Origin of the sequence: Streptomyces sp. NPDC002742, from assembly GCF_042888885.1 — a bacterium.
GTDB lineage: Bacteria > Actinomycetota > Actinomycetes > Streptomycetales > Streptomycetaceae > Streptomyces.
Window position 1 is genome coordinate 146,678 of record NZ_JBIAQF010000008.1, and the last position, 56,882, is coordinate 203,559.

47 protein-coding genes and 1 tRNA gene (2 of these 48 running past the window's edge) are annotated in these 56,882 nt (G+C 70.9%); 25 read left to right on the forward strand and 23 right to left on the reverse strand.

All coding sequences use genetic code 11. The features are described 5' to 3' along the window. Positions 1 to 91, reverse strand: the beginning of a protein-coding gene (gene rpsA / locus ACFYW8_RS16420) for a 30S ribosomal protein S1 (RefSeq protein ID WP_389074458.1). Its footprint begins 1,412 nt before the window's first position; only the first 91 of its 1,503 coding nucleotides appear in the window; its start codon is at positions 89 to 91; its stop codon lies beyond the left edge, outside the window. A gap of 317 nt (positions 92 to 408) precedes the next feature. Between rpsA and ACFYW8_RS16425 the strand changes: the two genes are divergently transcribed. Together ACFYW8_RS16425 and ACFYW8_RS16430 are read left to right on the forward strand one after the other, a co-directional pair. Then, positions 409 to 1,269: a class I SAM-dependent methyltransferase gene (locus ACFYW8_RS16425; protein ID WP_365874290.1), complete on the forward strand. Its 861-nt coding sequence runs from the start codon at positions 409 to 411 to the stop codon at positions 1,267 to 1,269. A gap of 213 nt (positions 1,270 to 1,482) precedes the next feature. Continuing rightward, entirely contained in the window at positions 1,483 to 4,095 is a 2,613-nt protein-coding gene (locus ACFYW8_RS16430) for an ATP-dependent RNA helicase (protein WP_389074465.1), read from the forward strand. Here the strand turns inward: ACFYW8_RS16430 and ACFYW8_RS16435 are convergent. From ACFYW8_RS16435 to ACFYW8_RS16445, 3 genes are all read right to left on the reverse strand, one after another. Beyond that, positions 4,085 to 5,077, reverse strand: a complete 993-nt coding sequence (locus ACFYW8_RS16435) for a DUF3068 domain-containing protein (protein ID WP_389074469.1) — start codon at positions 5,075 to 5,077, stop codon at positions 4,085 to 4,087. The genes ACFYW8_RS16430 and ACFYW8_RS16435 overlap by 11 nt on opposite strands. Before the next feature lie 25 nt (positions 5,078 to 5,102). Continuing rightward, complete coding sequence (locus ACFYW8_RS16440) at positions 5,103 to 5,237, reverse strand: SPW_0924 family protein (protein ID WP_365874284.1); 135 nt, start codon at positions 5,235 to 5,237, stop codon at positions 5,103 to 5,105. A 177-nt stretch (positions 5,238 to 5,414) separates the two neighbouring features. Beyond that, on the reverse strand, positions 5,415 to 7,130 hold the full coding sequence (locus tag ACFYW8_RS16445) for a lytic transglycosylase domain-containing protein (RefSeq protein ID WP_389074475.1): 1,716 nt from the start codon (positions 7,128 to 7,130) through the stop codon (positions 5,415 to 5,417). A 254-nt stretch (positions 7,131 to 7,384) separates the two neighbouring features. On the opposite strand from ACFYW8_RS16445, the gene ACFYW8_RS16450 reads away from it, so the two are divergent. Beyond that, entirely contained in the window at positions 7,385 to 8,239 is an 855-nt protein-coding gene (locus tag ACFYW8_RS16450; protein ID WP_365874280.1) for a DUF4184 family protein, read from the forward strand. Here ACFYW8_RS16450 and ACFYW8_RS16455 read toward each other — a convergent pair. Both ACFYW8_RS16455 and polA read right to left on the reverse strand, forming a co-directional pair. Beyond that, on the reverse strand, positions 8,160 to 8,891 hold the full coding sequence (locus ACFYW8_RS16455; protein WP_389074478.1) for a hypothetical protein: 732 nt from the start codon (positions 8,889 to 8,891) through the stop codon (positions 8,160 to 8,162). The genes ACFYW8_RS16450 and ACFYW8_RS16455 overlap by 80 nt on opposite strands. Positions 8,892 to 9,122: 231 nt before the next feature. Further along, positions 9,123 to 11,849 carry a DNA polymerase I gene (gene polA / locus ACFYW8_RS16460; protein ID WP_389074481.1) on the reverse strand — a complete coding sequence of 909 codons (2,727 nt, stop codon included), beginning with the start codon at positions 11,847 to 11,849 and terminating at the stop codon, positions 9,123 to 9,125. 169 nt (positions 11,850 to 12,018) lie between these two features. Here polA and ACFYW8_RS16465 point away from each other — a divergent pair, with 169 nt between their 5' ends. From ACFYW8_RS16465 to ACFYW8_RS16500, 8 genes are all read left to right on the forward strand, one after another. Then, the gene (locus tag ACFYW8_RS16465; protein WP_389074486.1) at positions 12,019 to 14,298 is read left to right on the forward strand and encodes an FdhF/YdeP family oxidoreductase; all 2,280 of its coding nucleotides are present in this window, start codon (positions 12,019 to 12,021) and stop codon (positions 14,296 to 14,298) included. Between the two features lie 62 nt (positions 14,299 to 14,360). After that, complete coding sequence (locus ACFYW8_RS16470) at positions 14,361 to 14,822, forward strand: hotdog fold thioesterase (protein ID WP_365874272.1); 462 nt, start codon at positions 14,361 to 14,363, stop codon at positions 14,820 to 14,822. Positions 14,823 to 15,614: 792 nt separating this feature from the next. Next, a complete protein-coding gene (locus ACFYW8_RS16475) occupies positions 15,615 to 15,932 on the forward strand; it encodes a hypothetical protein (RefSeq protein WP_389074494.1) in 318 nt (105 codons plus the stop codon). Between the two features lie 412 nt (positions 15,933 to 16,344). Continuing rightward, entirely contained in the window at positions 16,345 to 17,550 is a 1,206-nt protein-coding gene (locus ACFYW8_RS16480) for a branched-chain amino acid ABC transporter substrate-binding protein (protein ID WP_365874463.1), read from the forward strand. Positions 17,551 to 17,746: 196 nt separating this feature from the next. Beyond that, the gene (locus tag ACFYW8_RS16485) at positions 17,747 to 18,679 is read left to right on the forward strand and encodes a branched-chain amino acid ABC transporter permease (protein ID WP_389074498.1); all 933 of its coding nucleotides are present in this window, start codon (positions 17,747 to 17,749) and stop codon (positions 18,677 to 18,679) included. 5 nt (positions 18,680 to 18,684) lie between these two features. Next, a complete protein-coding gene (locus ACFYW8_RS16490; RefSeq protein ID WP_389075122.1) occupies positions 18,685 to 20,460 on the forward strand; it encodes a branched-chain amino acid ABC transporter permease in 1,776 nt (591 codons plus the stop codon). Positions 20,461 to 20,465: 5 nt separating this feature from the next. After that, complete coding sequence (locus ACFYW8_RS16495) at positions 20,466 to 21,617, forward strand: ABC transporter ATP-binding protein (protein WP_389074503.1); 1,152 nt, start codon at positions 20,466 to 20,468, stop codon at positions 21,615 to 21,617. Continuing rightward, entirely contained in the window at positions 21,614 to 22,330 is a 717-nt protein-coding gene (locus ACFYW8_RS16500) for an ABC transporter ATP-binding protein (RefSeq protein ID WP_365874264.1), read from the forward strand. The genes ACFYW8_RS16495 and ACFYW8_RS16500 overlap by 4 nt, the downstream gene beginning before the upstream one ends. Positions 22,331 to 22,479: 149 nt before the next feature. Here the strand turns inward: ACFYW8_RS16500 and ACFYW8_RS16505 are convergent, their stop codons facing one another. Beyond that, on the reverse strand, positions 22,480 to 23,136 hold the full coding sequence (locus ACFYW8_RS16505) for an ANTAR domain-containing response regulator (RefSeq protein ID WP_261708099.1): 657 nt from the start codon (positions 23,134 to 23,136) through the stop codon (positions 22,480 to 22,482). Between the two features lie 96 nt (positions 23,137 to 23,232). On the opposite strand from ACFYW8_RS16505, the gene ACFYW8_RS16510 reads away from it, so the two are divergent. Both ACFYW8_RS16510 and ACFYW8_RS16515 read left to right on the forward strand, forming a co-directional pair. Beyond that, a tRNA-Leu gene (locus tag ACFYW8_RS16510) sits at positions 23,233 to 23,307 on the forward strand. 105 nt (positions 23,308 to 23,412) lie between these two features. After that, entirely contained in the window at positions 23,413 to 24,177 is a 765-nt protein-coding gene (locus ACFYW8_RS16515) for a transcriptional regulator (RefSeq protein ID WP_389074510.1), read from the forward strand. Between the two features lie 28 nt (positions 24,178 to 24,205). Here the strand turns inward: ACFYW8_RS16515 and pyk are convergent, their stop codons facing one another. Beyond that, the gene (pyk, locus tag ACFYW8_RS16520; protein WP_389074515.1) at positions 24,206 to 25,642 is read right to left on the reverse strand and encodes a pyruvate kinase; all 1,437 of its coding nucleotides are present in this window, start codon (positions 25,640 to 25,642) and stop codon (positions 24,206 to 24,208) included. Positions 25,643 to 25,879: 237 nt separating this feature from the next. After that, positions 25,880 to 26,614 (reverse strand): SIMPL domain-containing protein, encoded by a 735-nt coding sequence (locus ACFYW8_RS16525; RefSeq protein WP_389074519.1) that lies wholly within the window; start codon positions 26,612 to 26,614, stop codon positions 25,880 to 25,882. A gap of 138 nt (positions 26,615 to 26,752) precedes the next feature. On the opposite strand from ACFYW8_RS16525, the gene ACFYW8_RS16530 reads away from it, so the two are divergent. Next, positions 26,753 to 28,576, forward strand: a complete 1,824-nt coding sequence (locus ACFYW8_RS16530) for a bifunctional metallophosphatase/5'-nucleotidase (RefSeq protein WP_389074523.1) — start codon at positions 26,753 to 26,755, stop codon at positions 28,574 to 28,576. A gap of 169 nt (positions 28,577 to 28,745) precedes the next feature. On the opposite strand, the gene ACFYW8_RS16535 is transcribed toward ACFYW8_RS16530, so the two are convergent. The 6 genes from ACFYW8_RS16535 to ACFYW8_RS16560 form a co-directional block, all read right to left on the reverse strand. Beyond that, positions 28,746 to 30,191, reverse strand: a complete 1,446-nt coding sequence (locus ACFYW8_RS16535) for a lysine N(6)-hydroxylase/L-ornithine N(5)-oxygenase family protein (protein WP_389074527.1) — start codon at positions 30,189 to 30,191, stop codon at positions 28,746 to 28,748. Continuing rightward, on the reverse strand, positions 30,188 to 31,549 hold the full coding sequence (locus ACFYW8_RS16540) for an aminotransferase class V-fold PLP-dependent enzyme (RefSeq protein WP_365874251.1): 1,362 nt from the start codon (positions 31,547 to 31,549) through the stop codon (positions 30,188 to 30,190). The genes ACFYW8_RS16535 and ACFYW8_RS16540 overlap by 4 nt, the downstream gene beginning before the upstream one ends. Before the next feature lie 302 nt (positions 31,550 to 31,851). Next, positions 31,852 to 34,431, reverse strand: coding sequence for an aminopeptidase N (gene pepN, locus ACFYW8_RS16545; RefSeq protein ID WP_389074531.1), 2,580 nt, complete (start codon positions 34,429 to 34,431; stop codon positions 31,852 to 31,854). A gap of 84 nt (positions 34,432 to 34,515) precedes the next feature. Then, positions 34,516 to 35,067, reverse strand: a complete 552-nt coding sequence (locus tag ACFYW8_RS16550) for a two-component system response regulator (RefSeq protein WP_389074534.1) — start codon at positions 35,065 to 35,067, stop codon at positions 34,516 to 34,518. A 193-nt stretch (positions 35,068 to 35,260) separates the two neighbouring features. Further along, positions 35,261 to 35,605 carry a chorismate mutase gene (locus ACFYW8_RS16555; RefSeq protein ID WP_389074539.1) on the reverse strand — a complete coding sequence of 115 codons (345 nt, stop codon included), beginning with the start codon at positions 35,603 to 35,605 and terminating at the stop codon, positions 35,261 to 35,263. Positions 35,606 to 35,953: 348 nt separating this feature from the next. Next, positions 35,954 to 36,736, reverse strand: a complete 783-nt coding sequence (locus ACFYW8_RS16560; protein WP_389074544.1) for a S1 family peptidase — start codon at positions 36,734 to 36,736, stop codon at positions 35,954 to 35,956. Positions 36,737 to 36,958: 222 nt separating this feature from the next. Between ACFYW8_RS16560 and ACFYW8_RS16565 the strand changes: the two genes are divergently transcribed. Continuing rightward, the gene (locus ACFYW8_RS16565; protein WP_389074547.1) at positions 36,959 to 37,852 is read left to right on the forward strand and encodes a hypothetical protein; all 894 of its coding nucleotides are present in this window, start codon (positions 36,959 to 36,961) and stop codon (positions 37,850 to 37,852) included. Positions 37,853 to 37,964: 112 nt separating this feature from the next. After that, a complete protein-coding gene (locus tag ACFYW8_RS16570; protein WP_389074552.1) occupies positions 37,965 to 38,711 on the forward strand; it encodes an ankyrin repeat domain-containing protein in 747 nt (248 codons plus the stop codon). A 205-nt stretch (positions 38,712 to 38,916) separates the two neighbouring features. Here ACFYW8_RS16570 and ACFYW8_RS16575 read toward each other — a convergent pair whose 3' ends face one another. Further along, entirely contained in the window at positions 38,917 to 39,831 is a 915-nt protein-coding gene (locus ACFYW8_RS16575) for an SDR family oxidoreductase (RefSeq protein ID WP_389074556.1), read from the reverse strand. Further along, complete coding sequence (locus ACFYW8_RS16580) at positions 39,828 to 40,583, reverse strand: SDR family oxidoreductase (RefSeq protein WP_389075126.1); 756 nt, start codon at positions 40,581 to 40,583, stop codon at positions 39,828 to 39,830. The genes ACFYW8_RS16575 and ACFYW8_RS16580 overlap by 4 nt, the downstream gene beginning before the upstream one ends. A gap of 120 nt (positions 40,584 to 40,703) precedes the next feature. Here ACFYW8_RS16580 and ACFYW8_RS16585 point away from each other — a divergent pair, with 120 nt between their 5' ends. From ACFYW8_RS16585 to ACFYW8_RS16605, 5 genes are read left to right on the forward strand one after another with little or no spacing between them, the layout of a single operon-like run. After that, positions 40,704 to 41,456: an enoyl-CoA hydratase family protein gene (locus tag ACFYW8_RS16585; RefSeq protein WP_365874234.1), complete on the forward strand. Its 753-nt coding sequence runs from the start codon at positions 40,704 to 40,706 to the stop codon at positions 41,454 to 41,456. Continuing rightward, positions 41,453 to 42,319 (forward strand): CoA transferase subunit A, encoded by an 867-nt coding sequence (locus tag ACFYW8_RS16590; RefSeq protein WP_389074564.1) that lies wholly within the window; start codon positions 41,453 to 41,455, stop codon positions 42,317 to 42,319. The genes ACFYW8_RS16585 and ACFYW8_RS16590 overlap by 4 nt, the downstream gene beginning before the upstream one ends. After that, complete coding sequence (locus tag ACFYW8_RS16595; RefSeq protein WP_389074568.1) at positions 42,316 to 43,140, forward strand: CoA-transferase subunit beta; 825 nt, start codon at positions 42,316 to 42,318, stop codon at positions 43,138 to 43,140. Before ACFYW8_RS16590 ends, ACFYW8_RS16595 begins: the two co-directional genes overlap by 4 nt. Then, positions 43,140 to 44,192 carry an NAD(P)H-dependent flavin oxidoreductase gene (locus ACFYW8_RS16600; RefSeq protein ID WP_389074573.1) on the forward strand — a complete coding sequence of 351 codons (1,053 nt, stop codon included), beginning with the start codon at positions 43,140 to 43,142 and terminating at the stop codon, positions 44,190 to 44,192. Before ACFYW8_RS16595 ends, ACFYW8_RS16600 begins: the two co-directional genes overlap by 1 nt. Before the next feature lie 8 nt (positions 44,193 to 44,200). Beyond that, entirely contained in the window at positions 44,201 to 44,842 is a 642-nt protein-coding gene (locus ACFYW8_RS16605; RefSeq protein WP_365874226.1) for an SIMPL domain-containing protein, read from the forward strand. 92 nt (positions 44,843 to 44,934) lie between these two features. Here ACFYW8_RS16605 and ACFYW8_RS16610 read toward each other — a convergent pair whose 3' ends face one another. The 3 genes from ACFYW8_RS16610 to ACFYW8_RS16620 are packed head-to-tail and all read right to left on the reverse strand — an operon-like array spanning position 44,935 to position 47,559. Further along, on the reverse strand, positions 44,935 to 46,092 hold the full coding sequence (locus tag ACFYW8_RS16610; protein WP_389074581.1) for an acetyl-CoA C-acetyltransferase: 1,158 nt from the start codon (positions 46,090 to 46,092) through the stop codon (positions 44,935 to 44,937). A 42-nt stretch (positions 46,093 to 46,134) separates the two neighbouring features. After that, positions 46,135 to 46,752, reverse strand: coding sequence for a TetR/AcrR family transcriptional regulator (locus tag ACFYW8_RS16615; protein WP_365874222.1), 618 nt, complete (start codon positions 46,750 to 46,752; stop codon positions 46,135 to 46,137). 15 nt (positions 46,753 to 46,767) lie between these two features. After that, on the reverse strand, positions 46,768 to 47,559 hold the full coding sequence (locus ACFYW8_RS16620) for an SDR family oxidoreductase (RefSeq protein WP_389074587.1): 792 nt from the start codon (positions 47,557 to 47,559) through the stop codon (positions 46,768 to 46,770). A gap of 199 nt (positions 47,560 to 47,758) precedes the next feature. Here ACFYW8_RS16620 and ACFYW8_RS16625 point away from each other — a divergent pair, with 199 nt between their 5' ends. Together ACFYW8_RS16625 and ACFYW8_RS16630 are read left to right on the forward strand one after the other, a co-directional pair. Next, complete coding sequence (locus tag ACFYW8_RS16625; RefSeq protein WP_389074591.1) at positions 47,759 to 48,904, forward strand: acyl-CoA dehydrogenase family protein; 1,146 nt, start codon at positions 47,759 to 47,761, stop codon at positions 48,902 to 48,904. Beyond that, the gene (locus ACFYW8_RS16630) at positions 48,904 to 49,902 is read left to right on the forward strand and encodes an acyl-CoA dehydrogenase family protein (RefSeq protein WP_389074594.1); all 999 of its coding nucleotides are present in this window, start codon (positions 48,904 to 48,906) and stop codon (positions 49,900 to 49,902) included. Before ACFYW8_RS16625 ends, ACFYW8_RS16630 begins: the two co-directional genes overlap by 1 nt. Here the strand turns inward: ACFYW8_RS16630 and ACFYW8_RS16635 are convergent. Further along, entirely contained in the window at positions 49,877 to 51,592 is a 1,716-nt protein-coding gene (locus tag ACFYW8_RS16635) for a cytochrome bc complex cytochrome b subunit (RefSeq protein ID WP_389074598.1), read from the reverse strand. The two genes, ACFYW8_RS16630 and ACFYW8_RS16635, sit on opposite strands and share 26 nt — an antisense overlap. Before the next feature lie 285 nt (positions 51,593 to 51,877). Here ACFYW8_RS16635 and ACFYW8_RS16640 point away from each other — a divergent pair, with 285 nt between their 5' ends. Beyond that, a complete protein-coding gene (locus tag ACFYW8_RS16640) occupies positions 51,878 to 52,798 on the forward strand; it encodes a rhomboid family intramembrane serine protease (RefSeq protein WP_389074603.1) in 921 nt (306 codons plus the stop codon). 286 nt (positions 52,799 to 53,084) lie between these two features. On the opposite strand, the gene ACFYW8_RS16645 is transcribed toward ACFYW8_RS16640, so the two are convergent. After that, a complete protein-coding gene (locus tag ACFYW8_RS16645; protein WP_389074606.1) occupies positions 53,085 to 54,293 on the reverse strand; it encodes an RNA-guided endonuclease InsQ/TnpB family protein in 1,209 nt (402 codons plus the stop codon). 179 nt (positions 54,294 to 54,472) lie between these two features. Here ACFYW8_RS16645 and ACFYW8_RS16650 point away from each other — a divergent pair, with 179 nt between their 5' ends. Next, entirely contained in the window at positions 54,473 to 55,372 is a 900-nt protein-coding gene (locus ACFYW8_RS16650) for a chitosanase (RefSeq protein WP_389074609.1), read from the forward strand. Between the two features lie 216 nt (positions 55,373 to 55,588). Here ACFYW8_RS16650 and ACFYW8_RS16655 read toward each other — a convergent pair whose 3' ends face one another. After that, a protein-coding gene (locus ACFYW8_RS16655; protein ID WP_355855928.1) for a glutamate synthase subunit beta crosses the window boundary here: on the reverse strand, positions 55,589 to 56,882 show its 3' portion. The gene runs 167 nt beyond the window's last position; only the last 1,294 of its 1,461 coding nucleotides appear in the window; its start codon lies beyond the right edge, outside the window; its stop codon occupies positions 55,589 to 55,591.

Below are 56,882 nucleotides of genomic sequence, written 5' to 3' on the forward strand. Positions count from 1 at the left end.
CGTCGATCGCGGCGAGGAATGCTTCCTCGTCACCGATGTCGTTGACCGCAACCTGCGGGGTGGTGGCGGTGGTCTCGGTGCTGCTCGTCATGTGGGTAAGGGCTCCGGTACGGACAGTGAGTCGTAGGTACTGCTTACGCCGGGAGCCCGTTTCGCTCTGTAGAAGGCCGGACAGCCAAGGAAGCGCCCCGACAAACGCCGGAGGCGCCTCGAAAACCGAGGGGACATACATACAGATGCGAGCACAGCCTGCTACGTCTGAGGAGCGCAGGCCCGCAGCGCAACTTGTAGCATACGGGGGCAGCCGGGCAGGGTCAATGCGCGAAGGCGCACACCCGGGGCGGATCGCCGCAATCCCGGCACAAGACCTGTCTCACAAGGCCACGCGGGCAGTAGGACGCCTCTTTCGTGACACGCCCGAGACGGGTTGGACGGAAGAGTACGACGAGGGAGCCGATCATCCAAGAGCCCGAACCCATCGAACCGGAAGCCACCCGACGTGACGCGGACCTCATCGAGAGTTCCCGGGCGAATCGGGGCTGGTGGGACCGGAACGCGGACGACTACCAGATCGAACACGGCACGTTCCTCGGCGACGACCGATTCGTGTGGTGCCCCGAGGGCCTCGACGAGGTGGAGGCCGAACTGCTCGGACCTCCGGAGGACCTCAAGGGCAAGGACGTCCTGGAGATCGGCGCCGGCGCGGCGCAGTGCTCGCGCTGGCTGGCCGGGCAGGGCGCGCGTCCGGTGGCCCTGGACCTCTCCCACCGCCAGCTCCAGCACGCGCTGCGCATCGGGGGCACCGTGCCCCTGGTGGAGGCGGACGCGAGCGCGCTGCCTTTCGCGGACGCCTCCTTCGACCTCGCGTGCTCCGCGTACGGCGCCCTGCCCTTCGTCGCCGACCCGGTCCTCGTGCTGAGGGAGGTCCACCGGGTGCTGCGCCCCGGCGGCCGTTTCGTCTTCTCCGTCACGCACCCGGTCCGCTGGGCGTTCCCGGACGAGCCCGGCCCCGAGGGCCTGACGGTGTCCGCGTCCTACTTCGACCGCACTCCGTACGTGGAACAGGACGACGAGGGCCGCGCGGTCTACGTCGAGCACCACAGGACGGCCGGTGACCGGGTGCGCGACGTGGTGGCCGGCGGCTTCCGCCTGGTCGACCTCGTCGAGCCCGAGTGGCCCGCCTGGAACACCCAGGAGTGGGGCGGCTGGTCCCCGCTGCGCGGGAACCTCATTCCGGGCACGGCGATCTTCGTGTGCGAACGGGACTGACGCACGGGGCAGGCGGGATCGGCAACGGAACGAGAACCACGAGAAGGGGAGCCGGACCGGCTCCCCTTCTCGATGTCTCGTTCCGGCACACGCGTCCTCACGTCTCGGCCCGGCACGCGCGTGTGCCGGGCCTGTCCGGGAACTCCACGCCCGCGGGAAAGCTGTCCCGGACTTCGTGAGCGGCGGGTTCGGCGCTCGTACGAGACTGGGGGCGTGATCCGTTACGAAGCCCTGGACGTCCTGCCCGTGCGCGGTGCCCTGCCCGCTGTGGACGCCGCTCTGGAGGGGCACGGCAGCGTGGTGCTGGTGGCGCCGCCCGGCACCGGCAAGACGACGCTCGTGCCGCTGGCCCTGGCGGGTCTCCTGGACGACGGGCGCCCGGCACGCCGGGTGGTGGTCGCCGAGCCTCGGCGGATCGCGGCCCGGGCCGCCGCCCGGCGGATGGCGTGGCTGCTCGGCGAGCAGCCCGGCCAGAGCGTCGGCTTCACCGTGCGCGGGGAGCGGGTGGTCGGCGCGCGCACGCGCGTGGAGGTCGTCACGACCGGGGTCCTGCTCCAGCGGCTGCAGCGGGACCAGGAGCTGGCGGGTGTCGACGTGGTCGTGCTCGACGAGTGCCACGAGCGGCATCTGGACGCGGACACGGTGGCCGCGTTCCTGCTGGACGTGCGGGCCGCGCTCCGTCCCGAGCTGCGGCTGGTCGCCGCGTCCGCGACGACGGACGCCGGGGGCTGGGCGCGGCTGCTGGGCGACGCGCCGGTCGTCGAGGCGGAGGGTGTCTCGTACCCGGTGGAGACGGTGTGGGCGCCGCCCGCCCGCCCCGTACGGCCGCCGCACGGGATGCGGGTGGACCCGGCACTGCTGACGCATGTGGCGTCCACGGTGCGGCGGGCGCTGGCCGAGCGCTCGGGTGACGTCCTGTGCTTCCTTCCCGGGGTCGGGGAGATCGCGCGGGTCGCCGGACAGCTCGGCGGTCTCGGGGACATCGACGTACTTCAGGTGCACGGGCGGGCCCCCGCGGCCGTGCAGGACGCGGTGCTCTCGGCCGGTGTGCGGCGCCGCGTGGTCCTCGCGACCTCGGTGGCCGAGTCGTCGCTGACGGTTCCGGGGGTGCGGGTGGTCGTGGACTCGGGGCTCGCGCGGGAGCCGCGGGTGGACCACGCGCGCGGGTTGAGCGCGCTGGCGACCGTACGGGCCTCGCAGGCGGCCGGACGGCAGCGGGCGGGGCGGGCCGGGCGTGAGGCGCCGGGCGCGGTGTACCGGTGCTGGGCACAGGCGGAGGACGGCCGTCTGACGCGTTTCCCGGCCCCCGAGATCAAGGTGGCCGACCTGACGGCGTTCGCCCTCCAGGCGGCCTGCTGGGGCGATCCGGAGGCGACGGGGCTGGCCCTGCTCGACCCGCCGCCGGGCGGGGCGATGGCGGCGGCGCGGGCCGTCCTGTCGGCCGTGGGCGCGGTCGACGCCACGGGGCGGGCCACGGAGCGCGGGGTGCGCATGTCCCGGCTGGGCCTGCACCCCCGGCTCGCGCGGGCGCTGCTGGACGCGACCCCGGTGGTGGGCGTGGCGCGGGCCGCCGACGTGGTCGCCCTGCTGAGCGAGGAGCCCCCGCGCGAGTACGGCGACGACCTGGCCGCCGCCTGGCGCACCGCCCGGCGCGGAGGCGACGCCTACGCGGCCCGCTGGCGCGCCGAGGCCCGCCGGCTGCGCTCCGCGGCGGCCGGCGCCGGGACCGGGCCCGGGGCTGGGTCCTCCCCCGGCTCTTCCTCCGCCCCGGGGGCGGACGCCGTCAGGCCGGGGCACGGCGGAGGCGATCGTGACGGCGGCCCGGCGGACGGCGGGGCGCGGGCGGAACCCGGGGACGACCGGGTCGTCGGGCTCGTCGCCGCGCTGGCGTTCCCCGAGCGGGTCGCGCACATGCAGGGCGGCTCCCACCTGATGGTCAACGGGACCCGCGCCGACGCCGGCGAGGGATCCGTCCTGCGCGGTGCTCCCTGGCTCGCGGTCGCCGTCGCCGACCGTCCCGTCGGCAGGGGGCACGCGCGCGTGCGGCTCGCGGCGGTGATCGACGAACGGACGGCACGGCGGGCCGCCGACGGTCTGCGCTCCGAGGGCGACGAGGTCCACTGGGCCGAGGGCGATGTCGTCGCACGGCGGGTGGAGCGGCTGGGGGCGGTGGAGCTGGCCGTGCGGCCGTTGCGGAACGCGGCCCCCGGGCTCGTACGGGAAGCGCTGCTCGAAGGGCTCCGGGAGGAGGGCTTCGGTCTGCTGCGCTGGTCTCCGGACGCCGGGGTGCTGCGGCAGCGGCTCGCGTTCCTGCGCCTTCGGTTCGGTGACCCGTGGCCGGATGTGTCCGGTGACGCGCTGCACGCGCGCGTGGCGGAGTGGCTGGAACCGGAGCTGAGCCGTGCCCGGCGGCGGGCGGACCTGGCGCGGATCGACGCCGGGCAGGCGCTGAACCGGCTGCTGCCCTGGGCGACGGGGGAGGCGGCCCGGCTCGACGAGCTCGCGCCCGAGCGGATCGAGGTGCCGAGCGGGTCGAGGATCCGCGTCGACTACGCCGACCCCGCGCAACCGGTGCTCGCCGTGAAGCTGCAGGAGATGTTCGGGCTGCACGCGTCGCCGGCCGTCGCCGGCGTGCCCGTTCTGGTGCATCTCCTCTCCCCCGCGGGCCGGCCCGCGGCGGTCACCGCCGATCTCGCGTCCTTCTGGAAGGACGGCTACAAGGGCGTACGGGCCGAGCTGCGCGGCCGGTACCCCAAGCATCCGTGGCCCGAGGACCCGGCGACGGCCGAGCCGACGCGGTTCACGAACGCGCGGCTCAGGCGGTGACGGGCTCGGGGTCGGCCGCCGGAGCGGGTGCCGCGTCACCGGGCCTGCGGCTCCGGGCCTCCAGGTACAGCGAGAGGGACAGCAGGGCCGCGCCGAGGAGAAGGAACCCCCAGGGGAGGTAGGAGGTCATCATCAGGACGAGGGTGCGGTTCGACTCGACCAGGTCGACGGTGTGCCTGACGTAGTCCTCGCGCATCTTCACGTCACCGGAGAAGGCGGTCACCTTGTCCCGGCCGCCCAGGAGCGTGCCGCCGCGGAGTTCCTCCTTGTGTATCTCCTCGCCGTAGACGGGCGCACCGGTGACCGGCTCGACCCAGAACCTGCGGACGGTGGTGTACCAGCGGGTGGTGCCGGTCTTGGCCAGGGACTGCGGGGTGACGCCCTGGACGGGCATGACCTTGGGGAACGCCACCTTCGTCCAGGGGATGGTCTGCTCGAAGTAGTAGACCTTGACGCCCCGGAAGCTACGGGTGTCCTTGTAGTGGATGGGCGCCGAGGTGCGGGTCTGAGCGTCGAAGTACTCGTAGTCCCGTTTCTCCGTCCGGAAGGGCCACTTGAACTCGATGCCCTCGCGGGTGACCGGGTCTCCGTCGACGGACTCACCCGTGGCGTGGACGGGTTCCTGGCTGTGCGCGTCGAAGATGTAGCGCTCGGGGAGCTTGGAGACCATCTTCCCGTCGGGACCCTGGACGTAGGAGAGGGAGTCCCATACGACGACGTCACGGCCCGCGGTCCGCTCGATCCTGTCGGAGGCCTCGACGTTGCCCTTGAGGGTCTGGACGACCGTGACCTTGGAGACCTTCTTGGCCTGCATGGTGCCGTAGTCGAGGAGGGTCGCGTCCCTCGCCTCCAGGACCATGTCCTGGTACTGGCCGGCGGGGATCTTGGCAAGGCGCGGGAAGGCGTACCAGCGCAGCAGTGGGGACAGCGCCGCGAAGAACACGGCGAGCGCGAGCAGGATCAGGCTTGCCTTGCGGCGCATCTCGACGGCCCTCCCGGTGCGTGCGTCAGGGGTGCTTGGGGACGGTGGTGAGCATCGGCTTCGGTGAGGTGTGTCCGGCCGGCGAGCCCAAGGCGGTGATGGTCAGGACGAGCGCGAGTGCCGCGGCGAGACCGGTCGCGGCGGCGATGAGGGCACGCATGCGGGCCTCCCGAGGGCCAGGAGCTGATACATCTGATACATCGTCAGGTCCGGCACCGTAGCAACGGCGGGGCGAGATGAGAACACGTCGCGCACACAACGGATCAGGGCGCCCCCGCGGCGTGAGCCGAGGGGGCGCCCTGGAGGCGCGCACGGGCCGCGCGATGGCGGCGCCGTTCTACGTGGCGGGGGCGGCCACCGTCAGTTCGACGGCGAGGGTCGCTCCGCCGGTGGTGGTGACGCGGAGGAGGAAGGTGCCGGTGGTGTCGTCGGCGTACAGCTTCGGCAGCACGAGCCGGCCGTCGGCGTCCGTGGTGAGGGCGGTCAGGGTGCGCACGGTCTTGCCGTCCGCGTCCTTGAAGTAGGGGCCCTTGTCGTTCTCGCCTGTGTCGGCGGCGGATTTGACGAGGGTCGCGGTCGCGGCGACCTTGCCCGCCGCGGCGCCCTGATAGGTGGCCTTGACCTCGACCTGGTCGGCGAACTCGCCGCCCGGGACGCAGGTGAGCGCGGTGTCGGTGGTGCGGGCCAGGGTGTCGGCCTGGCGGGCGGTGACGGTCGCCGTGTAGTCGAGGCCGGCCATGACCCGGCCCACGACGGTGACGCGGACCGTGAAGTCGCCTGTCTTCTCACCCGCCGTGAGCGCGGGGGCGGTGGCCGTGCCGAGCCCGTCGGTGAGCAGCGTGGCGACGCTCTCGCCACCGGTGAAGGTGGCGTCGGTGTCGCCGAGAACGGTGAACCGCACGCGGACCTTCGCCACGGCCTTGCCGGCCTTGTCGTCGGTCCGTACGGCGATCTTCTGCGCGAACGTGCCGCCGGCCGTCGCCGTGAGCTTCCCGTCGCCGGTGTTCGTCAGGTGGTCCACCGTCTGGGTGGGCGTCGGCGTGGTGGTGGGCGGGCTCGTCGGCGGCGGCGTGGCGGGCGGGGTCGGGGTGGCGGGCGGGGTCGGCTCGGGGGCGGGGCTCTTCGGACCGCCCGGCCTGGGGCTGCCCGGCGGGGACGGCTGCGGCGGGGTGGGACCGGGGCTCGCCGTGGCCGGGTCGTCGCTGTGGTGCGAGGGCAGCGTGCCCGTGCCGTTGGGCACCTCGTGCGTGCCCTTGCGGTAGTACTCCAGCCACGACAGGACGGTGTTCAGGTACGCCGTCGAGTTGTTGTAGCTGAGGATCGCCTGGTTCATCTGCGCCTGGACCGACATGTCGTGGTCGAAGCGGCACAGGTAGTGCCCCGCGGCGAGTGCCGCGTCGTAGATGTTGTTGGGGTCCTTCTTGCCGTCGCCGTTGCCGTCGCGGCCCGCCCACGCCCAGGTGGAGGGGATGAACTGCATGGGCCCCACCGCGCGGTCGTACGTGCTGTCGCCGTCGAACGCGCCGTTGTCGGTGTCCGTGATGCTGGCGAAGCCGTTGCCGTTCAGGACCGGCCCGAGGATCGGCGACAGGGTGGTGCCCGTCGCGTCGACGCGGCCGCCGCGGGCCTGGCCCGACTCGACCTTGCCGATGGCGGCGAGGAGCTGCCAGGGCAGGTTGCAGGTGGGCTTGGACTCGTGCAGCGACGCCTCGGCCTGCCTGTAGGCGTCGAGGACGGTCGCCGGGATGCCCGCCTCGGCGGCACCCGTGGCGGCGGCCGTGCCGTCTCCCGCGCTCGCGCTCGGCGCGGGGTTCGGGCTCTGCAGCGGCGGAAGGTCCGTGTAGTAGCGCGAGTTGCCGGTCGCGGTGCCGTCGCCGCCCGAGCCGCCCGCATCGGTCACGTCCTGGCCCACGTCGGCGCCCGCCGACTGTCTGCCGTGGTCGTCGGCGATCACTCCCGGGGCCTGGGATGCGGACAGAGCCGCGACCGCGGCCGCGGCCACAGCGGTGGTTGCCGCGCTCTTGCGCAGCCTCCTGCCGAATTGCGCCGCCATTGAGTGAACCCCTCCCACCGACGGCCGGCCGAGCCTGCCGTCTCTCAGAACCCTGTGCGCTTCCGCTGCTTCCGGTGTTTCCGACCGTGTTCCCCAGCACGGCGACCCAGGTGACCCTACGACAACTTCCGTTGCCCTGGGACCTGTTCGCGCCCGATATTCACCAGTTGGCCATGTCACGTCGTCCCGCATACTGGCCGTCAGTGATCAACAGGCCGGACATAGCCGGTCACCAGTAGCCGCAGGGGGACGTTTTGCCCTTCACTCTCAGTCACGCGGCCGCCGTGCTACCCGCTGTACGCGGGGACGGTAGCGGTCGCGGCCGATTGATTCCCGCCGTTCTCGTCGCGGGTTCCTTCGCTCCCGACATGACCTACTACGCGGCGAGCGTAGTGCCCGGGGCGATGGAGTTCGGCACGTTCACGCACTCGTTCACCGGGGTGTTCAGCGTCGATGTGCTTATCGCATGGGTGCTGGTGGGCGCCTGGCTGGTGCTGCGCGAACCGCTGGTGGCACTGATGCCCGCGGCACGACAGGGGCGCACGGCGCGGCTCTTGCGCTGCGGAGCCGTGCGCGAGCCGGTGCGCGCGCCGATGGTCCTGTGGTGGTACGTCTCCGCGGCGTTCGGCGCGCTGACGCACGTCGTGTGGGACGCGTTCACCCATCACGACCGGTGGGGGGTTCGGCTCTTCCCCGTCCTCGGGCGCGACCTCGCGGGCTCGCCGATCTACTGGTACGTCCAATACGGCAGTTCGGCGGTGGCCGGCGTCGTGATCGTGACCTTCGTGGTGCTCGCGCTGCGCCGTACGCCGTACGGCCCGGCCGCCGGGGTGCCCGTCCTGTCCGCCGCGGACCGGTTGCTGGCCGTGGGAGTGATCGGCGGCCTCGCGCTGGCGGCCGCGGTGCAGCGGGCGGTGCGCTGGTGGGCCTACTGGGGGTCCATCGCGAAGCCGTGGGAACTGATTCCGCCGCTGTGCTTCGGCGGGGGCGCGGGCCTGGCCCTCGGCCTCGCCCTGTACGTCTCGGCGGTCAGGATGTGGCGTCGCGCTCCGGCTCGCCCCGGCCCGGCGGCGGCCCGTACCGAGCCGAGCCGTCCGGCTCCTCGCTGACCGCGGTACCGGCGGCGAGGCTCCGGAGCAGGCCCCGTCCGTGACCGAGACCCCGGTGCACTGCCCGGGCGACACGTTCGACGAGGCGGGCCCCGTACGGCATCGTCGGATGGTCGTACGACAGGACGATCACGCGGTAGGTGCGGGAGGGGCCGGTGAAGGCGCCGATGCCGTGGACGCGTCCGCCGTTCGCGGCCCGCGGCAGCCGGCCGGTCGAGATGTGCGTCTTCAGGCCGCGCGGCCGGGCGGAGGGCACGGCCCGCTGCCCTCCGCCGCGGACCCGGGTGAGCAGCCGGAGGCCGTACGCGCGGGTCCTCAGGAACGCGTGGGCGCCGGTGAGCACCGCCCGCAGCCGCAGCCGGCCGCCGGCCGTGGTGCGGGTCGGGCCGCCTGTCCTGTCGTCCCGCACCGCCACCGGGCCAGTGCCCCGGCGTGCCGACAGTGCCGCCCGGAGGTCGCGGGACAGCCGGGCGGCGAGGTCCGGGGCACGGGGGGAACGGCAGGCCTCGGACAGCTGGGCGGTACCCGCTTCGGCGGCGACCGCGGGTACCGGCGCGAGCAGCGCCGGGACGACGGCGGCGGTCACCGTCACGGTCGCGACCACGGCGGTCGTGGCCATGGCCGTACGGCAGTGGAGCGTGCGTATACGCATGCCCGCATCCTTACGGCACCTTCCGGCCCGGGGCGCTCTGTGAGAGCCACGCGAGTGACGCACCCCCCGGGCACGGCAGGCCCCGCGATCCACCGGGACCGCGAGGCCCGCAGGAAGCACGGGGCGGGATCCGGTGCGCCCGGCCACGTCAGCCACGCGGCCGGAGCCGTCCACCCGCGCGTGCCCCGCGTGGCGCCGGGTCCGCGCCCTTGGCCGAAGGCCGCCCCGACGCTAGTGCGCCGCCGACTCCCAGTCCGGGCCCGAGCCGACGGAGACGTCCAGCGGGACGGTGAGCTCGACGGCGGACGCCATCTCGTGGCGCAGCAGCTCCTCGGTCCTGGCGCGCTCGCCCGGGGCGATCTCCAGCACGATTTCGTCATGGACCTGGAGCAGCATCCGGGAGGTGAGGTTCGCCTCGCGCAGCGCCCGGTCCACGTTCAGCATCGCGATCTTGACGATGTCGGCGGCCGTGCCCTGGATGGGCGCGTTGAGGGCCATGCGCTCGGCCGCCTCACGGCGCTGCCGGTTGTCGCTGTTGAGATCCGGCAGATACCGGCGGCGCCCGAAGAGCGTCGCGGTGTAGCCCGTGGCCCGGGCCTCGTCGACCGCCCGGCGCAGATAGTCCCGCACACCGCCGAAGCGCTCGAAGTACGTGTCCATCAGCGCGCGGGCCTCGCCCGCCTCGATGTTCAGCTGCTGGGAGAGACCGAAAGCCGACAGCCCGTAGGCGAGGCCGTACGACATCGCCTTGATCTTGCGGCGCATCTCGGCGTCGACCGCGGACCGCTCCACGGAGAAAACCTGGGACGCGACGGTGGTGTGCAGGTCCTCACCGGAGGAGAACGCCTCCAGCAGGCCCTCGTCCTCGGACAGATGGGCCATCACCCGCAGCTCGATCTGGCTGTAGTCCGCGGTCATGAGGGACTCGAAGCCCTCACCGACCACGAACCCGCGGCGGATCGCGCGGCCCTCGTCCGTTCGGACCGGGATGTTCTGCAGGTTCGGATCGGTCGACGACAGCCGGCCCGTCGCCGCGACCGTCTGGTTGTACGTGGTGTGGATGCGGCCGTCCGCGGCGATCGACTTGATCAGACCCTCGACGGTGACGCGCAGCTTGGCCTGCTCACGGTGACGGAGCATGATCACGGGCAGTTCGTTCTCGGTCTGCGTCGCCAGCCAGGCCAACGCGTCCGCGTCCGTCGTGTAACCCGTCTTGGTCTTCTTCGTCTTCGGCAGGGCCAGCTCACCGAAGAGGACTTCCTGGAGCTGCTTGGGCGAGCCGAGGTTGAACTCGTGCCCCGCGGCCGCGTGCGCCTCCTTCACGGCCTGCTGCACCGCCCCGGCGAACATCTGCTCCATGGCCTCCAGATGCGCCCGGTCCGCGGCGATGCCGTGCCGCTCCAGGCGGGCCAGCAGGCTGGACGTGGGCAGCTCCATGTCGCGCAGCAGATCCGCCGCGCCGACCTCCTGGAGCTTCTCCCCGAACGTCTCGCCCAGGTCGAGGATCGTGCGGGCCTGCGCCATCAGCGCGTCGGCCTCGGCCTGCTCGTCCGTACCGAAGGCGAGCTGTCCGTCGGCCGCGGCGGCGGGCCCGAGCTCCCGGCCCAGGTACTCCAGCGAGAGCGCGTCCAGCGCGAAGGAACGGCGGCCGGGCTTGACCAGGTAGGCGGCGAGCGCGGTGTCCATGCTCACGCCCTCGATGCTCCAGCCGTGCTCGGCGAAGACCCGCATCGCACCCTTGGCGTTGTGCATGACCTTGTGCTTCCCGGAGTCCGCGAGCCACGCGGCGAACGCGTTCTCGTCGGCCTCGTCCAGCTGCGACGGGTCGAACCAGGCGGCCGCGCCCCCACCGGCCGCGAGCGCCACCTCGGCGACGGACCCCGTGCCCAGCGCCCACGAGTCGACCGTGGACAGGCCCAGAACCGCCGTGCCGTGCTCGGCGAGCCACGGCTTCAGCTCGCCCGCGCCCAGCACCGTGCCGTCGATCTCGACGCCCTCGGCGACCGGCCGCGCCTCCTCGGCCTCCGCGGCCCCCGGGTCCACGGCGAGCAGCCGCTCCCGCAGCGAGGGGTTACGGATCTCCAGGGTGTCCAGGACCATCGCGAGCCCCGTGCGGTCGTACGCGGCCCGCTCCAGGTCCGCCACCGTCCGGGGCAGCTCGACGTCCTTGACCATCTCCGTGAGACGGCGGTTGAGCTTCACCGCCTCCAGGTGGTCGCGCAGGTTCTGCCCGGCCTTGCCCTTGACCTCGTCGACCCGCTCGACCAGCTCCGCGAACGAACCGAACTGATTGATCCACTTCGCGGCCGTCTTCTCGCCGACACCCGGGATGCCCGGCAGGTTGTCCGACGGGTCGCCGCGCAGCGCCGCGAAGTCGGGGTACTGCGCCGGCGTCAGCCCGTACTTCTCGAAGACCTTCTCCGGGGTGAACCGGGTCAGCTCGGACACACCCTTCGTCGGATACAGCACCGTCGTGTGCTCGGACACCAGCTGGAAGGAGTCACGGTCACCCGTGACGATCAGCACATCGAAGCCCTCGGCCTCGGCCTGCGTGGCGAGCGTCGCGATGATGTCGTCGGCCTCGAACCCGTCCACCGCGAACCGCTGCGCGTGCATCGCGTCCAGCACCTCGCCGATCAGCTCGACCTGCCCCTTGAACTCGTCCGGGGTCTTCGACCTGTTCGCCTTGTACTCGGTGAACTCCTCGGAACGCCACGTCTTGCGCGACACGTCGAACGCCACCGCGAAGTGCGTGGGCGACTCGTCGCGCAGCGTGTTCGCCAGCATCGACGCGAAACCATAGATGGCGTTCGTCGGCTGGCCCGTCGCGGTGGTGAAGTTCTCCGCGGGCAGCGCGAAGAACGCGCGGTAGGCCAGCGAGTGCCCGTCCATGAGCATCAGGCGCGGGCGGCCCGTACCTGCGGTGTTCTCGGTCTTCTTCGATGCTGTGTCTGCCACAACCCCGATCCTGCCACGGCCCACTGACATCGAGAGCCGTCCCGGCCCCGCACGCTCCTTCGCCGCCCGGGTTCCCCCGACCCACGACCGTCGCTGTCGGCCACGCGTGCGAGGATCCAAGCGGTACGAAAACACGCACACCGACGTGCGCACGTGAAGGGGTTCAGCGATGGCCAGCAAGCCGCCCAAAAGCGATCCGGTCCAGGACACGCCACAGGTAGCCGAACCCAAGCGCGCGGCGGCCGGGCTCCCCGCCATCGGACACACCCTGCGCATCGCCCAGCGGCAGATGGGCATGCGCCGCACCGCGCTCACCCTCCTGCGCGTCAACCAGAAGGACGGCTTCGACTGCCCGGGCTGCGCCTGGCCCGAACCGGAGCACCGGCACGCCGCGGAGTTCTGCGAGAACGGCGCGAAGGCGGTCGCCGAGGAGGCCACCCTGCGCCGGGTCACCCCGGGCTTCTTCGCCGCGCACGCCGTCTCCGACCTCGCCGGCCGCAGCGGCTACTGGCTCGGCCAGCAGGGCCGCCTCACCCACCCCATGTACCTCCCCGAGGGCGCCGACCACTACGAGCCCGTCTCCTGGGAGCGCGCCTTCGACATCGTGGCCGAGGAGCTCGCCGCGCTCGGCTCCCCCGACGAGGCCCTCTTCTACACCTCGGGCCGCACCAGCAACGAGGCCGCTTTCCTCTACCAGCTGTTCGCCCGCGAGCTCGGCACGAACAACCTGCCGGACTGCTCGAACATGTGCCACGAGTCCTCGGGCTCCGCGCTCAACGAGACCATCGGCATCGGCAAGGGCAGCGTCCTGCTCGACGACCTCTACCAGGCGGACCTGATCATCGTCGCCGGGCAGAACCCCGGCACGAACCACCCCCGCATGCTCTCGGCCCTGGAGAAGGCCAAGGCGAACGGCGCGAAGATCATCACGGTCAACCCGCTGCCCGAAGCGGGCATGGAGCGCTTCAAGAACCCGCAGACCCCCCGGGGCATGGTCCAGGGCGCCGCCCTCACCGACCTCTTCCTGCAGATCCGCCTCGGCGGCGACCAGGCCCTCTTCCGCCTGCTGAACAAGCTGATCCTCGACACCGAGGGCGCCGTCGACGAGGCCTTCATCGCCGAGCACACCCACGGATTCGAGGACTTCGCCCAGACCGCCCGCGCCGCCGACTGGGACGAGACCCTCACCGCGACCGGCCTCACCCGCGACCGGATCGACGAAGCCCTGAGCATGGTCCTCGCCTCCGAGCGCACCATCGTGTGCTGGGCGATGGGCCTCACCCAGCACAAGCACTCCGTCCCGACCATCCGCGAAGTCGTCAACTTCCTGCTGCTGCGCGGCAACATCGGGCGCCCCGGCGCGGGCGTCTGCCCGGTCCGCGGCCACTCCAACGTCCAGGGCGACCGCACCATGGGCATCTTCGAGCGCCCCGCCCCCGCCTTCCTCGACGCCCTGGAGAAGGAGTTCGGCTTCAAGCCGCCCCGCCACCACGGCTACGACGTCGTACGGGCCATCCGCGCACTGCGCGACGGCGACGCCAAGGTCTTCTTCGCCATGGGCGGCAACTTCGTCTCCGCGTCCCCCGACACCGAGGTCACCGAGGCGGCCATGCGGCGCGCCCGGCTGACCGTCCACGTCTCCACCAAGCTGAACCGCTCGCACGCCGTCACCGGCGCGCGAGCCCTCATCCTGCCCACCCTCGGACGCACCGAGCGCGACCTCCAGGGCGGCGGCGAACAGTTCGTGACCGTCGAGGACTCCATGGGCATGGTGCACGCCTCACGCGGCCGCCTGGACCCCGCGAGCACCCACCTGCTGTCCGAGCCCGCCATCGTGGCCCGCCTCGCCCGCAAGGTCCTCGGCGAGACCAGCACCACCCCCTGGGAGGAGTTCGAGAAGGACTACGCGAGCATCCGCGACCGCATCGCCCGCGTGATCCCCGGCTTCCACGACTTCAACGCGCGCGTGGCCGACCCGGCAGGCTTCACCCTCCCGCACGCCCCCCGCGACGAACGCCGCTTCCCCACGGCCACCGGCAAGGCCAACTTCACCGCCGCGCCCGTCGAGTACCCAAGGCTCCCCGCCGGCCGCCTGCTGCTCCAGACGCTGCGCTCCCACGACCAGTACAACACCACCATCTACGGACTCGACGACCGGTACCGGGGCATCAAGAACGGCCGCCGCGTCGTCCTCGTCAACCCCGAGGACGCCCGTGCCCTGAACGTCGCGGACGGCTCGTACGTCGACCTGGTCGGCGAATGGAAGGACGGCGTGGAACGGCGCGCCCCCGGCTTCCGCGTCGTGCACTACCCCACGGCCCGGGGCTGCGCGGCCGCCTACTACCCGGAGACCAACGTCCTGGTCCCCCTCGACGCGACCGCCGACACCAGCAACACCCCTGCCAGCAAGTCCGTGGTCGTCCGTCTGGAACAATCGACAGCCGACTGAGCGTTCGCTCAGCAAGGAGCATCCACGACAAAGTGGTCCAAAGAAGGACGGAGCCGGGCCTGATGGGCGAACAGCACATCCCGAAGTTCCCGCAAGGGGTCATCGACGAGTACGCCGCACTCGGCGTCGACCTGCCCGCGCTCTTCTCCGCGGGCCACCTCGGCAACCGCATGGGCGTCCAGATCATCGAAGCCTCCGCGGACCGCGTCGTCGGCACCATGCCGGTGGAGGGCAACACCCAGCCCTACGGCCTGCTGCACGGAGGAGCCTCCGCCGTCCTCGCCGAGACCATCGGCTCCGTCGGCGCCATGCTCCACGGCGGCATCACCAAGATCGCCGTCGGCGTCGACCTGAACTGCACCCACCACCGCGGCGTCCGCTCGGGCCTCGTCACCGGCGTGGCCACACCCGTCCACCGCGGCCGCACCTCGGCGACGTACGAGATCGCGATCACGGACGAGGACGGCAAGCGCGTCTGCAGCGCCCGGCTCACCTGCATCCTCAAGGACGCGCCCCAGGGCTGACACCCCCGGACCCGGCCCCGCACCACCCCGGGGCACTCAGGGGCCCGCAGGGAGCCCCCTAGGCGCCCCTCCGGGCCCTCCGCGGAGGAACCCGCGCCCGGCCGACAGGAACACGCAGGGCTGCCCGCCCGGGAGCGTCCGCCCACCCGGGCGGGCAGCCCCCGGACGCCCGGCGCCCGGGAACCCGGCCCGGTACGCCCAGCCCCTCCCGCGGCGCTCCGCCTCGGCAGGCCGGGCCCCGGAAAGCCCTGCCTCGCGGCACCACCCCTCGGGACACCCCGCCTCGCACGCGTGCTCCGAGAAACCCGGCCTCGGAACGCCCTCCCGGAACACCCGGCCCGGGGACACCCCGGCCCGGCGTGTCCGGCCCGGGGCGTCCGACTCCCCACCCCGCACAGCCCCTTGGCACAGCCGCCCCCCCCGGAGCGGGATGAGACCCGGCCGACGTCCGGCCCGTAGAACCATGCCACCCGGACGAAACCGGCGGCCTCCACCAGGACGCGACCGCCCCACCGCCCCGCCGAAGCCCAACTCGCCGCACCCCGGCACCCGTTGGGCCGCGCTCCCGCGTTCGGACCGGCCGCTCGTCCAGACCTGGCCGTCATCGCCCAGACCTGGTCGTCATCGCGACCGCAACCGCCACTCCTTCGCCCCGCGCACCACACACCCGGGCCGCCCGAACCCCCACCCGCGGCCCGTCGGCGCCCTCCACCACAAGGCCTCGGAACCACGCCCGCCTCCTTCCGCTTCGAGGTCGAAACCGCCCACGGCGCGCCCGTCACCGGCCACCAAGTGAACGCCGGACCAACCGAGTTGAGAGCCCGCGCCACGCCCCGGCTGCCACTGACAGTGAAGGCCGGAAACCCCCGCCCGATCACCGTGCGCGCCTCCGTATACGACCGCACCGTCCCGCCGGCCGCCATCGTCCCGCCCCACCTCGACCTGCTCATCAGCAACGAGACAGCACAGCAACAGCAAAGCTCTCGTCTCGGCGGCACCCACCCGAACGACCCGCGGACCCGTCCGCACGCCCCCCGCTTCCCCAACCGGCCCTCCCCCACACCCACTTCACCCGGCCAGGACACCGACGACCGCCTCACACGGCAGTAACAGTCGGTTACCTCTGCCGTAACGAAGCAATCCCCGCACCGCGAGGCGCGCCGCGCCACGCCCCCCGCGGCGCCCCGACCCGACACCACACGTAAAGGTTCCGCTCTCCGCCATGAACCCGGAACAGCGCGTTCTCACCATGCGAACACACAACCGCCTCCGACCAGCACACCGAAATGCTCCGATCGTCCGCCCCACGCCCACGGGACACCCCCCCGCATAACAAGAGCGTCACAGCCTTCCCTACGCTCCTCCCCACTCCCCCTACCTGCGCTTATAGTCACGGCCAGTCACCGCGCCGCCGGGCGCGTCACTGCACGGCCCTGCTTCACCAAGTACGGCCCGGCGAGACACACGGCCCCCACCCTGGGGTGCCGCGCCAGGGAGAGGATTCAACGTGCGACAGCGTTCTATGGTCATACTCACCGCCGTGCTCACTACAGGAGCACTCACGCTGACCGCCTGCGGCTCGCGCGACAACAGCGGCGACAGCAAGGGCGACAAGAAGACCGAGATCATCATCGGCGTGGACGCGCCGCTGACCGGTCAGAACTCCGCCACCGGCCTCGGCATCCAGGGCGGCGTCCAGATCGCCGTCAACGACGCCAACAAGAACAACACCGTGCCCGGCGTGACGTTCAAGGTCCAGGCCCTCGACGACAAGGCCATCCCGGCCTCCGGTCAGCAGAACGCCACCCAGCTCGTCCAGAACGACAAGGTTCTCGGCGTGGTCGGCCCGCTGAACTCCGGCGTCGCCACCCAGATGCAGCAGGTCTTCGACACCGCCGGTCTGGTCGAGATCTCCCCGTCCAACACGGCCCCCGAGCTCACCCAGGGCAAGAACTGGCAGACCGCCAAGTCCCGCCCGTTCAAGACGTACTTCCGCACCGCCACCACCGACGCCCTCCAGGGCGGCTTCGCGGCCGAGTACGCCTACACCACCTTGAAGAAGCGCAAGGTGTTCGTGGTCGACGACAAGCAGACCTACGGCGCCGGCCTGGCGAAGCTCTTCAAGGCCGGCTTCACCAAGTCCGGCGGCAAGGTCGCGGGCGAGGACCACGTCAACACCGGCGACACGGACTTCTCGGCCCTCGTCACCAAGATCAAGAACTCCAAGGCCGACCTGGTCTACTACGGTGGCCAGTACGACGAGTCCGAGAAGCTCACCAAGCAGCTCAAGGACGGCGGAGCCAAGATCCCGCTGTTCGGCGGTGACGGCATGTTCACCCCCACCTACATCGAGACCGCCGGCAAGACCTCCGAGGGTGACCTCGTCACCTCGGTCGGCCAGCCCGTCGACTCCCTGCCCTCCGCCGCCGACTTCATCAAGAAGTACAAGGCCTCCGGCCTCAAGGGCGACTACGGCACGTACGGTGGCTACTCCTACGACGCCGCCACGGCCATCATCAAGGCCATCGGCGCTGTCGTGAAGGACGGCAAGATCCCGGACGGCGCCCGCGCCAAGATCGTCGCCGAGGTCCAGAAGACCAAGTTCGACGGCATCGCCGGCCCCGTCGCCTTCGACGAGTTCGGTGACACCACCAACAAGCAGCTCACCGTCTACCAGGTCGTCGACGGCAAGTGGAAGGCCGTCAAGAGCGGCACGTTCAACGGCTGATCCGCACCACCCGGGCCACTCCGGCGGATCGGTCCGACTCCAGGCCACTGAGCCCGAAACGGCACCGTGAGCCCGGTCCGATCCACCGGACAGGCCCTCAGCACAATCCCAGGGCCGCGCGGCCACGACCACACGTCACCGCGCGGCCCGATTCATACGCCCTGCTCAATTCTCCCCACCACATGGAGGCCATGCGGTGAACACCCTGCCGCAGCAGCTGGCCAACGGGCTGTTCCTCGGCTCGATGTACGGGCTGATCGCCATCGGCTACACGATGGTGTACGGCATCGTCCAGCTCATCAACTTCGCCCACGGCGAGATCTTCATGACCGGCGGCTTCGGCGCACTCTCGGTCTATCTCTACGTTCTGCCAAACGGCACATCCATGTGGATAGCCCTCCCAGCGATGCTGATAGGCGGCGGAATCGTCTCCGTCCTCATCGCCGTCGGGGCCGAACGCTTCGCCTACCGACCCCTGCGCGGAGCACCACGCCTCGCCCCCCTCATCACCGCCATCGGTCTGTCCCTGGCCCTGCAGCAGGTCGTCTTCAACACGTACCCGAACGCCAAGACCGACATCAGGTTCCCGCAACTCCCCTTCGGCCCCTGGCACATCGGCTCCGTCAGCATCCAGAGCGGCTCCGTCTTCGTCATCGTCGCCGCCCCGCTGTGCATGGCCGCCCTCGCGCTGTTCGTCAGCCTCTCCCGCACCGGCCGCGCCATGCAGGCCACCGCGCAGGACCCCGACACCGCGCAGCTCATGGGCATCGACACCAACCGCATCATCGTCATCGCCTTCGCCATCGGCGGCTTCTTCGCAGCCGTCGCAGCCGTCGCCTACGGCCTGCGCTACGGCACGGTGAAGTACGACATGGGCTTCCAGATGGGCCTCAAGGCCTTCACCGCCGCCGTCCTCGGCGGCATCGGCAACATCTACGGCGCCATGATCGGCGGCCTCGTCCTCGGCCTCGCCGAGACCATGGCCACCAGCTACATCGACGGCATCCCCGGCATGCAACAGCTCGGCGGCAGCGGCTGGTCCTCCGTCTGGGCCTTCGTACTCCTCATCCTCGTACTGCTGTTCAGGCCACAAGGCCTCGTCGGCGAACGCGTCGCGGACAGGGCGTGAGCACCATGGCAACCACCGAGACCACCACCCCCGAGCGCGGCCTGATCGCACTCCCCGAGAGCGCCGCCCGCGTCCTCATCGCCATCGGCGCCATCGCCACCATCGCCAGCACCTTCATGTCCTGGACCTACACGTCCGACTTCCCCGGGGACCTCACCTACTACGGCTCCCCGGCCGGACTCCAGGTCCTCGACATCGTCGCCGGCGTCCTCACCCTCCTCTTCGCCCTGACCCTCTGGAACGTCCGCGGCCTCGGCTGGCTCAACCCGGCGGGCGCCACCCAGCCCGTCGTCCTCGCCGCCGCCTCCGCGTTCGCCGTCAGCTGGTTCAGCGCCATCGCCATCGCCGTCGACCTCAAGGGCCTCGTCGCGCTCGACCCCGGCGCCTACGTCACCGCCGTCGGCTCCCTGACCGCCCTCCTCGGCACCCTGGCGCTCCCCAAGCCCGGTGACACCTTCAAGGACTACGTCACCAAGCCCGACCTCATCCCGCCGGCCGCAAAACTGACCGGCTGGGCCGAGCGCCTCGTCATCACCGCCGCCACCGCCGTCGCACTGATCGTCTTCAACTACGGCATCGGCGTCGACCCCGACGCGAGCGAAACGTTCCTGGGCTACCTGCTCCTCGTCGTCTTCGGCACCTGGGCCCTGCACAGCGCCGGACTCTTCGACCGCTTCGCCCAGCTGAACGCCCGCCACAAGGGATTCGCCACCACCATGGCGTTCCTCGCCGCGGCGATCTTCCCCTTCGTCGCGAACAACGAACACAACGCCAACCTCGGCGTGAACATCCTCGTCGTCGGAACCGTCGCCCTCGGCCTCAACATCGTCGTCGGCCTCACCGGACTCCTCGACCTCGGATACGTCGCCTTCCTCGGCGTCGGCGCCTACGCCGCAGCCCTCGTCTCCGGCTCCGAGTTCTCCCGCTTCGCCGGCGTCCAGTTCCCCTTCTGGGCCGCCATGCTCACCGGCATGGCCGCGTCGCTCGTCTTCGGCGTCCTCATCGGCGCCCCCACCCTGCGACTGCGCGGCGACTACCTCGCCATCGTGACCCTGGGCTTCGGAGAGATCTTCCGCATCACCGTCAACAACCTCGACGGCGTCTCCGGACCCAACCTCACCAACGGCCCCAACGGCATCTCCATGATCCCGGACCTCGACATCTTCGGGTTCAACCTCGGCGCCTCCCACAACATCCTCGGCCTCGTCACCCTCGGCCGCTTCGCGAACTACTTCCTGCTGATGCTGCTCATCACCGGACTCGTCGTCGTCGTGTTCAACCGCGCCGCCGACTCCCGGATCGGCCGCTCCTGGATCGCCATCCGCGAGGACGAGACCGCCGCCACCGCCATGGGCATCAACGGCTTCCGCGTCAAGCTCATCGCCTTCGCCCTCGGCGCCTCCCTCGCCGGCCTCGCCGGCACGGTCAGCGCCCACGTCGGCTACAGCGTCAACCCGGCCCCGTACCAGTTCGCCGGCTCCGTACCCCCGAACTCCGCCTTCCTCCTCGCGGCGGTCGTCCTCGGCGGCATGGGCACGGTCAACGGACCCATCCTCGGCGCCACCCTGCTCTACCTCCTCCCCGAGAAGCTCGGCTTCCTCAAGGAGTACCAGCTCCTCGCCTTCGGCATCGCGCTCGTCGTCCTCATGCGCTTCCGCCCCGAAGGCATCATCGCCAACCGTCGCCGCCAGCTCGAATTCCACGAGAGCGACGAAACCGTCCACATCCCCGAACAAGGCCTGCCCGACTCCACCGTCGGCGTCACCAAGGCAGGGGCGTAACCAACATGACCACCATCACAGCCCCCAGCCCCGTCCTCGAAGCCACCGGCGTCACCATGCGCTTCGGCGGCCTCACCGCCGTACGCAACGTCGACCTCACCGTCAACAGCGGCGAGATCGTCGGCCTCATCGGCCCCAACGGCGCGGGCAAGACCACCTTCTTCAACTGCCTCACCGGTCTGTACGTCCCCACCGAGGGCAAGGTCGCCTACAAAGGCACGGTCCTGCCCCCGAAGCCGCACCTCGTCACCAGCGCCGGCATCGCCCGCACCTTCCAGAACATCCGGCTCTTCGCCAACATGACCGTCCTGGAGAACGTGCTCGTCGGACGCCACACCCGCACCAAGGAAGGCCTCTGGTCCGCCCTCCTGCGCGGCCCCGGCTTCCGCAAGGCCGAAGCGACCTCACGCGAACGCGCCATGGAACTGCTGGAGTTCATCGGCCTCGACCACAAGGCCGACCACCTCTCCCGCAACCTCCCCTACGGCGAACAGCGCAAGCTCGAGATCGCCCGCGCCATGGCCAGCGAGCCCGGCCTGCTCCTCCTGGACGAGCCCACCGCCGGCATGAACCCCCAGGAGACCCGCGCGACCGAAGACCTCGTCTTCGCCATCCGCGACCGCGGCATCGCCGTCCTCGTCATCGAGCACGACATGCGCTTCATCTTCAACCTGTCCGACCGCGTGGCCTGCCTCGTCCAGGGCGAAAAGCTCGTCGAGGGAACGTCCGAGGTCGTCCAGGGCGACGAGCGCGTCATCGCCGCCTACCTCGGCACCCCCTTCGAGGGCGCCCCCGGCCAGGAGGAACTCGCCGAGGTCGAGGCCGCCGAAGCCGCGGGAGCGGCAGGAGCGGCGGCAACCGCCGAGCCCGAGGACGCCGTCCCGACCCCGGCAGTCACCGACGCCGAGGACACGACGGAAGCCACCACGACCGAGGAAGCCGGAACGACCGCGGAGGCCGAGGAAGCCCCCGAGGCCGCGGCAACCGAGGACGCCGCCGAAGCCGAGGAGACCGAGGAAGCCACCGAGGCCGAAGGAACGTCCGACGCCCCCGAGGCAGCCGACGCCCCCGAAGCCTCCGAGGCTCCCGACGCCCCCGCCGCGTCCGACGACTCCGACGCGTCGAGCAGCACCAGCAAGGAAGGAAACGCCCAGTGACCGCACTGCTCGAGGTCGAAGACCTCAAGGTCGCCTACGGCAAGATCGAAGCCGTCAAGGGCATCTCCTTCACCGTCGAAGCCGGCCAGATCGTCACCCTCATCGGCACCAACGGCGCCGGCAAGACGACGACCCTGCGCACCCTCTCCGGGCTCCTCAAGCCCAGCGGAGGCCGCATCCTCTTCGACGGCCAGCCCCTCGCCAACGTCCCCGCCCACAAGATCGTCGCCCTCGGACTCGCCCACTCCCCCGAGGGACGCCACATCTTCCCCCGCCTCACCATCACGGAGAACCTCCAGCTCGGAGCGTTCCTCCGCAGCGACAAGGCGGGAATCGAGAAGGACATCCAGCGCGCCTACGACCTCTTCCCCATCCTGGGAGAACGCCGTAAGCAGGCCGCAGGCACCCTCTCGGGCGGCGAACAGCAGATGCTCGCCATGGGACGCGCCCTGATGTCCCAGCCCAAGCTGCTCATGCTCGACGAACCCTCCATGGGCCTCTCGCCGATCATGATGCAGAAGATCCTCGCGACCATCGCCGAACTCAAGGCGGCCGGCACGACGATCCTCCTCGTCGAGCAGAACGCCCAGGCGGCGCTCTCCCTCGCCGACCAGGCCCACGTCATGGAGGTCGGCAACATCGTCCTCTCCGGCACCGGCCAGGACCTGCTCCACGACGAGTCCGTCCGCAAGGCCTACCTCGGCGAGGACTGACACGCTCCGCGACCCCTCCGGCCGCACGAAGAGGCCCGCACCTCCGTCAGGGGTGCGGGCCTCTTCCGTACGTTCTCCTCCGCGGCTACGACCCGGAGGAGAACGCTTCAACACACTTCGCCTTCAACACTCTTCACCAGGGCGCGGAACTAGCCCTTCGACGCCTTCTTCTCCTCGGCGTCCTCGATGACCGCCTCGGCGACCTGCTGCATCGACATACGACGGTCCATCGACGTCTTCTGGATCCACCGGAACGCCGCCGGCTCCGTCAGGCCGTACTCCGTCTGCAGAACGGACTTGGCACGGTCCACCAGCTTCCGCGTCTCCAGACGCAGCGTGAGATCCGCGATCTCCTGCTCCAGCGCCTTGAGCTCCGCGAACCGGGACACGGCCATCTCGATCGCCGGCACAACGTCACTCTTGCTGAACGGCTTCACCAGGTACGCCATCGCGCCCGCGTCACGGGCCCGCTCGACCAGGTCGCGCTGCGAGAACGCGGTGAGCATCAGGACGGGGGCGATGGACTCCTCGGCGATCTTCTCCGCCGCGGAGATGCCGTCCAGCTTCGGCATCTTCACGTCGAGGATCACGAGGTCCGGCTTGTGCTCCCGGGCCAGCTCGACGGCCTGCTCACCGTCACCCGCCTCACCTACGACGGTGTAGCCCTCCTCCTCCAGCATCTCTTTGAGGTCGAGACGAATCAGCGCCTCGTCCTCGGCGATGACGACACGGGTCGTCAGCGGAGGCACGTGCGACTTGTCGTCGTCGGGCGCGTCTACGGGCTGGGGCGACTCGGGGGCGGTCACGGGGGCTCCTCGTTCAGGGCGGGACTGCTGACAAGAGACTACCTAGCTGCGGTAAAGTAGTGGCGCGAGGGGGCACCATACCCCTTCCTTTCTAAGGCCCCAGTACTCCAATCGGTTAGAGAGGCCGCTCTCAAACAGCGGACAGTGTGGGTTCGAATCCCACCTGGGGCACTTTTCCTGCGATTCCAAGGTCGCCACTCAAGGCGGATGTTCCCGTTCTAGTGAACATCCGCTTTTTGCTGCGTGTCGCAAGTTCCGCGTGCACACAGTGGCCATATGTACGACATGGGCACACGTAAGCGGACTCTTGCCCTGGTGGGCCAGGGGCGCAGCCTGAACTCGGTGAGCAAGGAAACCGGGATTTCCCGAGCCGCGATCCGCTCATGGCAGATACGCATTGAGCCCCTCGACGGCAACCGCTCACAGCCCTGCCCAAGGTGCCGCGCCATCCCAGGGGAGCCTGACGAGCCCGCTGCGTACGCCTATTTGCTGGGTCTCTATCTCGGCGACGGCTGCGTCAGCCTCCTGAGAAGAGGCGTCCACTTTCTTCGCATCGCGTGCGCCGACGCGTGGCCCGGTCTGATCGACGCCTGCGCGGCAGCGATGCAGCTGGTGCGCCCCGACAACAAGGTGTTCCGCGTCCAAAGCGCGGGCTGCCAGTACGTCACTTGCTGCAGCAAGCACTGGCCCTGCCTGTTCCCCCAGCACGGACCCGGCAAGAAGCACGACCGCAAGATCGCTCTCGAACCCTGGCAACGACGAATCGTCGACGCCCATCCTTGGGAATTCATCCGGGGGCTCATCCACTCGGACGGCTGCCGTATCACCAACTGGACGACGCGCCTCGTCGCCGGGGAAACGAAGCGCTACGAGTACCCCCGGTACTTCTTCACCAACAAGTCGTCCGACATCATGCGTCTCTTCACCGACACCCTCGACGCCGTAGGCGTCGACTGGAAACAGCCGAACTCTCGCAACATCTCCATCGCCCGCAAAGCCTCCGTAGCCCTCCTCGACACCCACGTGGGCCCCAAGTACTGACCGGCGGCGGCGGAGAAGGCCCCGTCGGCTACTTCGGGCTGTCGTCCTCGCCGACGTGGTGGACGCGGACCAGGTTGGTGGAGCCGGTGACTCCGGGCGGGGAGCCCGCGGTGATCACGACGATGTCGCCCTTGGCGCAGCGGCCGTACTTGAGGAGGAGTTCGTCGACCTGGTCGACCATGGCGTCGGTGGAGTCGACGTGGGGGCCGAGGAAGGTCTCGACGCCCCAGGTGAGGTTGAGTTGGGAGCGGGTGGCGGGGGTGGGGGTGAAGGCGAGGAGGGGGATCGGGGAGCGGTAGCGGGAGAGGCGGCGGACGGTGTCGCCGGACTGGGTGAAGGCGACGAGGAACTTGGCGCCGAGGAAGTCGCCCATTTCGGCTGCGGCGCGGGCGACGGCGCCGCCCTGGGTGCGGGGTTTGTTGCGTTCGGTGAGGGGCGGGAGGCCCTTGGCGAGGATGTCCTCTTCGGCCGCTTCGACGATGCGGGACATCGTCCTGACGGTCTCGATGGGGTATTTGCCGACGCTGGTCTCGCCGGAGAGCATGACGGCGTCGGTGCCGTCGATGACGGCGTTGGCGACGTCGGAGGCTTCGGCGCGGGTGGGGCGGGAGTTCTCGATCATCGAGTCGAGCATCTGGGTGGCGACGATGACCGGCTTGGCGTTGCGCTTGGCGAGTTTGATGGCGCGCTTCTGGACGATCGGGACCTGCTCCAGGGGCATTTCGACGCCGAGGTCGCCGCGGGCGACCATGATGCCGTCGAAGGCGGCGACGATGTCGTCGATGTTGTCGACGGCCTGGGGTTTTTCGACCTTGGCGATGACGGGGAGGCGGCGGCCTTCCTCGTCCATGATGCGGTGGACGTCGTCGATGTCCTTGCCGCTTCTGACGAAGGAGAGGGCGATGACGTCGAAGCCGGTGCGCAGGGCCCAGCGGAGGTCGTCCTGGTCCTTGTCGGAGAGGGCGGGGACGGAGACGGCGACGCCGGGGAGGTTGAGGCCTTTGTGGTCGGAGACCATGCCGCCTTCGATGACGGCGGTGTGGACGCGGGGGCCGTCGACGGAGGTGACTTCGAGGCAGACCTTTCCGTCGTCGACGAGGATGCGTTCACCGGGAGTGACGTCGGCTGCCAGTCCGTCGTAGGTGGTTCCGCAGTGTTCGCGGTCTCCTTCGGCGCCTTCTTCGACGGTGATGGTGAAGGTGTCTCCGCGTTCAAGGAGTACGGGGCCTTCGGTGAAGCGGCCGAGGCGGATCTTCGGGCCTTGAAGGTCGCCGAGGATTCCGACGCTGCGGCCGGTCTCGTCGGAGGCTTTCCGCACGTGTCGGTAGCGCTCCTCGTGGTCGGCGTGGGTGCCGTGGCTGAGGTTGAAGCGGGCTACGTCCATTCCGGCTTCGACCAGGGCTTTGATCTGGTCGTACGAGTCGGTGGCGGGGCCCAATGTACAGACGATTTTTGCTCGGCGCATGATTCGAGCCTAGGCCTTACCGGTCGGTAGAGAATTCGTCGCGCATGACTACTCAACAACCTTTGCGTGAAGGGTTATTGACAACTGTTGAATTGTGCGCCGGGGCGCTCCGATGAGCAGAGGGGTTCCCGGTGTGTCCGGTGCTTTCACCTGCTCGCGTCCGTCCAGTATCCGTCCGGCCGTGCGGTGGGTGCGCGGCAGAGTCGTCGGGTGACTTTCCGTGATGTTTCTGGGTGGCTAGAGCCGTGGTGGCGCCATGGTGAAGCGGGCGTTCACCTGGGCGTGGACGTGCTGGCGTTGGGGTTCGAGGTCGAGGGGGGCTGGTTCGTCCTCGAAGGGTCCTGAGCCGGGGGCGGCTGAGCGCAGGGAGCGGGCGGCTTGGGCGGTGTAGGTGTTGCGGTGGGTGTCTTCGGCGCCGATGTCGGCGAGTTCGACGAGGGCGGTGAGGGTGGTGTCGAGGGCTTCGGCGTATTCGCGGGCGCGTTGGACGGCTTCGCGGACGGCTTGTTGGCGTGCGGTGCGGTGGGCGGGTGAGGTGGGGCGCAGGGTCCACCAGGGGCCGTCGACGCGGGTGAGGTCGAGGTCGGCGAGGGCGGTGGTGAGTTCGCCGAGTGCGGTGAAGTCGTTGAGTTCGGCGGTGATGTGGACGTGGCCGTGGTGGGTGCGGACGCGTTCTCCGCGGCCGTGGCGGCCGAGTTCGGGGCTGATGGTGAAGGCGCCGGTTTCGAGGTGTTCGACGGCGTCTCCGTAGGTTTTGACGAGGTCGAGGGCGAGGGTGTTGCGGCGGGTGAGGTCGGCGAGGGCTTCGCGGCGGTCTTTGCCGCGGGCGGTGACGGAGATGCCGATGCGGGCGATCTCGGGGTCGACTTCGAGGTGGGCTTCGCCTCGGACGGCGATGCGGGGTGTTTCGGGGGTGCCGTAGGGGACGGCGGGTGGGTTCTGCTGGGCGCTGGGGTCGGTGTTGGGGGTCATACGTCCCACTCTGTCACCGGGAGGGGGGTGCGTGGTGCCGTCGGGTCACCAGATGGAAACCTCCAGGGCCTGTTGCCGGGGCGGGTGTTGGGCCAGAATCTACGCGCGTCGTTGACCTTTTCCCGAGGAGTTCGAGACATGTCGTTGAACCGCCGGAAGTTCCTGAAGAAGTCCGCTGTTACGGGTGCGGGGGTGGCGCTCGCGGGTGCGGGCGCGGCTCCGGCGGCCCAGGCCGCGGAGGCCGCGGAGGCCGCGGAGGCGAGGAAGGGGGGCAGGCCCGTGAAGCGGTACGAGCTGACGGTGATGGGGACGACCGACCTGCACGGTCACGTGTTCAACTGGGACTACTTCAAGGACGCGGAGTACTCGGACAAGGCGGGTAACGCGCAGGGTCTGGCGCGGATCTCGACGCTGGTGAGCAACATCCGTGCGGAGAAGGGCCGTTGCAACACGCTGCTCATCGACGCCGGTGACACGATCCAGGGCACTCCGCTGACGTACTACTACGCGAAGGTGGATCCGATCACCGCCAAGGGTGGTCCGGTGCATCCGATGGCGCAGGCGATGAACGCGATCGGCTATGACGCGGTGGCGCTGGGGAACCACGAGTTCAACTACGGGATCGAGACGCTGCGGAAGTTCGAGTCGCAGTGTCACTTCCCGCTTCTCGGTGCCAACGCGCTGGACGCGAAGACGCTGAAGCCGGCGTTCCCTCCGTATTTCATGAAGGAGTTCCACGTCCATGGCGCTCCGCCGGTGAAGGTGGCGGTGCTGGGCCTGACGAACCCGGGTATCGCGATCTGGGACAAGGCTTATGTCCAGGGGAAGTTGACGTTCCCGGGTCTTGAGGAGCAGGCGGCGAAGTGGGTGCCGAAGCTGCGTTCGATGGGTGCGGACGTGGTGGTCGTGTCGGCGCATTCGGGTACGTCGGGTACGTCGTCGTACGGTGACCAGTTGCCGTATCTGGAGAACTCGGCGGCGCTGGTGGCTCAGCAGGTGCCGGGGATCGACGCGATCCTGGTGGGTCACGCGCACCTGGAGATCCCGGAGTTGAAGGTGACGAACACGGCGTCGGGGAAGACGGTCGTGCTGTCGGAGCCGCTGGCGTACGCGGAGCGGTTGTCGGTGTTCGACTTCGGGCTCGTCTTCGAGAAGGGCCGGTGGACGGTCGAGTCGGTGGCGGCGTCGGTGCGCAACACGAACTCGGTGGCGGACGACCCGAGGATCACGCGGCTGCTGAAGGACGAGCACGACGTGGTGGTGGCGTACGTGAACCAGGTGGTCGGTACGGCGACGGACACGCTGACGACGGTGGAGGCGCGGTACAAGGACGCGCCGATCATCGATCTGATCACCCGGGTTCAGGAGGATGTGGTGCGGGCGGCGCTGGTGGGGACGCAGTACGCGTCGCTGCCGGTGATCGCGCAGGCGTCGCCGTTCTCGCGGACGTCGGAGATTCCGGCGGGTGATGTGACGATCCGGGATCTGTCGGGCCTGTATGTGTACGACAACACGCTGGTGGCGAAGGTGTTGTCCGGTGCGCAGGTGCGGGCGTACCTGGAGTACTCGGCGAACTATTTCGTGCAGACGGCCGCGGGTGCGGTGGTCGACACGGAGAAGCTGACGAACGCGAACAACCGTCCGGACTACAACTACGACTACGTGTCGGGGCTTCGGTACGACATCGACATCGCGCAGGCGGAGGGTTCGCGGATCAAGAACCTGACGTACAAGGGTGCGGCGCTGGATGACGCGCAGCAGTTCGTGTTCGCGGTGAACAACTACCGTGCGAATGGCGGCGGGGCGTTTCCGCATGTCGCTTCGGCGACCGAGGTGTGGTCGGAGTCGACGGAGATCCGGACGCGGATCGCGGAGTGGGTGACGGCGAAGGGTGTGCTGGACCCGAAGGAGTTCGCTTCGGTGGACTGGAGGTTGACGCGGGACGGTTCGCCTGTGTTCTAGGGCGGGGCGGGTTGGGGTTCACGGCGTCGGCGCGGTTTCTCGCGTCGGCGCCGTTGCTGTTCGGGTCCGTTGCTGTTCGGGTCCGTGGACGGGGTCTTGTTGCGAGTGTTCGGGTCCGCGGTTCCCTACGGGTGTTCAGGGGGTCGGATCCGCTGTGTCCCGGCGTTGTTCATCTGCCCTCGACCAGGGGGATCAGGGGGACGAGGGGGGTGAGTGTCCGGGTTTCGTGGCCTTGGCGGGCGGCGGGGACGCGGGGGGTCTGTTCCAGGCCGAAGGTGGTGAAGGCGGTTCGGCCGGGGAGGGGGTAGGGGTCTTTGCCGGTGAGGGAGTTGAGGATGGTGGCGCTGCGCCAGGCGGCGAGGCCGAGGTCGGGTGCGCCGACGCCGTGGGTGTGGAGTTCGGCGTTCTGGACGTAGACGCGGCCGGTGACGGCGGGGTCGAGGACGAGGCGGAACTGGTTGTCGATGTCGGGGCGTTCGGCGTTGTCGCGGCGCAGGTAGGGGTCGAGTCCGGCGAGGAGTGGGGTGATGGGGCGTTCTCGGTAGCCGGTGGCGAGGACGACGGCGTTGGTGGTGAGGCGGGAGCGGGTGCCTTGCTGGCCGTGTTCGAGGTGGAGTTCGATCTTGGTGGTGGCGACGCGTCCGGCGGTGCGGACGGTGACGGCGGGGGTGAGGACGGCGTCGGGCCAGCCGCCGTGCAGGGTGCGGCGGTAGAGCTCGTCGTGGATGGCCGCGATGGTGTCGGCGTCGATGCCTTTGTGGAGTTGCCATTGGGCGGCGACGAGCCGGTCGCGGACGGGTTCGGTGAGGGCGTGGAAGTAGCGGGTGTAGTCGGGGGTGAAGTGTTCGAGGCCGAGTTTGGAGTACTCCATGGGTGCGAAGGCCTCGGTGCGGGCGAGCCAGTGGATCTTTTCTTTTCCGGTGGGGCGGTTGCGGAGGAGGTCGAGGAAGACTTCGGCTCCTGACTGGCCGGCGCCGATGACGGTGATGTGGTCGGCGGTGAGGAACCGGTCGCGGTGTTTGAGGTAGTCGGCGGCGTGGATGACGGGTGCTTCGGGGGCCTCGACGAGTGGTTTGAGTGCTTCGGGGATGTGGGGGGCGGTGCCGACGCCGAGGACGATGTTGCGGGCGTGGGCGCGGCCGTGCGCCTGGGCTCGGCCGTGGGTGTCGAGCTGGGTGAAGTCGACTTCGAAGAGGTCGTGTTCGGGGTTCCAGCGGACGGCGTCGACCTGGTGGGCGAAGCGGAGTCCGGGGAGGTTGTCGGCGACCCAGCGGCAGTAGGCGTCGTATTCGGCGCGCTGGATCTGGAAGCGCTCGGCGAAGTAGAAGGGGAAGAGGCGGTCGCGGTCCTTGAGGTGGTTGAGGAAGGACCAGGGGCTTGTGGGGTCGGCGAGGGTCACCAGGTCGGCGAGGAAGGGGACTTGGAGGGTGGCGCCGTCGATGAGCAGGCCCGGGTGCCAGTCGAAGCCGGGGCGTTGTTCGTAGAAGACGGTGTCGAGTTCGGTGAGGGGGTGGGCGAGGGCGGCGAGGGAGAGGTTGAAGGGGCCGATGCCGATGCCGACGAGGTCGCGGGGGGTTTCGGCGGCGGGGCGCTGGGGGTGGGGTGTCGGTCTCATCGGGGGGTGTGTCCTTCCACCAGTTTCAGGAGCGTGGCCAGGTCGCCCGGCCGGGTGTGGGGGTTGAGGAGGGTGGCTTTGAGCCAGCGGCGGCCGTCGAGGGTGGCGCGGCCGAGGACGGCGTGGCCTTGGTCGAGGAGGGTGCGGCGTACGGCGGCGACGGTGTCGTCGGTGGCGTCGGTGGGCCGGAACAGGACGGTGCTGATGACGGGGTGGTCGTAGAGCTCGAAGCCGGGGTGCGCGGCGATGAGGTCGGCGAGGTGGTGGGCGTGGGCGCAGACCTGGTCGACGAGTGCGCCGATGCCGTGCCGTCCGAGGGTTTTGAGGGTGACGGCGATTTTGAGGATGTCGGGGCGGCGGGTGGTGCGCAGGGAGCGGCCGAGGAGGTCGGGGAGGCCTGCTTCGGTGTCGTCGTCGGCGTTGAGGTATTCGGCGCGGTGTCCGAGGGGGGTGAGGTCGGCGGGTTCGCGTACGGCGAGGAGTCCGGCGGCGGCGGGTTGCCAGCCGAGTTTGTGCAGGTCGAGGGTGACGGTGTCGGCGCGGGCGAGTCCGTCGAGTTCGGTGCGGTGCCGGTCGCTGAAGAGGAGGCCTCCGCCGTAGGCGGCGTCGATGTGGAGGCGGGCGCCGTGGGTGGCGCAGAGGTCGGCGACGTCGGGGAGTGGGTCGATGAGTCCGGCGTCGGTGGTGCCGGCGGTGGCGGCGACGAGGAGGGGGCCGCGCAGGTCGGTGAGGGCGCTGTCGAGGGCGGCGGGGTCGAGGGTGCCGGCGGGTGCGGGGAGGACGACGGGTTCGGGGAGGCCGAGGAGCCAGGTGGCGCGGTGGAGGGAGTGGTGGGCGTTCGCTCCGCAGACGAGTTGGATGCCGTGGTGTTTCTCGCGGGCGAGGAGGAGGGCGAGTTGGTTGGACTCGGTGCCGCCGGTGGTGATGAGGGCGTCGCCCTGGGTGCCGTAGATCTCGTGGGCGAGGGCCCGGGTGACGAGTGCTTCGAGTTCGGAGGCGGCGGGGGCCTGGTCCCAGGAGTCGAGGGAGGGGTTGAGGGCGGAGGCGGCGAGGTCGGCGGCGGTGGCGACGGCGAGGGGTGGGCAGTGCAGGTGGGCGGCGCACAGGGGGTCGGCGGGGTCGGCGGCGCCTTCGGCGACGGCGCGTACGAGGGTGTGCAGGGCGTCGGTGCTGCCGTGCTGGGGCAGGGGGTCGCCGAGGGCGGCTCGGAGGCGTTGGGCGACCTGTTCCGGTCCTCCGGCCGGGAGGGGTCCTCCGCGGGCGGCGGCGCCTTCGGCGAGTGCGTGCAGGACGGTGTCGAGCAACGGCCGCAGTGCGTCGGGGCCTTCGGGACCTGAGGCGAGGGGCGGCGTGCTCATGGGTGTCCTCCGGTGGACGCGCGGGCGGGGTCCTTCCCGGCGTGTACGCGTTTTGGGCAGGTGCGCCCGCCAAGGACAACGATTCGAGCCGGGCGGGGGTACTGCCGTGCGGAGGAAATGTGCGGTAGGGATCTGGCCATCGGCGCCCCGTCGCACGGTCGTTCGGAGTGGTCGGGCCTGAACGACCGTGTACGCGAACGCCGGTGAGCTGAGGAGTCAGTCTCACCGGCGTTCGCGGATCGGGGTCCGGATCGGGGTCCGGATCGGGCTCCCCCGGGGCGGCAGGGGCGGAGCCCTGGTGTCTAGGCCTGCCTCACCCTCAGCGCCCGTGCGAGGTCGTCGAGTTGGTCGGCGAGTTTGCGGCGCAGTGCCGGGATGGGGTCGGCGTCGCTCAGGCAGGTCTTGCCGAGGGCGACGGTTTCGGGGGCGACGGCACAGGAGGGGAAGGCCCAGCGGCCGGCGGCCTCGGCGATGGCGGGGCCGCGCCGCTCGGCGACGGCCACGGCGTCGGGCCAGTAGCGCTCGACGTACTCGCGGACGAGGTCGGTCTGTTCGGGCTGCCAGAAGCCCTGGGCCGTGGCCGTGAACAGGTAGTTGGAGAGGTCGTCGGTGGCGAACATCGCGTCCCAGGCGGCGCGTTTGGCCTGTGGATCGGGCAGTGCGGCGCGGCAGCGGGCGGCGCCTTCCTGGCCGGTGGCGCTGGGGTCCTGGACGAGTTCGGCGTCGATCACGGCGTCGTCGACGGCGCCGAGGACGGAGAGTCGGCCGAGGATGCGCCAGCGCAGCTCGGGGTCGAGTTCGGGGCCGCCGGGGACGGTGCCCTCGGAGAACCAGGCGCTGATGGTGTCGGGGTGGGCGGCGACGTCGATGAGGTGGCGTACGGCGGTCAGGCGCAGGCCGGGGTGGGAGTCGTCCTCGGTGCGGCGGATGAGGTCGCGGCACAGGTCGGTGAGGGTGGCGAGGGCGGTGGGCCGGTCCTCGGGGCGCAGGTACCGGTCGGCGACGTGGGCGCTCGCGAAGGACAGGACGCCCTGGACCAGGGCGAGGTCGGTCTCGTGCGGCAGGTGGGTGCGGGCGGCCTCGATGTAGGCCATGGCGGGCAGTTCGCCGTCGCGTACGGCGTCGCGCAGGGCGTTCCAGACGACGGCGCGGGTGAGGGGGTCGGGGAGTCCGGAGAGACGGGTGCTGACGGCGTCGAGGGAATCGGCGTCGAAGCGGATCTTGGCGTAGGTGAAGTCGCCGTCGTTGAGGAGGACGAGGGCGGGGCGTGGGCCGGCGGTGCTGATGCCGATGTTGCCGGTGGCGGGGAGGTCCGCCTCCAGGCGCTTGCGCAGGGTCAGCAGGCGCGCGTCGTGGAGGTCGCGGTCGTAGAGGCCGATGGTGACGTGGTGCGGACGTCTGCCGCCGGGCGACTTGAGGGTGGTGAGGTGGGTGAGGCCGGGGCGGTTCTTGGCGGGGTCTGGCTCGGACCAGACTCCGGAGCTGGACTCGTGCTGGATGTCGAGGTGCCAGTTCCCGTCCTCGGTCCGGACTTCGGGGGTGAGGGTGTCGACGCCGGTGGTGCGCAGCCAGGCGTCGGCCCAGGCGTGTACGTCGCGTTCGGTGGCGGAGGCGAGGTTGTCGATGAAGTCGGCGAGGGTGGCGTTGGCGAACTTGTGGCGGGCGAAGTGGGTGTTGATGCCGGCGAGGAAGTCCTTCTCGCCGAGCCAGGCCACGAGTTGGCGCAGTGCGGAGGCGCCCTTGGCGTAGGAGATGCCGTCGAAGTTGAGCATGGCGGACGCGGTGTCGGGGACGGCGTCCGGGTCGGGGGCGACGGGGTGGGTGGAGGGGCGCTGGTCGGCGTCGTAGCCCCAGGACTTGCGGGCGACGCCGAAGTCGACCCAGGTGTCGGTGAAGCGGGTGGCCTCGGTGAGGGTCTGGTAGCCCATGTACTCGGCGAAGGACTCGTTGAGCCAGATGTCGTCCCACCAGCGCAGGGTGACGAGGTCGCCGAACCACATGTGGGCCATTTCGTGGGCGATGACCATGGCTCGGGTCTGCCGCTCGGTGTCGGTGACGGCTGAGCGGTAGATGAACTCGTCGCGGAAGGTGACGAGGCCGGGGTTCTCCATGGCGCCGGCGTTGAATTCGGGGACGAACGCCTGGTCGTAGGAGTCGAAGGGGTAGGGCTCGTCGAACTTCTCGTGGTAGCGGTCGAAGCAGGCGCGGGTGACGTCGAGGATCTCCTCGGCGTCGGCGTCCAGGTACGGGGCGAGGGAGCGGCGGCAGTGGAGGCCGAAGGGGAGGCCTGCGTGCTCGGTGCGTACGGAGTGCCAGGGGCCGGCGGCGACGGCGACGAGGTAGGTGGAGATGAGGGGGGTGGCGGCGGCCTTCCAGTGGCCGTCGCCGAGGTGTTCGGTGATGCCGTTGGCGAGGACGGTCCAGTCCTGGGGTGCGGTGACGGAGAGCTCGAAGACGGACTTGAGGTCGGGCTGGTCGAAGGCGGCGAAGACGCGCTGGACGTCTTCCATGAACAGCTGGGTGTAGAGGTAGGTCTCGCCGTCGGTGGGGTCGGTGAAGCGGTGCATGCCCTCCCCGGTGCGGGAGTAGCGCATGCTCGCGTCGACGCGCAGTTCGTGCTCGCCGGCGGTGAGGCCCTTGAGGGGCAGCCGGTTCTCGTCGAGGGTCTCGGGGTCGAGGGGGCGGCCGTCGAGGGTGACGGAGCGCAGTTCGGCGGGCTTCAGCTCGACGAAGGTGTCCGCGTCGGCGCGGGTGGTGAACCGGATGACGGTCAGGGAGTCGAAGGTCTCGTCCCCTCCGGTCAGGTCGAGCTCGATCCCGTAGTGGTGGACGTCGAGGAGATTGGCACGGGTCTGCGCTTCGTCGCGCGTCAGTACGGACATGGGAACATGCTGCCCGATGCCGCAGGCAGGACACAGGGGTGGTCCGGTATATGCGCATTGCGGCCACCCGGTCACGGGCCCGTGTTACGGCGTGCGGCCCTGTTCCAGCCGGTTTCCTTCCGGCTCGCGCGGGTCCCGTTCGGGGTGGCGGCGGCCGGGGATGCGTCCGTCGGGGTGTGCGAGGGCCGGGGCGGGGGTGTGTTCCTTGACGAGGGCGCGCAGTTCGCGCAGCTCCGCTTCGAGGGCCCGGTGTCGGCGCTGGGCCTCGTACAGGTAGCGGACCTTGGTGCGCAGGGCCCAGGGGTCGACCGGTTTCATGAGGAGGTCGGCGACGCCGAGGGCGAAGGCGTTGGCGGTGAGTGCGGCGTCCGGGCCGAAGCCGGTGAGCAGGATGACGGGGATGTGCTGGGTCTGTTCCAGGCGCCGCATGTAGCGGACGACGTCGAGGCCGCTGACGCCGGGCATGCGTACGTCGAGGAGGAGCAGGGCGATGTGGCCGCGCAGGAGTTCCTTGAGTGCCTCGTCGCCGCCGGTGGCCCGTACGATCTTGTGACCGAGCGGGGCCAGGGTGCTCTCCAGCGCGTACAGGGTGTCCTCGTGGTCGTCGACGATGAGGATCTTGGCATCCGACGGCATGGCCCGACGTCCCCTCGTTTGGGCATACCAGCTTATGCCCGTACGGACGCACGACGCGGGCCCGTGGTGGTGGCGGGGGTGTTCGCCGTCGAGGACGGGCGTGGCGTGCCCGACGGCGCCCACGGGCGTTGTGTGGTGAGCAGGAAGTGTGCGGGAGTGCACAGCGCAGGATGCCCGCTGCGGGCCCCCGGTGTCACTCCCCCGGGTCGGCCGTGCCGGTTCCCGCGTCGTCCGCGATGCGCTCGTGGTGCCGGATGACCTCGGCGATGATGAAATTCAGCAGTTTTTCGGCGAAGGCCGGATCCAGCTTGGCGCTCTCGGCGAGGGTGCGGAGCCGGGCGATCTGGTGGGCCTCGCGGGAGGGGTCGGCCGGCGGCAGCTGGTGGGCGGCTTTGAGGTGGCCGACCTGCTGGGTGCACTTGAAGCGCTCGGCGAGCATGTGGACGACGGCGGCGTCGATGTTGTCGATGCTGTCGCGCAGCCGGGCGAGTTCCTTGCTGACGGCGGGATCGACTTCCTGGGGCGTGCTGGTGCTCATGGCATCCAACCCTACGTGGCCGACGCGGGTCCGATCATGGGCAGCGTCGTCCACGGTGACCGCGGCACGACCGAGACGGTGAACTCGCGGGACCGCGCGCCCGTTTCGGCCACGGTCGACGGCTCCGTACGGGCGGGTCCACGGCCCTGCGCACCTTGGCCGACGGCGGTGATCCAGGCGTACGGACATCACGGTGGGCGCCCGCGACGGAGGTCGCGGGCGCCGCCGGTGCCGGTACTGATGCCGGTACTGATGCCGGTGTTGGTGCCGGTGTTGGTGCCGGTGTTGGTGCTGCTCATGTTGCTGGTGGCGGTGGCGGTGCTATTGCCGGTGCCGGTGCCGGTGAGGTCACAGGCCGGCGGCTGCCCTGGCTATGTCGGCGGCGAAGGTCGAGACCTCGCTGTACACGCCGGGGTATCCGGGCTCCGCGCAGCCCTGGCCCCAGCTGACGATCCCGACCTGGATGAAGGCGCCCGTGTCGTCCTTGCGGAACATGGGGCCGCCGGAGTCGCCCTGGCAGGTGTCGACGCCGCCCTGGGCGACGAATCCGGCGCAGATCTCGTCGCTGGGGACGAGGTCGCTGCCGTACGCCTGCTGGCAGGTGGCGTCGTCGACGAAGGGGACGGTGGCCTTGAGCAGGTAGCGCTGCTGGCCGCCGCCCTCGCGGGTGGCGCCCCAGCCGGCGACGGTGAAGTCGCCGGTGTTGTAGGCGGTGTTGGTGGCGATCTTCAGGGTGGGCTGCTCGATGGGCTTGGCGAGTTTGATGAGGGCCCAGTCCTTGCCCTTGCCGTTGTAGCCGGGCGCCTGGAGCACCTTGGTCGACTTGACCTTGACGGCGCTGCTGCTCTGCAGGTCCACGACGCCGGCGGTGGCGGTGATGGACGTGTTGGTGCCGGAGCCGTTCACGCAGTGCGCGGCTGTCAGGACGATGCTCTTGGTGTAGAGGGCGCCGCCGCATCCCATGGATAGGCGGACCATGAACGGGAACTCTCCCTGGGCGGCGCGTGTTCCGCCGACGACGGGTGCGGGTGCGGCGTGCGCGGACAGCGGCTGGAGGGACACGGCGGCGAGCGTGACCGCGCCGATGGCGAGCAGTCTTCTGATGACGCCGGGCTTCTTGAGAGACTTCAACGCGCTTCCTTTCGTGGGGGGTTGTCCGCAGGGCAGGCGCACAGAAAAGGCCTCATGGCATGCTCCTGCCAAGCTGGTGGGGATTATGGGGACCGTGCGCCGTACCGGGCAAGAAGCGCATTCCGGCCAGCAGCCGCCCCGACCCGCCACCGAGCCCCCCGCCACCGGGAGGAACCCCGCTTACAGTGGAGAGGAGTTCCGACGTCTTCTGGGGGTGCGGGCGTGGCGAACGGCGGACCCGTCGAGCACGGCTTCCCGCATCTGGACACGGTGCGGGCGTCGATCACCGCGCTCTACAAGCGGCTCTCGTACGACACCATCCACACCTTCGCGACCAGCGTCGCCCCCGCCGACGTGGCCTTCGCCGACCTCGACGACCTGCATCTGGGCGCCCAGCGCGTGGCCCGCGAGATGGTGCGGCACTACCGGCTGCCGGACGCCCGGATGATCGTCGGCTTCCGCGAGATGACCCACGCGGCGCACGTCGAACTCGCCGCGGGACCCGAGTACTTCATCGAGCTCAACGACCGCTTCCGCACCCATCGCAGGGACATCGGCGCCGCCCTGGCCCACGAGGTGATGCACGTCTATCTGCACCGCCTCGACCTCTCGTTCCCCGGCACCCGCGACAACGAGATCCTCACCGACACGGCCGCCACCTACCTCGGCGCGGGCTGGCTCCTCCTCGACGCCTACCGCGAGGACGCCGCGTCCTCGCAGAAGCTCGGCTATCTGACCCCCGAGGAGTTCGGTTACGTCCTCGCCAAGCGCGCCCTGGTCTTCGGCGAGGACCCCTCGGTGTGGTTCACCAGTCCCCAGGCGTACACCGCGTACTCGAAGGGCATGGCGCGGGCCCGCCGCGACGAGCAGCAGCCCCCGCTGACCGCGGCGGGCTGGGCGGGCCGCCGCCGCTACGCCAGGGACCGCCGCCAAGCGCAGGACCACCGCACCCCCGACCACTCCGGCGTCCCCTACGCCTTCGCGCCCGACGACCGCGGCCCGCTGCGTGTCTCCTTCCCGTGCCCGACCTGCCACCAGCGCATCAGGGTGCCGGTCCGCGGCCGGGTACGGGCGCGGTGCGCGCTGTGCCGGACGGTGCTGGAGTGCGACACGTGAGGGACGAACGGCGGGCGGACCGGGGGAAGAGCTGACACCTGCGGGGTGCGGGTGAGGCAGAACACCCCAAAAGTCTTTGCCTCGCGGGTCGGTGGCGAGCGAGGGTCGAAGGATGAGCGCGAACGACCCGGCCGCACGACTCTTCCCCGCTCTGTACGAGGGGGACGAGGACGCGGTCGTACGGCTGCTGCGCGCGGAAGTGAGCGCCGAGGCGGTCGACGAGGACGGCCAGAGCGCCCTCTACCTCGCGGCGGTGAGCGACCGGCCCGGCATCGTACGGCTGCTGCTGGCCGCCGGCGCCGACCCCGACCGCCTCAGCCTGGGCACGGACGCTCCCCTGTGCGGCGCGGCCTGCGGTGGTCACACGGAGGTGGTCCGCGCCCTGCTCTCGGCCGGGGCGAACCCGGACACGGTGGAGGCGTTCGGTTTCACCGCCCTGACCTGGGCCCTGCGGCGGGGCCACACGGCCGTGACGGAGGCGCTCCTCATGGCGGGCGCGGCCCCGGACCGGCCCGGCCCGGGGGGCGAGCCCCCGCTGGTGACGGCCGCGCACCGGGGGTCCGTCGGCTGCGTACGGGCCCTGCTCGCGCACGGGGCGGGCGCGCGGGGCGAGGCACTGGCGGAGGCCCGCCGTCTGCTCGGCGTCGGCATCGAGGCCGAACTCCGGGAGAGGCTGGCCCGAACGCACGGCCCCGGCCACCGGTCCGTCACCCACCGTCACCCGTCGCCCGAAGGCGTGACCATCGAGGTCCAGCTCCTGGACGCCCGGGGCCGGCCGTTCGCCGGCGACGACCTCCAGGCCGGCCACACGCGGATCATCACCCTGCTGAAGGCGAGCACGACCCGCCCCGGACGCTGAACCCCCGGGGATCCAGGGGCGGTACGGCCGCACGCGCGCCGGTCCCGGACGGGACGCGCGGTGGCCGACGGCCCTCTTGCAGGACCCGCGGAAAACACGACGCGGGGACTCCGGGGAGCTTCCGCCTCCGTCCGAGCGGGGGACCGTCTCCGTGGGATCCCCGCCGCCGGGCCGGCCGGAAAACCGGCGGGACACGCCGAGCCTCCTACCGCGCCCCGTACACCGCCCCCGGGGCCTCCGCCTCCGTCAGGAGTTTCCGGGCCGTGTCACCGGCCTCCGCCGGGGTCCATCGGGCCCCCTTGTCGGCGCCCGGCCCCGGCCGCCAGCCCTCCATCACGGTGATCCGGCCGCCCTCGGTCTCGAAGACGCGGCCGGTGACCCCGGCGCTCGCGGCCGATCCGAGCCAGACGACCAGTGGCGAGACATTGCCGGGGTCCATGGCGTCGAATCCGCTGACGGGAGCGGACATGGTGTCGGCGAAGGTCCGTTCGGTCATCCGGGTGCGGGCGGCCGGGGCGATGGCGTTGACCTGGACGCCGTAGCGCCTCATCTCGGCCGCCGCGACCAGCGTCAGGGCGACGATGCCGGCTTTGGCGGCGCTGTAGTTGCCCTGTCCGACGGACCCCAGCAGGCCCGCTCCGCTGCTGGTGTTGACGACTCTGGCGTCGGGCGCGCGGCCCGCCCCGGCCTCCGCCCGCCAGTGCTCCGCCGCGTGCTTGAGGGGCAGGAAGTGCCCTTTCAGGTGGACCCGCACGACGGCGTCCCAGTCGTCCTCGTCGAGGTTGACCAGCATCCGGTCGCGCAGGAACCCGGCGTTGTTGACCAGCGTGTCGAGCCGCCCGTACGTTTCCAGGGCGGTGCGGACGAGGGACACGGCGCCCTCGGTCGTGGCGATGTCGCCGCCGTGGGTCACCGCCTCACCGCCCGCCGCGCGGATCTCCTCCGCCACCCGCCGGGCCGGGCTGTCCGGTCCTGGGGCGCCGTCGAGGCCGACGCCGAGGTCGTTCACCACGAGCCTGGCGCCCTCGGCGGCGTACGCCAGCGCGTGTGCCCTGCCGAGCCCGCGGCCCGCGCCCGTGACGATCACGACCCGCCCCTCACACAGCAATCGTGCGCTCATCCCGCTTCTCCCTGCTGGTCCTTGTTGGCGGTGGCGGCGTCGAGGAAGGCGGGCCGCTCGCCGCCTCCGTGGACGAGGATCGAGGCGCCGCTGATGTACGCGGCGGCGTCCGAGGCGAGGAAGACGGCGGCGGCGCCGACATCGGACGGCCGGGCGAGGCGGCCGAGCGGGACGGTGCGGGCGACGGCGGTGACGCCGTCCTCGCCGCCGTAGTGCAGATGGGCCAGTTCGGTGCGGACCATGCCGACGACCAGGGTGTTGACCCGGATCTCCGGCGCCCACTCGACGGCCATCGAACGGGCCAGGTTCTCCAGTCCGGCCTTGGCCGCGCCGTAGGCCGCCGAACCGGGCGAGGGGCGCGACCCGCTCACGCTGCCGATCATCACGATGGAGCCCCGGGCCCGCCTGAGGTGTTCGTACGCGGCGATCGACGCGGTGAGCGGGGCGGTGAGGTTCAGCTCGATCACCCGGGCGTGCCGCTCGGCGTCCGCCTCGGCGAGCGGGCGGTAGGGGGCGCCGCCCGCGTTGTTGACCAGGACGTCGAGCCGGGGCAGGGCGTCGAAGAAGGCCCGCACGGCGGCCGGGTCACGCAGGTCGACGGGGACGAAGCCGGCGCCCTCGACGGGGACTTCGGGTGGTCGGCGGGCGCAGACCACGACATGCGCGCCGGCCCGCGCGAAGGCCCGTGCGATACCCGCCCCGACTCCTCGGGTGCCGCCGGTGACGACGACGGTCCGGCCGCCGAGGTCCACGGCGGCGCCCTCACGGTCCTCGGTGTCCACGTTGTCCACAGGGCCTCCCGCGCGGCCGCGATCGCTGCTAGCTTCCATGACACCTAACAAACGTTTGGTGGAAAGGTAGCTGATGTCCTCATGGGTGTCTCCACCTCGTCCCCGGAAAAGGGGATTTCCGTCGTCACGGTCGACTTCCCGCCGGTGAACGCGCTGCCGGTGCGGGGCTGGTTCGACCTCGCCGACGCCGTGCGCGCGGCGGGCCGCGACCCCGGGATCCGCTGCGTCGTCCTGACCGCCGAGGGGCGCGGGTTCAACGCGGGCGTCGACATCAAGGAGATGCAGCGCGACACCACCGGTCACGGCACGCTGATCGGCGCCAACCGCGGCTGCGCCGAGGCCTTCGCCGCGGTGTACGAGTGCGAGGTGCCGGTCGTCGCGGCGGTGCACGGTTTCTGTCTGGGCGGCGGCATAGGGCTCGTGGGGAACGCGGACGCGATCGTGGCGAGCGAGGACGCCACGTTCGGCCTGCCCGAGCTGGACCGGGGCGCGCTCGGCGCGGCGACGCATCTGTCCCGTCTCGTCCCCCGGCATCTGATGCGCGCCCTGTACTACACCTCGCGCACGGCGACCGCGGCCGAGCTGCACGCGCACGGCTCGGTGTGGCGGGTCGTGGCGCGCGGGGAGCTGCGGGCGGCCGCGCTGGAGCTGGCCCGCGAGATAGCGGCGAAGGACGGTCAGCTCATCCGGCTCGCCAAGGCCGCCATCAACGGCATCGACCCCGTCGACGTGCGCCGCAGCTACCGCTTCGAGCAGGGCTTCACCTTCGAGGCGAATCTCGCCGGAGTGGCCGACCGCGTCCGCGACACCTTCGGCAAGGAGGCACCCCGGTGAGCGACAAGGCCATGTCGGCCGAGGACGTCGTCGGCCGGCTGGAGAGCGGGATGACCCTCGGCATCGGCGGCTGGGGTTCGCGCCGCAAGCCGATGGCCCTGGTCAGAGCACTGCTCCGCACCGAGATCACCGATCTCACCGTCGTCGCGTACGGCGGCCCGGACGTCGGCCTGCTCGCCGCCGCCGGACGGATCCGTGCCCTCGTCACCGCCTTCACGACGCTCGACTCCGTCCCGCTCGAACCGCACTATCGGGCGGCCCGCGAGCGCGGCGCGTTCGAGCTGACGGAGGTGGACGAGGCGATGTTCATGTGGGGGTTGCACGCGGCGGCGAACCGGCTGCCGTTCCTGCCGGTTCGCGCGGGGCTCGGCTCGGACGTGATGCGGGTCAATCCGGGCCTGCGGACGGTCACTTCACCGTATCCCGACCCGGAATCGGGGATACGGGAGGAGCTCGTCGCGATGCCCGCGCTGCGCCTGGACGCGGCGCTGGTCCACATGAACCGGGCGGACCGCCAGGGCAACGGTCAGTACCTGGGCCCGGACCCGTACTTCGACGACCTGTTCTGCGAGGCCGCGGACACGGCGTACGTCTCCTGCGAGCGGATCGTCGACACGGCGGAGCTGACCAAGGAGGCCGCGCCGCAGACCCTGCTGCTCCGGCGGTCGCATGTGACGGGTGTCGTGGAGACACCGAACGGCGCGCACTTCACCTCGTGCGTCCCGGACTACGGGCGGGACGAGGCCTTCCAGAAGATGTACGCGACCACGCCGTACGGGGAGTTCGCCGAGCGCTTCCTCGGGGGCGACGAGCACGCCTATCGCAGCGCTGTCCAGGCCTGGCGGAAGGAGCGGGACCAATGAGCGCCGGTCGAGCCGAGTACTGCGTGATCGCCTGCGCCGAGGCCTGGCGGGACAGCGGGGAGGTGCTCGCCAGCCCCATGGGCCTGATCCCGTCCATCGGCGCCCGGCTGGCCCGGCGCACCTTCTCGCCCGATCTGCTGCTGACCGACGGCGAGGCTCTGCTCGTCGGCCTCGACGGCAGCCCGGAGGGCTGGCTGCCGTACCGCAGACATCTGACGGCGGTGACCGGCGGGCGGCGGCACGTGATGATGGGCGCGAGCCAGATCGACCGCTTCGGCAACCAGAACATCTCGTGCGTCGGTGACTGGTCCCGGCCCCGGCGCCAACTCCTCGGCGTGCGCGGCGCTCCGGTCAACACCCTGAACAATCCGACCAGTTACTGGATCCCGAAGCATTCCCCGCGCGTCTTCGTGGAGCGGGTCGACATGGTGTGCGGGGTGGGGTACGACCGGGCCGCCGCCGCGGGCCCGAGCGCCACCCGCTTCCATCGCCTGCCCCGGGTGGTGACCGACCTCGCCGTCCTCGACTTCGCGACGCCCGACCACTCGATGCGGCTGGTGTCCGTGCACCCGGGCGTCACCGTCGAGCAGGTCAGGGAGGCGACGGGGTTCGAGCTGGCGATCCCGGACGAGGTGCCGTTCACCCGCGAACCGACGCCGGAGGAGCTGGAGTTGATCCGCGCGGTGATCGATCCGAAGGGTCTGCGGGACCGGGAGGTCCCCGACCCGCAGGACGGCGCGCGGGAGGGGCGAGCACCCGACGAACGCGGCGGCGCGCGGGCCCGGGGTGTCCCCGGTCCGTCGCGTGGGGGTGCGCGCTGATGGAGACCGCGTTGACCGCGCTCGTCGGCGTGCGGCATCCCATCGTGCAGACGGGCATGGGCTGGGTTGCGGGGCCCCGTCTGGTCTCGGCGACGGCGAACGCGGGCGCGCTGGGCATCCTGGCCTCGGCGACGATGACACTCGACCAGCTCCGCGACGCGGTGCGGGAGGTCAGGTCCCGTACGGACAGGCCCTTCGGCGTGAATCTGCGCGCCGACGCCGGGGACGCCGGCGACCGGGTGCGGATCATCGTCGACGAGGGCGTGCGCGTCGCGTCGTTCGCGCTCGCCCCCTCCCGCGAGCTGATCGCCGGGCTGAAGGAGGCGGGCGTGATCGTCGTGCCGTCCGTCGGCGCCCGGCGGCACGCCGAGAAGGTGGCCGCCTGGGGGGCCGACGCGGTGATCGTGCAGGGCGGCGAGGGCGGCGGGCACACCGGGGAGGTGGCGACGAGCGTGCTGCTGCCGCAGGTGGTGGACGCCGTGGACATCCCGGTGGTGGCCGCGGGCGGCTTCCACGACGGGCGGGGGCTGGTGGCGGCGCTGGCCTACGGGGCGGCGGGCATCGCGATGGGCACGCGTTTCCTGCTGACCTCCGACTCGACCGTTCCCGACGCGGTGAAGGCGAGGTATCTGGCGGCGACGGTGAAGGACGTCACCGTGACGACGGCCGTCGACGGGCTGCCGCACCGGATGCTGCGCAGTGAGCTCGTCGACGCCCTGGAAGGGGCGGGCCGCACCAGAGCCCTCATCCAGGCCGTGCGTCGCGCCGCCGGGTTCCGGCGGATCTCCGGCCTGTCCTGGTCCCGGATGATCCGCGACGGCCTCGCCATGAAACACGGCAGGGACCTGTCCTGGAGTCAGGTCCTGCTCGCCGCCAACACCCCGATGCTCCTCAAGTCGTCGATGGTGGACGGGCGTACGGACCTGGGGGTGATGGCGTCGGGCCAGGTGGCGGGGGTGATCGAGGATCTGCCGTCGTGCGCGGAGCTGGTCGAGCGGGTGATGGCCGAGGCCCGGGAAACCCTCAACGTCCTTGCAATCAGGGGTGATTGAATGCGCGAATGAATCAGTCGATCAGAGAGCCGTGGGGCCTCAGCGTCTTCGGCGCCGGAAGCGTACGAGCCGAACCGCAGCTGGTGCGGGTGAAGCTGGCCGTGGACGTCCAGGAGCCCTCGCCCGACGAGGCGTTCCACAAGGCGGGGACGGCGGTGTCCCTGCTGCGCGAGACCGTGCGCCGGCACGGGATACCGGACGCCTCGGTCTCCGGCTCCAAGCTGAAACTCAACTCCGAGTACGACGGGTACGGAGCGGGCCGCAAGTTCCTCGGCTACCGCTGCCAGGCGTCGTACATCATCGAGATCGAAGCGGTCGACGATCTTCAGCAGCTCATCGTGGACGCGGTCGACGCGGGCGCCAACCGTGTCGACGAGGTCACCTTCGACGTGCTCGACAAGCCCGCGATGCGGGACGAGGCACGGCGCAGGGCTGTCGCCGCGGCCCGCCGCAAGGCCACGGTGTACGCGGAGGCGGCAGGCGTCTCGCTGGGGACGGTCCTCCATGTGCAGGATGTGGACGCGGAGTCCTGGGAGCTCCGCGGCCATCGGGGTCACGGCGGCGGCGGTGGCAGCTCGGAGGGCGATCTGGCCCCAGGCATGGTCGAGGTCCACGCCGGTGTCCTGCTGGGCTTCTCGCTCGGCGGCTGACGTCCGTCCGGGAAGCACGGCTCCCGGGGCCTCGGGTTCGCGAGGCGGCAGTGCCCGGCACGGGCGGGGGACCACGCCTCGCACCGGCCTCGTCAGAGCCGCTCGATGATCGTCACGTTCGCCTGGCCGCCGCCCTCGCACATCGTCTGGAGGCCGAACCGGCCGCCGGTGCGCTCCAGTTCGTGCAGCAGGGTCGTCATCAGCCGCACGCCCGTGGCGCCGAGGGGGTGGCCGAGGGCTATGGCGCCGCCGTTGACGTTGACCTTCTCCGGATCGGCACCGGTCTCCTTGAGCCAGGCGAGGACGACCGGGGCGAACGCCTCGTTGATCTCGACGAGATCGATGTCGCCGATGGACATGCCGGTCTTCTTCAGGGCGTACGCGGTGGCGGGGATGGGGGCCGACAGCATCCGGATCGGGTCCTCGCCGCGCACGGAGAGGTGGTGCACGCGGGCGCGGGGGGTCAGGCCGTGTTCGCGGACCGCCCGCTCGGAGGCGAGCAGCATCGCGGCGGCGCCGTCGGAGACCTGGGAGGAGCAGGCGGCGGTGATGGTGCCGCCCTCGACGACCGGCTTCAGGCCCGCCATCTTCTCCAGGGTGGTGTCCCGGCGGGGGCCCTCGTCGGCCGTGACCTCGCCGTGGGCGACGGTCTCGCGGGCGAAGCGGCCCTCGTCGGTGGCGCGGATCGCCCTCCGGTGGGAGCGGAGGGCGAACTCCTCCTGGTCCCGGCGGCTGATGCCCCACTTGGCGGCGATGAGTTCGGCGCCGTGGAACTGGTTGACGGGGCGGTCGCCGTAGCGGGCGCGCCATCCCTCGCTGCCCGCGAAGGGGCCCTGGGTGAGGCCGAGCGGTTCGGCGGCCTGGCGGGAGGCGAAGGCGATGGGTATCTGGCTCATGTTCTGCACACCGCCCGCGACGACCAGGTCCTGGGTGCCGGACAGGACGCCCTGGGCGGCGAAGTGCACGGCCTGCTGGGAGGACCCGCACTGCCGGTCGACGGTGACCCCCGGCACCTCCTCGGGCAGTCCGGCAGCCAGCCAACTGGTGCGGGCGATGTCCCCGGCCTGCGGCCCGACCGTGTCCAGGCAGCCGAAGACGACGTCCTCCACGGCGGCCGGGTCCACGCCGGACCGTTCGACCAGGGCCCTGAGCACGTGCGCGCCGAGGTCGGCCGGGTGGACGCCGCTCAGTCCTCCCCGGCGCCGCCCGACGGGCGTGCGGACCGCTTCGACGATATAGGCCTCGGCCATGACGACTCCCTTGCGGACATGGGTGGTTCGCGTGCGGTTCGCTTACGTCTCCTCGCGGACGGAGATGCCGTCGAGCACCATCGACAGGTACTGCCGGGCGATCTCCTCCGGGCTGTGCTGACCGCCGGGCCGGTACCAGGAAGCGGCGACCCACACGGTGTCGCGCACGAACCGGTAGGTGAGGCGGATGTCGAGGTCGGCCCGGAAGACCTCGGCGTCGACTCCGCGTTCCAGGGTGCTCAGCCACGCCTTCTCGAAGTTGCGCTGGGACTCGGCGAGGAAGGCGAAGCGCTGCTGCGCGGCGAGGTGCCGGGCCTCCTTCTGGTAGATCGCGACGGCGGCGCGGTGCCGGTCGATCTCCCGGAAGGACTCGGTGACCAGGGCCTCCAGGGTTTCCCGGGGGCCGAGTCCGGAGTCGAGGACGGTGTCGTAGCCGTCCCAGAGCTCGTCGAGGAAGGTCCGCAGGATCTCCTCCAGCATCGATTCCTTGGAGTCGAAGTGGTAGTAGAGACTGCCCGCGAGCATCCCGGCCTCGTCCGCGATCTTGCGGACGGTGGTGGCGTTGTAGCCCTGTTCGGCGAACACCTCGGCGGCGGTGCCGAGCAGTTCGCGGCGACGCTCCGGGGTGGCGGTCACCTGGGGCTTCTTCTTGGTAGGCACCGGGCCATTGTCGTCCTACGCATGCTGGCTGCTCACGGACACGACCTCGCCGGTCAGGTACGAGGAGTAGCCGGAGGCGAGGAAGACGATCACGTTGGCGACCTCCCAGGGTTCGGCGTACCGGCCGAAGGCCTCGCGGGCGGTCAGTTCCTCCAGCAGTTCGGGGGTGGTGACCTTCACCAGGTGGGGGTGCATGGCGAGGCTGGGCGAGACGGCGTTGACCCGTACGCCGTACGCGGCGGCCTCGATCGCGGCGCAGCGGGTGAGCGCCATGACGCCCGCCTTCGCGGCGGCGTAGTGGGCCTGTCCGGACTGGGCGCGCCAGCCGACGACGGAGGCGTTGTTGACGACGACTCCGCCGTCGCCCCGTTCCTTGAGCCGTCGCAGCGCCGCGCGGGTGCAGCGGAAGGTGCCGTTCAACGTCACGTCGAGGACCTTCGACCACTGTTCGTCGGTCATGTCGACGAGGGGTGAGGTACCGCCGAGGCCGGCGTTGTTGACGACGATGTCCAGTCGGCCGTGGAGGCCGGTGGCGGTGTCGAAGAGGGCCTGCACCTGGTCCTCTTCGGTGACGTCGCAGGGCAGTGCGGCCACCTGGCCAGGGCCGAACTCCACGGCCAGGGTCTCGGCGCTCTCCTTGAGCCGGCGGGGGTGCGCGTCGCTGATCAGGACGCGCGCGCCCTCCTCCAGGAACCGGCGTGCCGTGGCTCCGCCGATGCCGGCGCCCGCCGCGGCGGTGATGACGGCGGTGCGGCCCTTCAGCAGCCCGTGCCCGGGTACGTACGCCGGACTCTCGACGTCGCTCATGACTCCAAGCTAACCTACCAAACACTTGTTAGGGAAGCTTGCCGTCACCCGAGGCCCCCACCCCCGAACCCGCCCGAAGCCCCACCCCCGAACCCCGCCCGAAGGCCGTCGCCCACCCGGGTCCGCCCGGAGGCATCGCCCACCCGGGTCCGCCCGAGGCCCGCCGCCGTCCTGAGCCCGCCGCCGAGAGGTGCCGCCGATGGATCTCACCCCCTCCCCCGCCGACGAGGCGTTCCGCGCCGAGGCCCGCGCCTGGCTGGACGCCCATGTCCCGGCGGTCCCGCCGCCCTCCCTGGAGACCGCGGAGGGCTTCGCGGCGCACCGCGCGTGGGAGGCCGAACTGGCGGCGGACCGCTGGTCGGTGGTGTCGTGGCCGACGGCGTACGGAGGCCGGGACGCGGACCTGATGCGCTGGCTGGCCTTCGAGGAGGAGTACCACGCGGCGGGCGCGCCCGGCCGGGTCGGGCAGAACGGCATCAGCCTCCTCGCGCCGACCCTCTTCGGCCACGGCACCGCGGAGCAGCGGGCACGGGTGCTGCCGCCGATGGCGACCGGCGAGGTGATCTGGGCGCAGGCGTGGTCCGAGCCGGAGGCGGGTTCGGATCTGGCCTCGCTGACCTCGCGGGCCGTGCGCACGGACGGCGGCTGGCGCCTGAGCGGACACAAGACGTGGTCGTCGCGGGCCGCGTTCGCCGACCGTGCCTTCGGCCTGTTCCGCAGCGAGCCGGGTCTGCCGAGGCCCCACCAGGGCCTGACGTACCTGATGTTCGACCTGCGCGCGCCGGGCGTGACGGTCCGCCCCATCGGGCGCCTGGACGGCAGGCCCGCCTTCGCGGAGGTGTTCCTGGACGAGGTGTTCGTCCCCGACGAGGACGTGATCGGCGAGCCGGGACAGGGCTGGCGGGTGGCGATGTCGACGGCGGGCGACGAGCGCGGTCTGACGCTGCGGTCGCCGGGCCGTTTCCTGGCCTCCGCCGACCGGCTGGCCGCGTTGTGGCGCGCGCACGGCGACCCGTCCGACTCGGCCCTGCGCGACCGGGTGGCCGACGCGGTGATCGGCGCCCGCGCCTACCAGCTCTTCACGTACGCCAACGCCTCCCGGTTCCTCGAAGGGGAGCGCATCGGACCGGAGTCCAGCCTGAACAAGGTGTTCTGGTCGGAGCTCGACATCGCGCTGCACGAGACGGCGCTCGACCTGCTGGGCGCCGAGGGCGAGCTGGCGGACACCGAGTGGTCCGAGGGGCATGTCTTCTCGCTCGCGGGACCCGTCTACGCGGGCACCAACGAGATCCAGCGCGACATCATCGCCGAGCGGCTGCTCGGCCTCCCGAAGGGCCGCCGCTGATGCGTTTCCTCCTCGACGCCGAACAGCGCGCCTTCGCCGCCTCATTGGACGCGATGCTGACGTCCGCGGACACGCCGTCGGCCGTACGGGCGTGGGCCGGCGGCGACCGTTCGCGCGGCCGGGCCCTGTGGTCGCGGCTCGCCGACGCGGGGGTTTTCGCGCTGGCCGTCCCGGAGGCGTACGAGGGGGTGGGCCAGCTGCCCGTGGAACTGGCGCTCGCCTTCGTCGAGTTGGGGCGGCACGCGGTTCCTGGTCCGGTGGTGGAGACGGTGGCCGCGGCCGCCCTGCTGAGCGAGCTGGGCGACCTGGGCGTCCCGGGTCCGGCCGAACGGCTGCTGCCGAGGCTGGCATCGGGCGGGAGCGTCGCCACGCTGGCCTCGGCCGGCGGGTTCGCGCTCGACGCGGACGCGGTGGCGGTGCTGCTCGTGGTGGAGGGTGACTCTCTGCGGCTGGCGCCGGGCCACGGCCCGGTGCGCGCGTCCGTGGACCCGGCCCGGCGGCTCGCCCGGCCGGAGCCCGGCGGCGAACTCCTGGCCGCCGGCCCGCAGGTCACCCGTGCCGCGCGCCGGGCCCTTGGCTGGGCCCGGCTCGCCACCGCCGCCCAGGCACTCGGGGTCGGCCTCTCGCTCCTCGACCGGACCGTCGAATACGTAGGGCAGCGCACGCAGTTCGGGGTTCCCGTCGGCTCGTTCCAGGCGGTCAAGCACCGGCTCGCGGACGCGCTGACCGTCCTGGAGTTCGCGCGCCCGTTGCTGTTCGGGGCCGCGCTGTCGATGGCGCCGGCGGACGTGGCCGCAGCGAAGGTCACAGCCGGCGAGGCCGCGTACACCACCGCCCGGACGGCGTTGCAGCTGCACGGCGCGATCGGCTACACGGCCGAGTACGACCTGTCCCTCTGGTTCACCAAGGCGCGCGCCCTGCGCACGGCCTGGGGCACCCCGGCCGAGTGCAGGGCCGAGGCGCTGGCCGGTCTCAGTGGTGGTCGTCCCCGCCGGTGAGCTCCCGGTACTCCTCGGCTGTCGGCTTCGGGATCCGGGTGTCGGGCCCGTAGAGGGCGCGGGCCAGCCGGGCGCGCAGTCTGTGGGCGGGGCCGACCCGGCGGACCACGCCGTTCGCGTCGACGAGCGGGCCCACCTCGTAGGGCGGCGCCTGTTCGTGCTGGGTGAGGGTGAACCGCTGTGCCGGGGTGAGGGGTTCGTGGACCTCGACGTACTCGCCGTGCGGCAGCATCTTGATCAGACCCGACTCGCGTCCGTGCAACACCTTGTCCCGGTCGGCGCGTTGCAGCCCCAGACAGATCCGCTTCGTGACGACGTAGGCGAGTGCGGGCCCGGCGAAGACGGCGACGCGGACGAACCAGGTGATCGCGTTGATCGACAGGTGGAAGTGGGTGGCCCACAGGTCGTTGCCGCCGCCGACCAGCAGGACGGCGTACAGCGTCAGCCAGGCGACGCCGAGGGCGGTGCGGGTGGGCACGTTGCGCGGCCGGTCCAGGATGTGATGCTCGCGCTCGTCTCCGGTGACCCATGCCTCGATGAACGGGTAGACGGCGATGGCGGTCATGATGAGCGGGAAGAGCGAGAAGGGGATGAAGACGCCCAGCTGGAGTGTGTGGCCGAAGGCGTTGATCTCCCATCCCGGCATCACCCGGATCAGCCCTTCGGAGAAGCCGAGGTACCAGTCGGGCTGTGCGCCGGTGGTCACCAGGTCGGGGCGGTAGGGCCCGAAGGCCCATACGGGGTTGACGGTGGCGATCGCTCCCATGATCGCCAGAACTCCGAAGACCAGGAAGAAGAAGCCGCCGGCCTTGGCCATGTAGACCGGCATGAACGGCATCCCGACGACCGACTTCTGGTCGCGTCCGGGCCCCGGATACTGCGTGTGCTTGTGGTAGAAGACCAGGATCAGATGCGCGACGACCAGTCCCAGCATGATGCCCGGCAGCAGCAGGACGTGGATGGGGAAGAACCTCGGGATGATGTCGTGCCCCGGGAACTCCCCGCCGAACAGGAAGAAGGAGATGTACGTCCCCACGACCGGGATCGACAGGATGGCGCCCTGGGCGAAGCGGACGCCGGTGCCGGAGAGCAGGTCGTCGGGGAGCGAGTAGCCGGTCAGTCCGGTGACGAGGCCGAGCATCAGCAGGGTCCAGCCGAACAGCCAGTTGACCTCGCGCGGCTTGCGGAACGCGCCGGTGAAGAACACCCGCATCATGTGGACGAGCATCCCGGCGAGGAAGACGAGCGCCGCCCAGTGGTGGATCTGCCGGATCAGCAGTCCGCCGCGCACGTCGAAGCTGATGTCGAGCGTGGACTCGTACGCCCGCGTCATGGTGATGCCGTTCAGCGGGACGTACGTGCCGTGGTAGACGACCTCGACGCCGCTCGGCTCGAAGAACAGGGTGAGATAGACGCCGGTGAGGATCAGGACGAGAAAGCTGTAGAGGCAGACCTCGCCCAGCATGAACGACCAGTGGTCCGGGAAGACCTTGCGCATATTGGCCTTGGCCAGCGAGTAGACGCCCAGCCGTCCGTCGGCCCAGTCGGCGAGCCGCTCGCCCCGGCCGGCCTCGGCCGCGCGGCGGCCCCGCGTGGTCCCCGTACGGCCGGCCTCCGCGATCCCGCTCCCGGGGGCTCCGTTCGCCGCGGTTCCCGGCGCTCGGCCGGAGTCGGTCTCTTGTGCGCCCATATGCCGCTCCCCTCGGCCCACCAGGGTGGCACGCCGCCTCGCCGAAGCCAACGGGGCGTCGTGGGCGGAGTGTTGGGACGATCGGTGGCCAGGGACAGGGCCGGTCCCTGGCGGTGCTCCCGTCGCGCGAGGGTGCGCGGCGCCGGGGGCACGTCGGCGTGAGTGGCCGGCCGGTGCGCGCGGACCCTGCCGTTCCCCCGCGACCGGAGTGTCGCTATTTTGATCTTCGCCGTCCCCACCGGCTCACCGTCACCCCCTAACCCAGTGCGTCCCGAGGAGCCGGCCGTGGAGTCCGAGTCCGCCGTCACCACCTGCTACCGCCACCCCAAGGTGGAGTCGCATGTGCGCTGCACCCGCTGCGACCGCTACATATGCCCGAGCTGCATGCGCGAGGCGGCCGTCGGCCATCAGTGCGTGGAGTGTGTGAAGGAGGGCGCGCGGTCCGTCCGGCAGGCCCGCACGGTCTTCGGCGGCCGGATCTCGACGGTGCCCGCAGTGACGTACGCCCTCATCGGCCTCAACCTGCTGGCCTACCTGGCCGAACTGCTGCGCTCCTCGGTCGTGGACCGGTTCGCGACGCTCGGCGCGGGTCTGGTGGACGGAGACGGGATCCACTATCTCTGGGACGCCGCGCACTCCCCGGACTACCACGCGGAGGGCGTGGTCAACGGGGAGTGGTACCGGCTGCTGACCGGTGCGTTCCTGCATCTGCCGCCCACCGAGGGCACCTTCGGGATCGCACATATCGCGATGAACATGTTCGCCCTGTGGAACATCGGCAGGATCGTCGAGGCCCAGCTCGGCCGGGTCCGCTACCTCGCTCTGTATCTGCTGTCGGCGCTCGGCGGCTCGGTCCTCGTGCTGCTGATCGCACCGGACGAGCAGACGCTCGGCGCGTCGGGCGCGATCTTCGGCATCGGCGCCGCGTACTACGTGATGGCCCGCCGGCTCGGCGCGGACATGGGGGGCGTCAACCGCTTCATGGGTGGTCTGCTGATCTGGCTGCTGATCTCGGCGGGGTTCACGTCATGGCAGGGCCACCTGGGCGGCCTGCTGGCGGGCGGGGTAGTGACGGCGGCCTTCGCGTACGCTCCCCGCGACCGCCGGCGGGCACCGGTCCAGGCGGCCGTGTGCGTGGGGCTTCTCACACTGCTGGCGGTCCTCGCGGTGCTGAAGGTGTCGGCGCTGAGATCCGGCGCGGTGTAACTCGGCGTCGGGCGGTGGCCAGGCCTGCCGCGGCGCGGGCCGTGGCCCCGGGCCGGTAGGCAAGCAACAGCCCCCTACCCCCGTTTCAGGGCCCGCCCCGCAACGCGCGGGCCCCGCCCGAACGCCGGACCGGCCTCGGCCCGGGTGGCTCACGGGTGGCCTATTCGCGCGGCGCACGCGTGCCGTGCCCGAGGGGCACAGGCGTGCTGCACCCGTGCGACACCAGGGCTCCCTCAGCCGCACGCCATCCCGGGCGTACCCTGTGCGTCTTGACTTCCTCCCCCGCCTAAGAACGGGGGGTTCCAGCGGTCGCCCGCCGGGGTTCCTGCTTCGTCGACAAATGCCCCGTCCGGGAGGACTCCCGTTGAGGTCTTACACCGTCTCCACAGGCAGACACGGCCAGCCCGGCCGCGAGGATGTTCTTCGCCGCGTTCGCGTCGCGGTCGTGCACCGTGCCGCACTCACATGTCCACTGGCGGACGTTCAGCGGCAGCTTCGCCCTGATCGTGCCGCAGTTCCCGCACAGTTTGCTGGAGGGGAACCAGCGGTCGATCACGACGAGTTCGCGCCCGTACCAGGCGCACTTGTACTCCAGCATCCCCCGCAGCTCACGCCAGGCAGCGTCCGAGACGGCTCGGGCGAGCTTGGCGTTCTTGACCATGTTACGGACGGTCAGGTCCTCGATCACGGCCGTTTGGTTCTCACGGACGAGACGCGTGGTCAGCTTGTGCAGGAAGTCGCGCCGCCGGTCGGCGATCCGGGCATGGACCTTGGCCACCTTGCGGCGCGCCTTGGCCCGGTTCGCGGAGCCCTTCTCCTTGCGGGACAGCTCCCGTTGCGCCTTGGCGAGGCGGGTGCGGTCACGGCGTTCGTGCCGGGGGTTGGTGATCTTCTCACCGGTGGACAGGGTCACCAGGGAGGTGATCCCCGCGTCGATGCCGACCGCGTGCGTGGTGGCCGGTGCCGGGGAGAGTGTGTCGTCGCACAGCAGCGACACGAACCAGCGTCCGGCCGCGTCCTGGGACACGGTCACCGTGGACGGCTGCGCACCGTCGGGAAGCGGCCTCGACCACACGATGTCCAGCGGCTCGCCCATCTTGGCGAGCGTCAGCCTGCCGTCGCGGTAGCGGAACGCCGAGCTGGTGTACTCCGCCGACCGGCGGGACTTCTTCCGCGACTTGAACCGGGGGTACCTCGCCCGTCCCTCGAAGAAGCTCGTGAACGCTCCCTGCAGGTGCCGCAGACACTGCTGCAACGGCACCGAGGACACCTCGGACAGGTAGGCGAGCTCCTCGGTCTTCTTCCACGCGGTGAGCAGCGCCGAGGTCGCGTTGTAGTTGACCCTCTCCCGCCGCTGATACCACGCGACGGTACGGGCTTCGAGAGCCAGGTTGTAGACCTTGCGTACACATCCGAAAGTACGCGACAGCTCCGCCGCCTGCGCATCCGTCGGATAGAAGCGGTACTTGAACGCCCGCTTCACATGCATGGCCATAGCTCACAAACTACCACAACAGATTGTGACTGCCTGCGGACTTTCGGTGGTGAGCGACGATCCACCCCGGCGGGAAATCGCCTTCCCTGCCCTGCTCCACAGGAGCTTCATTTCTCCCCCGCAAGCGGGAAGTACCCACACCCCGGCCTGAAGGCCGGGGTATCCACGAAGGACACCTGATGAAACGTGCGGGTTGCCTGTTGTTCGCCGCCGTCCCCGTGGTGGTCACGGCGGCGGTCTACTTCGCCACGCCCGAGCACCCGGCCGCGGCCGACGCCAAGGGCTCGGCGTCCGTGTCGCAGAAGGCCCGCGAGAAGGACAAGTCCAAGGCCGAGCGGACGGCGGACGACGAGGTCGTCGCCGACGTGCCGGCGGGTCTCGCCGCTCCGGACAAGAAGGAGCTGGCCCAGGAGATCGTGGCGAGTGCCGAGAACTCCACGCTGAAGTGGCACGAGGCGTACGGCTACATCGAGGACATCGGTGACGGCCAGGGCTACACGGCGGGCGTCGTGGGTTTCTGCACCGGCACCCACGACCTGCTCACCCTCGTCGAGCGCTACACGAAGGAGCACCCGGACAACGGGCTCGCCCGCTATCTCCCGGCCCTGCGCAAGGTCGACGGCACGGACTCGCACGAGGGCCTGGACCCTGGCTTTCCCGCGGCCTGGCGCCGCGAGGCCACCCTCGCCGCGTTCCGCGAGGCCCAGGACCACGAGCGGGACAGCGTCTACTTCGACCCCGCCGTCCGGCTGGCCAAGCTCGACGGTCTCGGCACGCTCGGCCAGTTCGTCTACTACGACGCCATGGTGCTGCACGGTCCCGGCACCAGCGACAACAGCTTCTACGGGCTGCGCGAGCGCGCCATGCGCGAGGCGAACCTGCCGTCCGACGGCGGCGACGAGAAGTCGTACCTCGACATCTTCCTGGACATCCGCCGCGAGGCGATGAAGGCCAAGAACCCCCAGCGCGACACCACCCGCATCGACACGGCCCAGCGCCAGTTCCTCTACGACGGGAACCTCGACCTGCACACACCGCTGAAGTGGAAGGTGTACGGGGAGACGTACCGCGTTCCTTAGCGCGGGCCCCCGCCGCTTCCTGGCGCGGACCCCGACACGTCCGGGGCCGGTGAAGTTCACCGGCCCCGGACGTGTCGACCCCCGAGAAAGCACCCGGGCATGCGGCGGCGCCTGCCAGGTCGTCCGGTCGGGGACAGTGAGGCAGGCGCCGTCTCGTGTTCCGCACGCCTTTGTGCGGGACGTTTCGGGGTGACCGTCAGGTCACGTGTTCCGGGGTCAGACCATCAGCGAGCGGTCCGTCGGACGGATCGGGGCCGGCAGGTCGCTCGCGCCGGTGAGGAAGCGGTCGACACCGCGGGCGGCCGAGCGGCCCTCCGCGATGGCCCAGACGATGAGGGACTGGCCGCGGCCCGCGTCACCGGCGACGTACACGCCGGGAACGTTGGTCGCGAAGTCGGCGTCGCGGGCGATGTTGCCGCGCTCGTCGAGCTCCAGGCCGAACTGGGAGACCACGCCGTTCTCGACGTCCGTGCCGGTGAAGCCCATCGCCAGCGTCACCAGCTGGGCGGGGATCTTGCGCTCCGTGCCCGGCTTCTGGTTCAGCTTGCCGCCGGTGAACTCTACCTCGACCAGGTGGAGCCACTGGACGTTGCCGTCCTCGTCGCCCTCGAAGTGGGTGGTGTTGACGGAGTAGACCCGCTCACCGCCCTCCTCGTGCGCGGAGGTGACCTTGTAGAGCATCGGGAACGTCGGCCAGGGCTGGCCCGGGTTCCGCTCCTCGCCCGGCCGCGGCATGATCTCCAGCTGCGTGACCGAGGCCGCGCCCTGGCGGTGGGCGGTGCCCACGCAGTCCGCGCCCGTGTCGCCGCCGCCGATGACCACGACGTGCTTGCCCTCGGCGGTGATCGGGGGCGCCACGAAGTCGCCCTCCTGCACCTTGTTGGCCAGCGGCAGGTACTCCATGGCCTGGTGGATGCCGTTCAGCTCCCGCCCGGGGACGGGGAGGTCACGGGCGGTCGTCGCACCGGCGGCGATGACCACGGCGTCGTACCGCTTGCGCAGGTCCGTCGCCTTGAGGTCGCGGCCGATCTCGATGCCCGTGCGGAAGCGGGTGCCCTCCGCGCGCATCTGCTCGATGCGGCGGTTGATGTGCCGCTTCTCCATCTTGAACTCGGGGATGCCGTAGCGCAGCAGGCCGCCGACGCGGTCGGCGCGCTCGTACACCGCGACCGTGTGACCGGCACGGGTGAGCTGCTGGGCGGCGGCGAGACCGGCGGGGCCGGAACCGATGACGGCGACGGTCTTGCCCGACAGGCGCTCGGGGATCTGCGGGGCGACGTCGCCCGTGTCCCACGCCTTGTCGATGATCGAGACCTCGACGTTCTTGATGGTCACGGCGGGCTGGTTGATGCCGAGCACACACGCCGACTCGCACGGGGCGGGGCACAGTCGGCCCGTGAACTCCGGGAAGTTGTTCGTGGCGTGCAGCCGCTCGGAGGCGGCCTGCCAGTCCTCGCGGTACGCGTAGTCGTTCCACTCGGGGATCAGGTTGCCCAGCGGACAGCCGTTG

Bases quoted from the DNA above. Each gene is read 5' to 3' on its own strand.
- ACFYW8_RS16635 (WP_389074598.1), bottom strand. From the start codon at position 51,592: ATGGGCGCACAAGAGACCGACTCCGGCCGAGCGCCGGGAACCGCGGCG.
- ACFYW8_RS16495 (WP_389074503.1), top strand. From the start codon at position 20,466: ATGACCACCATCACAGCCCCCAGCCCCGTCCTCGAAGCCACCGGCGTC.
- ACFYW8_RS16530 (WP_389074523.1), top strand. From the start codon at position 26,753: ATGTCGTTGAACCGCCGGAAGTTCCTGAAGAAGTCCGCTGTTACGGGT.
- ACFYW8_RS16490 (WP_389075122.1), top strand. From the start codon at position 18,685: ATGGCAACCACCGAGACCACCACCCCCGAGCGCGGCCTGATCGCACTC.
- pepN (WP_389074531.1), bottom strand. From the start codon at position 34,431: ATGTCCGTACTGACGCGCGACGAAGCGCAGACCCGTGCCAATCTCCTC.
- ACFYW8_RS16585 (WP_365874234.1), top strand. From the start codon at position 40,704: ATGGGTGTCTCCACCTCGTCCCCGGAAAAGGGGATTTCCGTCGTCACG.
- ACFYW8_RS16435 (WP_389074469.1), bottom strand. From the start codon at position 5,077: ATGCGCCGCAAGGCAAGCCTGATCCTGCTCGCGCTCGCCGTGTTCTTC.
- ACFYW8_RS16595 (WP_389074568.1), top strand. From the start codon at position 42,316: ATGAGCGCCGGTCGAGCCGAGTACTGCGTGATCGCCTGCGCCGAGGCC.
- ACFYW8_RS16470 (WP_365874272.1), top strand. From the start codon at position 14,361: ATGGGCGAACAGCACATCCCGAAGTTCCCGCAAGGGGTCATCGACGAG.
- ACFYW8_RS16480 (WP_365874463.1), top strand. From the start codon at position 16,345: ATGGTCATACTCACCGCCGTGCTCACTACAGGAGCACTCACGCTGACC.
- ACFYW8_RS16515 (WP_389074510.1), top strand. From the start codon at position 23,413: ATGTACGACATGGGCACACGTAAGCGGACTCTTGCCCTGGTGGGCCAG.
- ACFYW8_RS16645 (WP_389074606.1), bottom strand. From the start codon at position 54,293: ATGGCCATGCATGTGAAGCGGGCGTTCAAGTACCGCTTCTATCCGACG.
- ACFYW8_RS16465 (WP_389074486.1), top strand. From the start codon at position 12,019: ATGGCCAGCAAGCCGCCCAAAAGCGATCCGGTCCAGGACACGCCACAG.
- ACFYW8_RS16445 (WP_389074475.1), bottom strand. From the start codon at position 7,130: ATGGCGGCGCAATTCGGCAGGAGGCTGCGCAAGAGCGCGGCAACCACC.
- ACFYW8_RS16605 (WP_365874226.1), top strand. From the start codon at position 44,201: ATGAATCAGTCGATCAGAGAGCCGTGGGGCCTCAGCGTCTTCGGCGCC.
- ACFYW8_RS16630 (WP_389074594.1), top strand. From the start codon at position 48,904: ATGCGTTTCCTCCTCGACGCCGAACAGCGCGCCTTCGCCGCCTCATTG.
- ACFYW8_RS16610 (WP_389074581.1), bottom strand. From the start codon at position 46,092: ATGGCCGAGGCCTATATCGTCGAAGCGGTCCGCACGCCCGTCGGGCGG.
- ACFYW8_RS16625 (WP_389074591.1), top strand. From the start codon at position 47,759: ATGGATCTCACCCCCTCCCCCGCCGACGAGGCGTTCCGCGCCGAGGCC.
- ACFYW8_RS16540 (WP_365874251.1), bottom strand. From the start codon at position 31,549: ATGAGCACGCCGCCCCTCGCCTCAGGTCCCGAAGGCCCCGACGCACTG.
- ACFYW8_RS16455 (WP_389074478.1), bottom strand. From the start codon at position 8,891: ATGCGTATACGCACGCTCCACTGCCGTACGGCCATGGCCACGACCGCC.
- ACFYW8_RS16570 (WP_389074552.1), top strand. From the start codon at position 37,965: ATGAGCGCGAACGACCCGGCCGCACGACTCTTCCCCGCTCTGTACGAG.
- ACFYW8_RS16555 (WP_389074539.1), bottom strand. From the start codon at position 35,605: ATGAGCACCAGCACGCCCCAGGAAGTCGATCCCGCCGTCAGCAAGGAA.
- ACFYW8_RS16575 (WP_389074556.1), bottom strand. From the start codon at position 39,831: ATGAGCGCACGATTGCTGTGTGAGGGGCGGGTCGTGATCGTCACGGGC.
- ACFYW8_RS16550 (WP_389074534.1), bottom strand. From the start codon at position 35,067: ATGCCGTCGGATGCCAAGATCCTCATCGTCGACGACCACGAGGACACC.
- ACFYW8_RS16440 (WP_365874284.1), bottom strand. From the start codon at position 5,237: ATGCGTGCCCTCATCGCCGCCGCGACCGGTCTCGCCGCGGCACTCGCG.
- ACFYW8_RS16650 (WP_389074609.1), top strand. From the start codon at position 54,473: ATGAAACGTGCGGGTTGCCTGTTGTTCGCCGCCGTCCCCGTGGTGGTC.
- pyk (WP_389074515.1), bottom strand. From the start codon at position 25,642: ATGCGCCGAGCAAAAATCGTCTGTACATTGGGCCCCGCCACCGACTCG.
- ACFYW8_RS16535 (WP_389074527.1), bottom strand. From the start codon at position 30,191: ATGAGACCGACACCCCACCCCCAGCGCCCCGCCGCCGAAACCCCCCGC.
- ACFYW8_RS16620 (WP_389074587.1), bottom strand. From the start codon at position 47,559: ATGAGCGACGTCGAGAGTCCGGCGTACGTACCCGGGCACGGGCTGCTG.
- ACFYW8_RS16525 (WP_389074519.1), bottom strand. From the start codon at position 26,614: ATGACCCCCAACACCGACCCCAGCGCCCAGCAGAACCCACCCGCCGTC.
- ACFYW8_RS16600 (WP_389074573.1), top strand. From the start codon at position 43,140: ATGGAGACCGCGTTGACCGCGCTCGTCGGCGTGCGGCATCCCATCGTG.